At 74.5% G+C, this 57,671-nt stretch carries 44 protein-coding genes and 4 pseudogenes; 27 read left to right on the forward strand and 21 right to left on the reverse strand.

Annotated features, from left to right (window positions below):
• Positions 1-152: 152 nt before the first annotated feature.
• The 4 genes from opcA to tkt are packed head-to-tail and all read right to left on the reverse strand — an operon-like array spanning position 153 to position 5,897.
• Positions 153-1,094 carry a glucose-6-phosphate dehydrogenase assembly protein OpcA gene (gene opcA / locus QK440_RS14875; protein ID WP_282793563.1) on the reverse strand — a complete coding sequence of 314 codons (942 nt, stop codon included), beginning with the start codon at positions 1,092-1,094 and terminating at the stop codon, positions 153-155.
• Positions 1,091-2,623 (reverse strand): glucose-6-phosphate dehydrogenase, encoded by a 1,533-nt coding sequence (gene zwf / locus QK440_RS14880; RefSeq protein WP_282793564.1) that lies wholly within the window; start codon positions 2,621-2,623, stop codon positions 1,091-1,093. Before zwf ends, opcA begins: the two co-directional genes overlap by 4 nt.
• A complete protein-coding gene (gene tal, locus QK440_RS14885) occupies positions 2,620-3,771 on the reverse strand; it encodes a transaldolase (protein ID WP_282793627.1) in 1,152 nt (383 codons plus the stop codon). Before tal ends, zwf begins: the two co-directional genes overlap by 4 nt.
• 29 nt (positions 3,772-3,800) lie before the next feature.
• Complete coding sequence (gene tkt / locus QK440_RS14890; protein WP_282793565.1) at positions 3,801-5,897, reverse strand: transketolase; 2,097 nt, start codon at positions 5,895-5,897, stop codon at positions 3,801-3,803.
• A 226-nt stretch (positions 5,898-6,123) separates the two neighbouring features.
• On the opposite strand from tkt, the gene QK440_RS14895 reads away from it, so the two are divergent.
• On the forward strand, positions 6,124-7,038 hold the full coding sequence (locus tag QK440_RS14895; RefSeq protein ID WP_282793566.1) for an AraC family transcriptional regulator: 915 nt from the start codon (positions 6,124-6,126) through the stop codon (positions 7,036-7,038).
• Between the two features lie 42 nt (positions 7,039-7,080).
• Here the strand turns inward: QK440_RS14895 and QK440_RS14900 are convergent, their stop codons facing one another.
• Positions 7,081-8,256, reverse strand: a complete 1,176-nt coding sequence (locus QK440_RS14900; RefSeq protein ID WP_282793567.1) for an acyl-CoA dehydrogenase family protein — start codon at positions 8,254-8,256, stop codon at positions 7,081-7,083.
• A gap of 286 nt (positions 8,257-8,542) precedes the next feature.
• Between QK440_RS14900 and QK440_RS14905 the strand changes: the two genes are divergently transcribed.
• Together QK440_RS14905 and QK440_RS14910 are read left to right on the forward strand one after the other, a co-directional pair.
• Positions 8,543-9,340 carry a thymidylate synthase gene (locus tag QK440_RS14905; protein ID WP_282793568.1) on the forward strand — a complete coding sequence of 266 codons (798 nt, stop codon included), beginning with the start codon at positions 8,543-8,545 and terminating at the stop codon, positions 9,338-9,340.
• On the forward strand, positions 9,337-9,852 hold the full coding sequence (locus tag QK440_RS14910; protein WP_282793569.1) for a dihydrofolate reductase: 516 nt from the start codon (positions 9,337-9,339) through the stop codon (positions 9,850-9,852). Before QK440_RS14905 ends, QK440_RS14910 begins: the two co-directional genes overlap by 4 nt.
• A gap of 28 nt (positions 9,853-9,880) precedes the next feature.
• On the opposite strand, the gene QK440_RS14915 is transcribed toward QK440_RS14910, so the two are convergent.
• On the reverse strand, positions 9,881-11,338 hold the full coding sequence (locus QK440_RS14915) for an FAD-dependent monooxygenase (protein WP_282793570.1): 1,458 nt from the start codon (positions 11,336-11,338) through the stop codon (positions 9,881-9,883).
• Between the two features lie 127 nt (positions 11,339-11,465).
• Here QK440_RS14915 and QK440_RS14920 point away from each other — a divergent pair, with 127 nt between their 5' ends.
• Positions 11,466-12,107 carry a TetR/AcrR family transcriptional regulator C-terminal domain-containing protein gene (locus QK440_RS14920; RefSeq protein ID WP_282793571.1) on the forward strand — a complete coding sequence of 214 codons (642 nt, stop codon included), beginning with the start codon at positions 11,466-11,468 and terminating at the stop codon, positions 12,105-12,107.
• 46 nt (positions 12,108-12,153) lie between these two features.
• Here QK440_RS14920 and QK440_RS14925 read toward each other — a convergent pair whose 3' ends face one another.
• The 5 genes from QK440_RS14925 to QK440_RS14945 form a co-directional block, all read right to left on the reverse strand.
• A complete protein-coding gene (locus QK440_RS14925) occupies positions 12,154-12,630 on the reverse strand; it encodes a VOC family protein (protein ID WP_282793572.1) in 477 nt (158 codons plus the stop codon).
• A gap of 138 nt (positions 12,631-12,768) precedes the next feature.
• Complete coding sequence (locus QK440_RS14930; RefSeq protein WP_282793573.1) at positions 12,769-13,719, reverse strand: universal stress protein; 951 nt, start codon at positions 13,717-13,719, stop codon at positions 12,769-12,771.
• An 83-nt stretch (positions 13,720-13,802) separates the two neighbouring features.
• Entirely contained in the window at positions 13,803-16,169 is a 2,367-nt protein-coding gene (locus QK440_RS14935; protein WP_282793574.1) for a phosphoketolase family protein, read from the reverse strand.
• A 608-nt stretch (positions 16,170-16,777) separates the two neighbouring features.
• Complete coding sequence (locus QK440_RS14940) at positions 16,778-17,647, reverse strand: universal stress protein (RefSeq protein WP_282793575.1); 870 nt, start codon at positions 17,645-17,647, stop codon at positions 16,778-16,780.
• A gap of 275 nt (positions 17,648-17,922) precedes the next feature.
• Entirely contained in the window at positions 17,923-18,114 is a 192-nt protein-coding gene (locus tag QK440_RS14945; protein WP_282793576.1) for a hypothetical protein, read from the reverse strand.
• A gap of 81 nt (positions 18,115-18,195) precedes the next feature.
• On the opposite strand from QK440_RS14945, the gene QK440_RS14950 reads away from it, so the two are divergent.
• The 3 genes from QK440_RS14950 (at position 18,196) to QK440_RS14960 (ending at position 20,970) form a co-directional block, all read left to right on the forward strand.
• Positions 18,196-18,399, forward strand: a complete 204-nt coding sequence (locus tag QK440_RS14950; protein WP_282793577.1) for a hypothetical protein — start codon at positions 18,196-18,198, stop codon at positions 18,397-18,399.
• A 226-nt stretch (positions 18,400-18,625) separates the two neighbouring features.
• Complete coding sequence (locus QK440_RS14955) at positions 18,626-20,023, forward strand: vanadium-dependent haloperoxidase (protein WP_282793578.1); 1,398 nt, start codon at positions 18,626-18,628, stop codon at positions 20,021-20,023.
• Between the two features lie 512 nt (positions 20,024-20,535).
• Positions 20,536-20,970 carry a subtilase-type protease inhibitor gene (locus QK440_RS14960; RefSeq protein ID WP_282793579.1) on the forward strand — a complete coding sequence of 145 codons (435 nt, stop codon included), beginning with the start codon at positions 20,536-20,538 and terminating at the stop codon, positions 20,968-20,970.
• 67 nt (positions 20,971-21,037) lie between these two features.
• On the opposite strand, the gene QK440_RS14965 is transcribed toward QK440_RS14960, so the two are convergent.
• Positions 21,038-22,342, reverse strand: a complete 1,305-nt coding sequence (locus QK440_RS14965) for a phytase (RefSeq protein WP_282793580.1) — start codon at positions 22,340-22,342, stop codon at positions 21,038-21,040.
• A 530-nt stretch (positions 22,343-22,872) separates the two neighbouring features.
• Here QK440_RS14965 and QK440_RS14970 point away from each other — a divergent pair.
• The 9 genes and pseudogenes from QK440_RS14970 (at position 22,873) to QK440_RS15010 (ending at position 35,649) form a co-directional block, all read left to right on the forward strand.
• Positions 22,873-24,096: a globin domain-containing protein gene (locus QK440_RS14970; RefSeq protein ID WP_282793581.1), complete on the forward strand. Its 1,224-nt coding sequence runs from the start codon at positions 22,873-22,875 to the stop codon at positions 24,094-24,096.
• A gap of 276 nt (positions 24,097-24,372) precedes the next feature.
• Positions 24,373-25,266 (forward strand): universal stress protein, encoded by an 894-nt coding sequence (locus tag QK440_RS14975; protein ID WP_282793628.1) that lies wholly within the window; start codon positions 24,373-24,375, stop codon positions 25,264-25,266.
• A gap of 84 nt (positions 25,267-25,350) precedes the next feature.
• Positions 25,351-25,755: pseudogene (locus tag QK440_RS14980) on the forward strand (universal stress protein); the annotation flags it as partial.
• A 336-nt stretch (positions 25,756-26,091) separates the two neighbouring features.
• Positions 26,092-26,351: pseudogene (locus QK440_RS14985) on the forward strand (universal stress protein); the annotation flags it as partial.
• A gap of 504 nt (positions 26,352-26,855) precedes the next feature.
• Positions 26,856-29,270: a phosphoketolase family protein gene (locus QK440_RS14990; protein WP_282793582.1), complete on the forward strand. Its 2,415-nt coding sequence runs from the start codon at positions 26,856-26,858 to the stop codon at positions 29,268-29,270.
• 114 nt (positions 29,271-29,384) lie between these two features.
• Positions 29,385-31,825: pseudogene (locus tag QK440_RS14995) on the forward strand (glycosyl hydrolase family 65 protein).
• 440 nt (positions 31,826-32,265) lie between these two features.
• Positions 32,266-33,993 (forward strand): ABC transporter ATP-binding protein, encoded by a 1,728-nt coding sequence (locus QK440_RS15000; protein WP_282793629.1) that lies wholly within the window; start codon positions 32,266-32,268, stop codon positions 33,991-33,993.
• Between the two features lie 120 nt (positions 33,994-34,113).
• On the forward strand, positions 34,114-34,692 hold the full coding sequence (locus QK440_RS15005; protein WP_282793583.1) for a TetR/AcrR family transcriptional regulator: 579 nt from the start codon (positions 34,114-34,116) through the stop codon (positions 34,690-34,692).
• Positions 34,693-34,770: 78 nt separating this feature from the next.
• Positions 34,771-35,649, forward strand: a complete 879-nt coding sequence (locus tag QK440_RS15010; protein ID WP_282793584.1) for an alpha/beta fold hydrolase — start codon at positions 34,771-34,773, stop codon at positions 35,647-35,649.
• Positions 35,650-35,730: 81 nt separating this feature from the next.
• On the opposite strand, the pseudogene QK440_RS15015 reads toward QK440_RS15010, so the two are convergent.
• Together QK440_RS15015 and QK440_RS15020 are read right to left on the reverse strand one after the other, a co-directional pair.
• Positions 35,731-37,128: pseudogene (locus QK440_RS15015) on the reverse strand (alpha-amylase family protein); the annotation flags it as partial.
• 64 nt (positions 37,129-37,192) lie between these two features.
• Positions 37,193-37,324 (reverse strand): hypothetical protein, encoded by a 132-nt coding sequence (locus QK440_RS15020; protein ID WP_282793585.1) that lies wholly within the window; start codon positions 37,322-37,324, stop codon positions 37,193-37,195.
• A gap of 226 nt (positions 37,325-37,550) precedes the next feature.
• Between QK440_RS15020 and QK440_RS15025 the strand changes: the two genes are divergently transcribed.
• From QK440_RS15025 to QK440_RS15035, 3 genes are all read left to right on the forward strand, one after another.
• A complete protein-coding gene (locus QK440_RS15025) occupies positions 37,551-38,090 on the forward strand; it encodes a GNAT family N-acetyltransferase (RefSeq protein WP_282793586.1) in 540 nt (179 codons plus the stop codon).
• Positions 38,091-38,355: 265 nt separating this feature from the next.
• Complete coding sequence (locus QK440_RS15030) at positions 38,356-39,393, forward strand: LacI family DNA-binding transcriptional regulator (protein WP_282793587.1); 1,038 nt, start codon at positions 38,356-38,358, stop codon at positions 39,391-39,393.
• 362 nt (positions 39,394-39,755) lie between these two features.
• A complete protein-coding gene (locus QK440_RS15035; protein ID WP_282793588.1) occupies positions 39,756-40,691 on the forward strand; it encodes an adenosine kinase in 936 nt (311 codons plus the stop codon).
• On the opposite strand, the gene QK440_RS15040 is transcribed toward QK440_RS15035, so the two are convergent.
• Positions 40,669-41,307, reverse strand: a complete 639-nt coding sequence (locus QK440_RS15040; RefSeq protein ID WP_282793589.1) for an isoprenylcysteine carboxylmethyltransferase family protein — start codon at positions 41,305-41,307, stop codon at positions 40,669-40,671. The two genes, QK440_RS15035 and QK440_RS15040, sit on opposite strands and share 23 nt — an antisense overlap.
• Positions 41,308-41,602: 295 nt before the next feature.
• Here QK440_RS15040 and QK440_RS15045 point away from each other — a divergent pair, with 295 nt between their 5' ends.
• The 3 genes from QK440_RS15045 (at position 41,603) to QK440_RS15055 (ending at position 44,276) form a co-directional block, all read left to right on the forward strand.
• Positions 41,603-41,830, forward strand: a complete 228-nt coding sequence (locus QK440_RS15045) for a DUF2945 domain-containing protein (RefSeq protein WP_282793590.1) — start codon at positions 41,603-41,605, stop codon at positions 41,828-41,830.
• Between the two features lie 72 nt (positions 41,831-41,902).
• Positions 41,903-43,078: a spore photoproduct lyase family protein gene (locus tag QK440_RS15050; protein WP_282793591.1), complete on the forward strand. Its 1,176-nt coding sequence runs from the start codon at positions 41,903-41,905 to the stop codon at positions 43,076-43,078.
• 151 nt (positions 43,079-43,229) lie between these two features.
• Positions 43,230-44,276, forward strand: coding sequence for an LLM class flavin-dependent oxidoreductase (locus QK440_RS15055; RefSeq protein WP_282793592.1), 1,047 nt, complete (start codon positions 43,230-43,232; stop codon positions 44,274-44,276).
• Between the two features lie 186 nt (positions 44,277-44,462).
• Here the strand turns inward: QK440_RS15055 and QK440_RS15060 are convergent, their stop codons facing one another.
• Positions 44,463-44,870, reverse strand: coding sequence for a hypothetical protein (locus QK440_RS15060; RefSeq protein ID WP_282793593.1), 408 nt, complete (start codon positions 44,868-44,870; stop codon positions 44,463-44,465).
• Between the two features lie 350 nt (positions 44,871-45,220).
• Here QK440_RS15060 and QK440_RS15065 point away from each other — a divergent pair, with 350 nt between their 5' ends.
• Both QK440_RS15065 and QK440_RS15070 read left to right on the forward strand, forming a co-directional pair.
• A complete protein-coding gene (locus QK440_RS15065) occupies positions 45,221-45,811 on the forward strand; it encodes a sigma-70 family RNA polymerase sigma factor (protein ID WP_282793594.1) in 591 nt (196 codons plus the stop codon).
• Positions 45,812-45,891: 80 nt separating this feature from the next.
• Positions 45,892-46,923: a MerR family transcriptional regulator gene (locus QK440_RS15070; RefSeq protein WP_282793595.1), complete on the forward strand. Its 1,032-nt coding sequence runs from the start codon at positions 45,892-45,894 to the stop codon at positions 46,921-46,923.
• 32 nt (positions 46,924-46,955) lie between these two features.
• On the opposite strand, the gene QK440_RS15075 is transcribed toward QK440_RS15070, so the two are convergent.
• The 4 genes from QK440_RS15075 to QK440_RS41395 are packed head-to-tail and all read right to left on the reverse strand — an operon-like array spanning position 46,956 to position 52,499.
• Positions 46,956-47,951 carry a DUF5914 domain-containing protein gene (locus tag QK440_RS15075; protein ID WP_282793596.1) on the reverse strand — a complete coding sequence of 332 codons (996 nt, stop codon included), beginning with the start codon at positions 47,949-47,951 and terminating at the stop codon, positions 46,956-46,958.
• On the reverse strand, positions 47,948-48,976 hold the full coding sequence (locus tag QK440_RS15080; protein WP_282793597.1) for a phytoene/squalene synthase family protein: 1,029 nt from the start codon (positions 48,974-48,976) through the stop codon (positions 47,948-47,950). The genes QK440_RS15075 and QK440_RS15080 overlap by 4 nt, the downstream gene beginning before the upstream one ends.
• Positions 48,973-50,571, reverse strand: coding sequence for a phytoene desaturase family protein (crtI, locus tag QK440_RS15085; protein WP_282793598.1), 1,599 nt, complete (start codon positions 50,569-50,571; stop codon positions 48,973-48,975). The genes QK440_RS15080 and crtI overlap by 4 nt, the downstream gene beginning before the upstream one ends.
• Positions 50,568-52,499, reverse strand: a complete 1,932-nt coding sequence (locus QK440_RS41395; RefSeq protein ID WP_349239293.1) for a polyprenyl synthetase family protein — start codon at positions 52,497-52,499, stop codon at positions 50,568-50,570. Before QK440_RS41395 ends, crtI begins: the two co-directional genes overlap by 4 nt.
• Positions 52,500-52,875: 376 nt before the next feature.
• Here QK440_RS41395 and QK440_RS15095 point away from each other — a divergent pair, with 376 nt between their 5' ends.
• Genes QK440_RS15095 through QK440_RS15105 form a run of 3 tightly spaced genes read left to right on the forward strand, consistent with a single transcriptional unit; the run spans position 52,876 to position 56,649 of the window.
• Positions 52,876-54,231, forward strand: coding sequence for a lycopene cyclase family protein (locus QK440_RS15095; RefSeq protein WP_282793599.1), 1,356 nt, complete (start codon positions 52,876-52,878; stop codon positions 54,229-54,231).
• A complete protein-coding gene (locus tag QK440_RS15100; RefSeq protein ID WP_282793600.1) occupies positions 54,228-54,959 on the forward strand; it encodes a class I SAM-dependent methyltransferase in 732 nt (243 codons plus the stop codon). Before QK440_RS15095 ends, QK440_RS15100 begins: the two co-directional genes overlap by 4 nt.
• A gap of 40 nt (positions 54,960-54,999) precedes the next feature.
• Complete coding sequence (locus tag QK440_RS15105) at positions 55,000-56,649, forward strand: FAD-dependent oxidoreductase (protein WP_282793601.1); 1,650 nt, start codon at positions 55,000-55,002, stop codon at positions 56,647-56,649.
• A 100-nt stretch (positions 56,650-56,749) separates the two neighbouring features.
• Here QK440_RS15105 and QK440_RS15110 read toward each other — a convergent pair whose 3' ends face one another.
• Positions 56,750-57,262: a YbaK/EbsC family protein gene (locus QK440_RS15110; RefSeq protein WP_282793602.1), complete on the reverse strand. Its 513-nt coding sequence runs from the start codon at positions 57,260-57,262 to the stop codon at positions 56,750-56,752.
• Positions 57,263-57,671 lie beyond the last annotated feature (409 nt).

The raw sequence follows: 57,671 nt of genomic DNA on the forward strand, positions 1-57,671 counted from the left end.
AATCCAGATACAGATCCCCCACCTGAAGCGTGTACCGCTCGGCACGCCCCGGATCGGCCTCGAACAACTCCCGCAGATGCGCGCCTTCCAGCTTGGCGCGGTGGTCCTCCAGGGCCGCCCACTGCGGGCGGTCCGTCAGCAGGGGGGTGTGCTCAGGCATGGTCAACGGACTCCTTCGGGGTGGCGGCCTCGCCGTGCAGCGCGACGGCGTACATCTCGTCGGCGTCGAGGCGGCGGAGCTCTTCGGCGATCAGCTCGGCGGTCGGGCGGACCTTCAGGGCGAGGGTCCGCTCGGGCTGGCCGGGCAGGGACAGGGTGGCGACGGGGCCCTCGGGGCGGTCGATACGGATCTCTCCGTTCGCCGTGCCGAGGCGGACCGCGGTGACGACGGGCCCCGCCGTGGTGACGCGCTCGACCGGGACGCCGAGCCGGACGCCCAGCCAGCGCGCGAGCAGTTCGGCGCTGGGGTTCTCGGCCTCGGACTCCACGGCCGCCGAGACGATCTCCGCGCGGGCCTGGTCGAGGGCCGCGGCCAGCATGGAGCGCCACGGCGTGAGCCGGGTCCAGGCCAGGTCGGTGTCGCCGGGGGTGTAGGACGCGGCACGGGCGGCGAGCGCGGCGAGCGGCTCCTCGACGGCGTACGCGTCGGTGATGCGGCGGGCGGCGAGCGCGCCGAGCGGGTCCTTGGCGGGCACCTCCGGGGCGTCGACGGGCCACCACACGACGACCGGTGCGTCGGGCAGCAGCAGCGGGAGCACGACGGAGTCGGCGTGCTGGCCCACCTCGCCGTACAGGCGCAGGATCACGGTCTCGCCGGTGCCCGCGTCGGCGCCGACGCGGACCTCCGCGTCGAGCCGGGTGGCCTGCCGGTCCCGCGGGGTGCGGGCGGTGCGCTTGATGACGACGAGGGTGCGCGAGGGGTGCTCGCGGGCCGCGTCCTGGGCCGCCTTGGTGGCGTCGTAGGCGTTCTCCTCGTCGGTGACGATCACCATCGTGAGGACCATGCCCACGGCTGGGATGCCGATGGCACGGCGTGTTTCGACGAGCGCTTTGTTGATCTTGCTTGCCGTGGTGTCGGTCAGATCGATCTTCATGGCCTGCGCCAGCTCCGTCCGTCTCGTGCGAGCATCTCGTCCGCTTCCTCCGGGCCCCAGCTCCCCGAGGCGTACTGGGCGGGCCTGCCGAGGGTGTCCCAGTGCTCCTCGATCGGATCGAGGATGCGCCAGGACTCCTCGACCTCCTCCGTGCGCGGGAAGAGGTTGGCGTCGCCCAGGAGTACGTCCAGGATCAGCCGTTCGTACGCCTCCGGGCTGGACTCCGTGAACGACTCGCCGTACGCGAAGTCCATCGACACGTCCCGGATCTCCATCGACGTACCCGGGACCTTGGATCCGAAGCGCACCGTCATGCCCTCGTCCGGCTGGACGCGGATGACGATGGCGTTCTGGCCGAGTTCCTCCGTGGCGGTGGAGTCGAACGGGGAGTGCGGGGCGCGCTGGAAGACGACGGCGATCTCGGTGACGCGGCGACCGAGGCGCTTGCCGGTGCGCAGGTAGAACGGGACGCCCGCCCAGCGGCGGTTGTCCACCTCCAGCTTGACGGCGGCGTAGGTGTCGGTCGTGGACCGCGAATCGATGCCGTCCTCCTGGAGGTAGCCCCTGACACGCTCGCCGCCCTGCCAGCCCGCGGCGTACTGGGCGCGGACGGTGGAGCGCTCCAGGTCGGCGGGGAGCCGTACGGACTTCAGGACCTTGAGCTTCTCCGTCACGAGGGACTGGGCGTCGAAGGAGGCGGGCTCCTCCATGGCGGTGAGGGCCATGAGCTGGAGCAGGTGGTTCTGGATGACGTCGCGGGCGGCGCCGATGCCGTCGTAGTAGCCCGCGCGGCCACCGATGCCGATGTCCTCGGCCATGGTGATCTGGACGTGGTCGACGTACGACCGGTTCCAGACGGGCTCGTACATCTGGTTGGCGAAGCGCAGCGCCAGGATGTTCTGGACGGTCTCCTTGCCCAGGTAGTGGTCGATCCGGAACACCTGGTCCGGGGCGAACACCTCGTGGACGATCCGGTTCAACTCCTGCGCCGACTTCAGGTCGTGGCCGAAGGGCTTCTCGATGACGGCCCGCCGCCAGGAACCCTCGGGCGCGTCGGCGAGGCCGTGCTTCTTGAGCTGCTGGACGACCTTCGGGAAGAACTTCGGCGGCACGGAGAGGTAGAAGGCGTAGTTGCCGCTGGTGCCGCGCTTGTCGTCCAGCTCGTCGACGGCGTCGCGGAGCTGCTCGAAGGCGGTGTCGTCGTCGAAGTCGCCCGGGATGAAGCGCATGCCGTCGGCGAGCTGCTGCCAGACCTCCTCTCGGAAGGGGGTGCGGGCGTGCTCGCGCACCGCGTCGTGGACGACCTCGGCGAAGTCCTGGTCCTCCCACTCGCGGCGGGCGAACCCGAGGAGCGAGAAGCCCGGCGGCAGCAGGCCCCGGTTGGCCAGGTCGTAGACGGCCGGCATCAGCTTCTTGCGGGACAGGTCGCCGGTGACGCCGAAGATGACGAGGCCGGAGGGGCCCGCGATGCGCGGCAGGCGGCGGTCGCGGGGGTCCCTCAGCGGGTTGTGCCAGGCGGCGGCGGTCACTTGGCCTCAGCTCCCCGCAGCCGCGTCGCGACGGTGGCGAGCAGGTCGTTCCACGCGGCCTCGAACTTGGCGACGCCCTCGTCCTCGAGCTGCCGCACGACCTCGTCGTAGGAGATGCCGAGCGCGCCGACGGCCTTCAGGTCGGCGCGGGCCTGCTCGTAGCCGCCGGTCACCGTGTCGCCGGTGATCACGCCGTGGTCGGCGGTGGCCTTCAGCGTCGCCTCCGGCATGGTGTTGACGGTGCCCGGGGCGACCAGCTCGTCGACGTACAGGGTGTCCTTGTACGCCGGGTCCTTGACGCCGGTGGAGGCCCACAGGGGGCGCTGCTTGTGGGCTCCCGCGGCCGCCAGGCGGGCGGCGCGGGCGGAGGGCGGCGTCGCCCCGTCGGCCGATCCGAACACCTCTTCGTACGCCTCGTAGGCGAGGCGGGCGTTGGCGAGCGCGGCCTTGCCCTTGAGGGCCTTCGCCTCGTCCGTGCCGAGCGCGTCGAGGCGCTTGTCGACCTCGGCGTCGACGCGGGAGACGAAGAAGGAGGCGACGGAGTGGATGGTGGAGAGGTCGATGCCGCGCTCGTGGGCGAGTTCGAGACCCTTGAGGTACGCGTCCATGACGGCGCGGTAGCGCTCCAGGGAGAAGATCAGCGTGACGTTGACGGAGATGCCGAGGCCGACGACCTCGGTGATCGCCGGGAGGCCCGCCTCGGTGGCCGGGATCTTGATCATCACGTTCGGGCGGTCGACGAGCCAGGCGAGCTGCTTGGCCTCGGCGACGGTGGCCTCGGTGCGGTGGGCCAGGCGCGGGTCGACTTCGATGGACACGCGGCCGTCGCGGCCCCGCGTCGCGTCGTACACCGGGCGCAGGACGTCGGCGGCGGCGCGGACGTCGGCGGTGGTCATCATCCGCACAGCCTCGTCGACGGTGACGCCGCGCAGGGCCAGGTCGGCGAGCTGGTCCTCGTAGCCCTCGCCGGAGCCGATGGCGGCCTGGAAGATCGAGGGGTTGGTGGTGACGCCCACGACGTGGCCGCGCTCGATCAGCTCGGCGAGGCTGCCGGACGCGATGCGCGTGCGGGACAGGTCGTCCAGCCAGACGGAGACGCCTGCGGCGGTGAGGGACGGGAGGGGTGCGGTGGTGCTCATGTACGTCATCTTCTTTCGGATGCTCAGCTGCGTCATGATCAAGCGTGGGCGGCCGCGAGGGATTCCCGGGCCCGGGCGGCGACGTTCTCGGCGGTGAAGCCGTACCGGGCGAAGAGCGTGGCGGCGTCCGCCGAGGCGCCGAAATGCTCCAGCGAGACGATCCGGCCGGCGTCCCCGACATAGCGGTACCAGGTCAGGGCGATGCCGGCCTCGACGGCCACGCGGGCCTTGACGGCGGGCGGCAGGACGCTGTCGCGGTAGACCTGGTCCTGCTCCTCGAACCACTCCACCGACGGCATCGACACGACGCGGGCCGCGATGCCCTCGGCCTCCAGCCGCTCCCGGGCCTCGACGGCGAGCCGCACCTCGGAGCCGGTGGCGATCAGGATGACGTCCGGGGTCTCCTTCGACGCCTCGGCGAGGACGTAACCGCCCTTCGCGGCCAGGTCGTTGGGCGCGTACGTCGGCAGGCCCTGCCGGGACAGCGCAAGGCCGTGCGGGGCGGGTGCGGACGAGCCGCGGCGCAGGATCTCCCGCCAGGCGACGGCGGTCTCGTTGGCGTCGGCCGGGCGTACGACGTTCAGGCCCGGGATGGCGCGCAGGGAGGCCAGGTGCTCGACCGGCTGGTGCGTGGGGCCGTCCTCGCCGAGGCCGATGGAGTCGTGCGTCCACACGTAGGTGACGGGGAGCTGCATCAGGGCGGACATGCGCACGGCGTTGCGCATGTAGTCGGAGAAGACGAGGAACGTGCCGCCGTAGACGCGGGTGTTGCCGTGCAGGGCGATGCCGTTCATCTCGGCGGCCATCGAGAACTCGCGGATGCCGAAGTGGACGGTGCGGCCGTACGGGTCGGCCTCCGGCAGCGGGTTGCCCCGCGGCAGGAAGGACGACGTCTTGTCGATGGTCGTGTTGTTCGAGCCCGCCAGGTCGGCGGAGCCGCCCCACAGCTCGGGGATCACCGGGCCGAGGGCCTGGAGGACCTGGCCGGACGCCGCGCGCGTGGCGACCTTCGTCCCGGCGTCGAAGACGGGCAGCGCCCGCTCCCAGCCCTCGGGGAGGCGCCCGGCGACGATCCGGTCGAGGAGCGCGGAGCGCTCGGGGTTCTCGGCGCGCCACGCGGCGATCCGCTTGTCCCAGGCGGCGTGGGCCTCGGCGCCGCGGTCCAGGGCCCGGCGGGTGTGGGCGACGACCTCGTCCTCGACGGCGAACGTCCGCTCGGGGTCGAAGCCGAGGACGCGCTTGGTGGCGGCGACCTCATCGGCGCCGAGCGCGGAGCCGTGCGCGGCCCCGGTGTTCTGCGCGTTCGGGGCGGGCCAGGCGATGACCGTGCGCATCGCGACGAGGGAGGGGCGCCCCGTCTCGGCCTTGGCGGCGGCGAGCGCCTGGTACAGGGCCTCGACGTCGATGTCGCCGTCGGCGCGCGGGGTGACCCGCTGCACGTGCCAGCCGTAGGCCTCGTAGCGCTGGAGGACGTCCTCCGAGAACGCGGTCTGCGTGTCGCCCTCGATGGAGATGTGGTTGTCGTCGTAGAGGAAGACGAGGTTGCCGAGCTTCTGGTGGCCGGCGAGGGAGGAGGCCTCGGCGGAGACGCCCTCCTGGAGGTCGCCGTCGGAGACGATGGCCCAGACGGTGTGGTCGAAGGGGCTCGTGCCCTCGGGGGCCTCGGGGTCGAACAGGCCGCGCTCGTACCGGGCGGCCATGGCCATGCCGACGGCGTTGGCGACGCCCTGGCCGAGCGGCCCGGTCGTCGTCTCCACGCCCGCCGTGTGCCCGTACTCGGGGTGGCCGGGCGTCTTGGAGCCCTGGGTGCGGAACGCCTTCAGGTCGTCCAGGTCCAGCTCGTAGCCGGCGAGGAAGAGCTGGGTGTACAGGGTGAGGCTGGTGTGGCCGGGCGACAGGACGAACCGGTCGCGGCCGGTCCACTCCGGGTCGGCCGGGTCGTGCCGCATGGCCTTCTGGAAGAGGGTGTACGCGGCGGGGGCCAGGCTCATGGCGGTGCCGGGGTGGCCGTTGCCCACCTTCTGCACGGCGTCGGCCGCAAGGAGGCGGGCGGTGTCGACGGCACGCCGGTCGAGGTCGGTCCACTCGAAGGGCTGCTCGAAGGGGTCGAGACCGTCCGGTGTCTGCGTGCTCATCTGTCAGCGTTCCTTTGCATCCGTGGTACACCCGTGGTGCACCCGTTGTGCCTCCGTGGTGCCCTCAGGCACCGTCCGCCCGGGGCAAAGCCCCTGGTCGAACCAGTTCCGACCGTAAAGGTCATACTTTTGGTGAGGTAGGTGCCCCCGTGCCAGCGTTCGGTGAAAATGGGACACGCACAGCAGCCGGGGTCCCGTCGGGCGCCCCGAGAGCCGAGGGAAGTGGATGATCGAGCAGGGCGGCGCGCACACGAGCGCTCATCGGGGAGCCGCGGAGTACATCCGTACCTACCCCTTCGACCCGAGCGCCAGCGTCTCCGGGGTCGGGATGCAGATCGGCCCGATGGGCACGGACGGCCCCTGGGCGGGCGGCGCCGGGCTCTCGCGCCGCGTGCACCGCATCGACTTCCACGTCCTGCTGTTCTTCCGGCGGGGCCCGGTCCGCCACACCGTCGACTTCGCGGAGTACGAGGCCGGGGCGGGCGACATCCTGTGGATCCGGCCCGGGCAGGTGCACAGCTTCTCGGCCACGGACGAGTACACCGGTACGGCCCTGACGATGCAGCCCGGCTTCCTGCCGCGCGCCATCGTGGAGGCGACGGGCCTGTACCGCTACGACCGGCCGCCGCTGCTGCACCCGGGCGAGGAGCAACGCGCCGCGCTGGCCGCCTCGTTGGAGCAGGTGGAGCGCGAGTACCTGGACACGTCGACGCTGCCGCCGAGCCTGCACACCTCGGTCCTGCGGCACGCGCTGACGGCGCTCATGCTGCGCGTCGCGCACGTCTCGGCCCAGGCCGCGGCGGACGAGTGCAGGCCGCAGCCGGACACGACGTTCACGCGGTTCCGCGCGGCGGTCGAGCAGGGCTTCACCACCAACCACAGCGTCAGCGCGTACGCCGACGAGCTGGGGTACTCGCGCCGCACGCTGGTCCGCGCGGTGCGCGCCGCCACCGGGCAGACCCCGAAGGGCTTCATCGACCGGCGCGTGGTCCTGGAGGCCAAGCGGCTGCTGGCGCACACCGACCTGCCGGTGGGGCGCATCGGAGCGGCCGTCGGCTTCGCGGACTCGGCGAACTTCTCGAAGTTCTTCCAGCAGCACACCGGGGTGACGCCGGCGGGGTTCCGGGCGGAGCAGGTGTGAGGCGTTCCGGTGGGAGCGGCGTGCCCGACGGCACGGTCGCGGTCAGCGGCGTACGCGGGGCATGCCCAGGCCGATCCAGGAGATGATCTCGCGCTGGATCTCGTTGTTGCCGCCGCCGAAGGTGAAGATGACCGCCGAGCGGTAGCCGCGCTCCAGCTCGCCGTGGAGCACCGCGCCCGCGGAGCCCTCCTTCAGCGCGCCCGCGGCGCCCACGACCTCCATCAGCCAGGCGTAGGCGTCCCGGCGGGCCTCCGATCCGTAGACCTTGACGGCGGAGGCGTCCTGCGGGGTGAGGGTGCCGTCCTGGACGGCGTGCACCATCTGCCAGTTGAGGAGCTTCATCGCGTCCAGCTTGACGTGGGCCTGCGCGAGGCGGCGGCGCACCCAGGGCAGGTCGATGACGCGGCGACCGTCGGCGAGCTTGGTCGCGGCGGCCCAGCGGCGCACGTCGTGCAGGGCGCGGACGGCCATGGTGCCGTGCGCGGCGAGGGTGACGCGCTCGTGGTTGAGCTGATTGGTGATCAGCCGCCAGCCCTGGTTCTCCTCGCCGACGCGGTGACCGACGGGCACGCGCACGTCCTCGTAGTAGCCCGCCGTGGTGTCGTGCCCGGCGAGGGTGTGGATGACGGTGCAGGAGTAGCCGGGGGCGGACGTCGGCACGAGCAGCAGCGAGATGCCCTGGTGCGGCGGCGCAGCCGGGTCGGTGCGGACGGCGAGCCACACCCAGTCGGCGGTGTCGCCGTTGGTCGTCCAGATCTTCTGCCCGTTGACGACGTACGTGTCCCCGTCCCGCACGGCGCGGGTCTTCAGGGAGGCGAGGTCGGTGCCCGCGTCGGGCTCGCTGTAGCCGATCGCGACGTCGATCTCGCCGGAGAGGATGCGCGGCAGGAAGTACGCCTTCTGCTCGTCGGTGCCGAACCGCATGAGGGTCGGGCCCACGGTGTTGAGCGCCATAAGGGGCAGCGGGACGCCCGCCTGGGCGGCCTCGTCGAAGAAGATGAACTGCTCCATGGGGGTGAGGCCGCGCCCGCCGTACTCCTCGGGCCAGCCCACACCGAGCCAGCGGTCGGCGCCGAGGCGGCGGATCGTCTCGCGGTAGAACCGCTTGTGCGCGTGGCCGCCCTGCCGGACGCGCGCGTCCTCGGACACCAGCGAGGTGAAGTAGGCGCGCAGTTCGGCGCGCAGCCGCTGCTGTTCGGGCGTGTATGCGAGGTGCACGGCGCCTCCTGGCGGTCCGTTGCTGCGTCGGCCCTGACACCGTCCCCGGCCGCCGCCGCACCGCGGCGGCCCGCCGTGACGGCGGCCAGACTAGAACCTGTTCCAGTAAGGGGGAAGGGCGACGGCAGTACGACCTGAGGGGCGTCCGACGACCTGTTCGCGCTCTGGAGCGAACGTTCTACCCAGAGCGCGAACAGGTTCTCCGGCGGCGCTCCGACCCGGTCCCCGGCGGTCGGCGGAGGCGGCCGTTCGAGTGCGGTCCCGCAGGCCAGTACACTCGACGCCCGTGGCGGACACCCAGTACGAAGACCTGTTGAACCTGGTGCTCACCTCCGGAACGGCCAAGGCCGACCGGACGGGCACCGGCACCCGAAGTGTCTTCGGGCACCAACTGCGCTACGACCTCTCCCAGGGGTTCCCGCTGGTCACCACCAAGAAGGTGCACCTCAAGTCCATCGTGTACGAGCTGCTGTGGTTCCTGCGCGGCGACTCGAACGTCGGCTGGCTGCGGGAGCACGGCGTGACCATCTGGGACGAGTGGGCCGACGAGAACGGTGACCTCGGTCCGGTGTACGGCGCGCAGTGGCGTTCCTGGCCCGCCCCGGACGGCACGCACATCGACCAGCTCAGCGAGGTCCTGGAGACGCTGCGCCGGGACCCGGACTCCCGCCGGATGATCGTGTCCGCCTGGAACGTCGCCGAGCTCGACAAGATGGCGCTCGCGCCGTGCCACGCCTTCTTCCAGTTCTACGTCGCCGATGGCAAGCTCTCCTGCCAGCTCTACCAGCGCAGCGCGGACCTGTTCCTCGGCGTCCCCTTCAACATCGCCAGCTACGCCCTGCTCACGCACATGGTGGCGCAGCAGGCCGGCCTCGAGCCGGGTGACTTCATCTGGACCGGCGGCGACTGCCACATCTACGACAACCACGTCGAGCAGGTGACCGAGCAGCTCTCGCGGACCCCGTTCGCCTTTCCCGAGCTGCGGCTGCGGCAGGCGGAGTCGCTGTTCGACTACGCCTTCTCCGACGTCGAGGTGGTCGGGTACCGCCACCACCCGGCCATCAAGGCCCCGGTCGCGGTATGAACGTCGGGCTGATCTGGGCGCAGACCCCCGACGGCGTGATCGGCGCGGGCAACGCCATCCCGTGGCACCTGCCCGAGGACATGGCGCACTTCAAGGCCACCACCCACGGCCGTCCCGTGGTGATGGGGCGCAGGACGTGGGATTCGCTGCCCGCGCGCTTCCGTCCGCTGCCGGGCAGGCGCAACATCGTGGTCACGCGCGATCCGCGGTGGGCGGCCGACGGCGCCGAGCGCGCCGGGTCGGTCACCGAGGCCCTGGAGCGCGCGGCCGCCCCGTCCGACGCTGCCGCTGCCGCTGCCGCTGCCGCGACGACCTGGGTGATCGGCGGAGGAGAGATCTACCGGGCCGCCCTGGAGTACGCCACGACGCTGTCGGTGACGGAGGTCGAGACGGCGGTGGAGGGCGACACCTACGCCCCGGTGCCGGACCCGGCGTGGACCGTCACCGAGGACACGGACTGGCGGACCTCCACGTCCGGTCTGCGCTACCGCATCCGCCGCTACCACCGCTGAGGCGCGTCGCACCGCCTCGGCCGAGCGGCTAGGCGGCGTCCCGGGCCCGGGCCACGTGGCCGTCCGGGCGGATGAGCGCGGAGCCCACGCCCGCCCAGTCAGGGCGGTCCGTGACCGGCGGCCCCTGGTGGACGACGGCCTCCGGCCAGGTGCCGCCGTCGTGTCCGCCGAAGTCGAGCAGGACGGGTCGGCCCGCGCGCAGCAGGTCGTACAGCCGCAAATCCTCGGTGAGCCGGAGGTCGGGGGCGCGGCGGCCGGTGAGCGGGTGGCGGTCCGCGCCGTCGCCGTCGGCGGGCGTGTAGGGGGTGCTGTACGCGGTGTCGTAGGCGACGTCCAGGGCCGTGAGCCCTTCGGCGAGCTTCCGGGAGAAGGCGGGGACGGTGGCGACGGCCTCGCTGAGCAGGGCCCGCAGGGCGAGTCCGTCGCTGGAGTACGCGGTCATGAGCGCGGTCTGGGCGCGCGTGGTGGCGAGCAGGGCGGCGCCGACCGGGTGGCGTTCGCGGTGGTAGGTGTCGAGCAGGCGCTCGTCGGCGGCGCCGCGCGCGACGGCGGCGAGCTTCCAGCCGAGGTTGGCGGCGTCCTGCACCCCGACGTTGAGGCCGACGCCGCCGGCCGGGAAGTGCATGTGCGCGGCGTCGCCCGCGAGCAGGACCCGGCCCGCGCGGTAGGCGGCTGCCTGGCGGGCGGCGTTGCCGAAGCGGGAGAGCCAGCGCGGGTCGCGCATGCCGAAGTCGCGGCCGGTGATGCGCAGGACGTTGGCGCGCAGCTCCTCGAAGGTGAACTCGCCCGGCCAGTCGGCCCGTCGGTCGTCGGGGGTGTGCCCGACGAAGCGGTGCGCTCCCCCGGGCAGCGGGACGCACATGAGGCCGCCTCGTGAGGTGCCCACGCTGAAGGCGGACCCGGCCGGCGGCTCGTCGAGGACGACGTCCCCGAGCCAGCCCCACACGGTGGCGGGGGTGCCGGGGAAGTCGATGCCCGCGGCGGTCCGGACGGTGCTGCGGGTGCCGTCGCACCCCACGACGTACGCGGCGTCCAGGGTGTACGCGCCCTCGGGGCCGGTGGCGCCGACCCGTACACCGGACGCGTGCTCGGCCAGGTCCGTCAGGCGGTGGCCGCGGCGGACGTCGGCGCCCGCGGCGCGCGCGTGCCGTTCGAGGAGGGCTTCGGTGCGGGCCTGCGGCAGCAGGAGCGTGAACGGGAAGCGCGTGTCGAGGCCGCTGAAGTCGAGGCGGTCGTCGAGCGAGCCGAAGTGGCCGGTGGGGTTGCGCAGCCCCTCGGCGAGGAACGGCTCCACAGCGCCGCGTGCGGCGAGGACCTCCAGCGTGCGCGGGTGCACGGTGAGCGCCTTGGAGTGCGGTGACGGCTCGGGGCGCTGTTCCAGGACGGTCACCTCGGCGCCGCCCAGGCGCAGCTCCGCGGCGAGCCAGAGCCCGACGGGCCCGGCTCCGGCGATGACGACGTGACGGCTTGTGTGCGTGGTGCGCACGGGCACTCCTCTCCGGGCGTACGGCCGCGTCCGAGGGCACGGGGGGCCGCTCGGTGGCGTACGCCATGACGTTTCCCCACCGATTTGGTCAGTGACCAAGTCGACGGAACGCCAGTAGACTAGGTCAGTGACCAAAAGGCAAGCGCCGCCCGGGCGGCAGGAGAGCGGTTACCGCGCCGGGCTCACCCCGGGGGCCGTGGCCCGCGCCGCCCTCGGCGTCCTCGCCGACAAGGGCGCCGACGGTGTGTCCGTGCGCGGTACGGCGGAGCGGCTGGGGGTGCGGATGAACACCGTGCTCTGGCACGCCAAGACCAAGACGCGCCTCCTGGAGCTGATGGCCGACGCGATCGTCGCCGAGGTGCCGCTGGACGGGCTGCCCGCCACCTGGCGGGAGCGCGTGCGCGAGCTCCTGCGCCGCTACCGGCGCGCCCTGCTCGCCCACCGGGACGGCGCCCGCATCGTGGCGGGCACGTACGCGGCCGAGACGGCCACGCTGCGGTTCGCCGAGGCCCTCACCGCGGCCCTGCTCGACGGCGGCCTGTCCGAGCGGGACGCGGCGTGGACGGCGTGGGACCTGCAGTACTTCGTGCTCGGCCTGACGCAGGAGGAGCAGTCCGTGCCGGCCGCGGGCGACCGGCGCCTGGCCGAGGCGGTCAGGGCGGGCGACTACCCGTCACTGGCGCGGCTGGCCGAGCACTTCGGCGACACGTCGTTCGACGGCCGGTTCGAGCACGGCCTCGACCGGCTGCTCGGGCCGGAACGCGCGTGACCGCCGCCGGGCCGGGTGCCCCCGGCCCGCGCGCCGCACCGGGGTCTCAGGCGCCGTCCGCCGCGGCCCGCAGCGCCGCCACGTCGAGCTTCCGCATCGTCAGCATCGCCGCCATCGCGCGCTGGGCACGGCCCTGGTCGGGGTCGCCGATCAGCTCGCCGAGCGCGGCGGGGACGACCTGCCAGGACAGGCCGTACTTGTCCTTCAGCCAGCCGCACTGGCTCTCCGTGCCGCCGTCCGCGGTGAGCGCGGACCAGTAGTGGTCCACCTCCTCCTGGTCGGCGCAGTCGATCAGGAAGGACACGGCCTCGTCGAAGGTGAACTCCGGGCCGCCGTTGATGGCCGTGAAGCGCCGGCCGTCCAGCTCGAAGTCGACGGTCAGCACGGTCCCGGCCGGGCGCGGGCCCGCCTCGCCGTAGTACGACACGTTGGTGACCTTGGAGTCGGGGAACACCGAGACGTAGAACTCGGCGGCCTCCAGGGCCTGGTCGTCGAACCAGAGGCTGGGCGTGATCGTGGGCATGTCGGTCTCCTGTCGTCCGTGACGGCGGCGCGCGGCGCGTCGCCCCGCTGTCTGTAGGACCGCCCCTCGCACCGGAACTCATCGCGGCCCGGGCGGCGCGTGCCGCGGCTGACCCCGGAGTCAGGCGTACGGGAGGAGTCACGCGTACGGGACCACCGCCACGGGGCGGGCCACATGGTGGATCGCGGCGTGTGCCGTGCGGCCCAGGCGCGGCCCGGCCGTGGTGCGGCGCCCGACGACCAGGAGCGCGGCGTCGGCGGCGGCCTTCGGCAGCTGGGTCCCCGGGCGCCCGAAGACCACCCGGGCCACCACCTCGGTCCCGGGGAAGGCACGCCGCCACGGCTCGAGCGCACCGAGCAGCTCGGCCCGGGCGGCCCGCTCCCGGGCGAGGTGGTCGGCCAGGTCGGTGGCGCCCTGCGAGCGGGCGGCGCGCGGCGTCGACCAGGCGTACAGCACGCGCAGCGGCGCGCCGCGGGCGGTGGCGGCCGCGAAGGCGTACTCGACAAGACGCTCGCCCGGGTCGCGGACGTCGAGGCAGAGGACGACCGGCCGGTACGGCGTGGTCCGCGAGGGCGCCCCGGCGGCGTCGGGGACGTGTGCGTCCTCGGGCCGCTCCCCCGCCCGTACGAGCACCACCGGCCGCTCGGCGCGGGCGGCGGCGGACGTGGCGACGGAGCCGGCCAGGAAGCCGGTGAACCCGGCGGGGACCACGGGCCCCGGCGAGCCGAGTACCAGCGCCTCGGCCTCCGTGCTCGCGGCGAGGAGCGCCGGGACCACGGGCCCGCGCGGCTGCTGGGCGTGGATCTCCAGGGCGGGGTGGACGTAGGCCAGGGCGATCGCGGCCCGGTCGAGGACGCCGCGGGCCCGGTCGGCGTCCGGACGGAGCAGGCGGTGCCCGCGCGCCGGGGGCGCCCCCGCGTTCACCAGGCGCAGCGGGACGTCGTGGCGCAGTGCCTCGCGGGCCGCCCAGTCCGCGGCGTCCATGCTGGCGCGGGAGCCGTCGACGCCCACGGTGACCACGCGGGGGACGGCCGGCGGGACGGCGCGCAGGCGGATTCCTGACGGGGAGAGCGTGTGGTTGCGTTTCATGACGTACCCCAGCGGGTGGGTTGTCGGTCGGGTGTGGTCGGCACCGGCCCCGGGCGGCGGCCGTCGTCCCGGGAACCGGTCGGTCAGTAGGGCCACGACCAGTCCGCGACCTCCGGCAGGTCGGTGCCGTGCTCGCGGATCCAGGCGTGGTGACGGGTGCGGACGTCGGCCATGAGCTGGCGCAGGCCCGTGGCGCGCACGGCCAGGCCGGGGACGCGGTCGACGACGTCCATGACGAGCCGGTAGCGGTCGAGGTCGTTGCGGACGACCATGTCGAAGGGCGTGGTGGTGGTCCCGGCCTCCTTGTAGCCGCGGACGTGCAGGTTCGCGTGGCCGGCGCGCCGGTAGGCAAGCCGGTGGATGAGCCACGGGTAGCCGTGGTACGCGAAGACGACCGGCTTGTCGCGGGTGAAGAGCGCGTCGTACTCGAAGTCGGCCATGCCGTGCGGGTGTTCCTCGCGCGGCATCAGACGGGCGATGTCGACGACGTTCACGACGCGCACGGCCAGCTCCGGCAGGTGTTCGCGCAGCAGGGCCGCGGCGGCGAGGACCTCCTGCGTGGGCACGTCGCCCGCGCAGGCGAGGACCACGTCCGGGTCGCGCAGGCCGTCGTCGGTGCCCGCCCACTCCCACACCCCGGCGCCCCGCGCGCAGTGGGCGCGGGCCGCGTCCAGGGTCAGCCAGTCGAAGCAGGGCTGCTTGCCCGCGACGATCACGTTGACGTGGTCGCGGCTGAGCAGGGCGTGTTCGGCGACGGACAGGAGCGTGTTGGCGTCCGGCGGCAGGTAGACGCGGACGACCCCGGGGCTCTTGTTGAGGACGTGGTCGACGAAGCCGGGGTCCTGGTGCGAGAAGCCGTTGTGGTCCTGGCGCCACACGTGCGAGGTCAGCAGGTAGGTGAGGGAGGGGATGGGGGCGCGCCAGGCCAGCTCCCGCGAGGCCTTGAGCCACTTGATGTGCTGGTTGACCATCGAGTCGACGATGTGGACGAACGCCTCGTAGCAGGAGAACAGGCCGTGCCGGCCGGTGAGCAGGTACCCCTCCAGCCAGCCCTGGCACAGGTGCTCGGAGAGGACTTCCATGACCCGGCCGTCGGGGGCGAGGTGCTCGTCGGTGGGCAGGATCGCCTCCTGCCAGGCCTTGCCGCTGGCGGTGAACAGCGCGCCGAGGCGGTTCGACTCGGTCTCGTCGGGCCCGACGACGCGGAAGTCGCGGCGGTCGGCGGTGTCGGCGAGGACCTTGGCGAGCATCCCGCCGAGCACCCGGGTGGGCTCGTGCAGGGCGGTACCGGGCTTGTCCACCGTGACGGCGAAGTCCTCCAGGGGCCGCAGCGGGAGGCCGAGGGTGAGCCGGCCGCCGTTGGTGTGCGGGCTCGCGCCGAGGCGCCGCTCGCCCTCGGGGACGCAGGCGAGGACCTCCGGGGTGGGGCGGCCGTCCGCGTCGAAGAGCTCCTCGGGCCGGTAGGAGCGCAGCCAGGCTTCCAACTGCCGCAGGTGGGCGGGGTTCTCGCGGACTTCGGGCAACGGGACCTGGTGGGAGCGCCAGGTGCCCTCGACGGGCAGCCCGTCGACCTCGGCGGGCCCGGTCCAGCCCTTGGGCGTACGCAGCACGATCACCGGCCACGCCGGGCGGAGGCCGCGCTCACCGGTGGTACGGGCCTCCCGCTGGACGCGGGTGACGCGGTCGACGGCCCGGTCGAGGGCCTTGGCCAGGTCGTGGTGGACGGCGCGCGGGTCGTCGCCGCTGACGTGCAGCGGGTCGTAGCCGTAGCCCCGCAGCAGCGCGTCGAGTTCCTCCTGGGGCAGCCGGGCCAGGACCGTGGGGTTGGCGATCTTGTAGCCGTTGAGGTGCAGGATCGGCAGCACCGCGCCGTCGTGCACCGGGTCGAGGAACTTGTTGGAGTGCCAGGAGGCGGCGAGCGGACCCGTCTCGGCCTCGCCGTCGCCGATGACACAGGCCACCAGCAGGTCCGGGTTGTCGAAGGCGGCACCGTAGGCGTGGGAGAGCGAGTACCCGAGCTCGCCGCCCTCGTGGATGGAGCCGGGCGTCTCGGGCGCGACGTGGCTGGGCACCCCGCCGGGGAAGGAGAACTGGCGGAACAGCCGCTCCATGCCCGCGGCGTCCCGGGTGACGTCGGGGTACGTCTCCGTGTAGCTGCCCTCCAGCCAGGAGTTGGCGAGCACCGCGGGCCCGCCGTGGCCCGGGCCCCATACGCACATGACGTCGCGGTCGTGTTCCCGCACGACCCGGTTGAGGTGGGTGTGGACGAGGTTCAGGCCGGGCGAGGTGCCCCAGTGGCCGAGGAGCCGGGGCTTGATGTGCTGCGGCCGGAGCGGCTCGGTGAGCAGCGGGTTGGCCAGGAGGTAGATCTGACCCGCAGCCAGGTAGTTCGCGGCACGCCAGTGAGCGTCCAGGGCGGAGAGCTGGTCCTTGGCCATGGAAGGCTCCATTCTGTCGGCGCTGTGAGCACTCCGGGAAACGTGCGGGGTGGCCGGGTTCCACGGCACGCGCGCTTCCAACCGGGCGAGCCACCCGCACGGGAGGACTTGCCCGGCACGGGGGGTGTGCCCCACTTGGGGGTGGACCGGTTGGGGGGCCGGGGCGGGGTGGCGGGGGCCTTGTGGTGGGGTGTGGGGCGGGGGCGCCGGGGCCTCGCGGCCAGGGGCCGGGCGAGGGAGCCGAGGCCGGTGGCGTGGGCCCTTGCGGAGGGCTGGACCGCCGCATGCTGGAACAGGGGCACCGGGGCCTCAAGGCCAGGGGCCGGGCGGGGGTGCCTCGGCCGATAACTCGAACCTTTCGAAGGGCTGAGCCGCCTCATACCGGAGCGGGCGCCAGGCCCTCACGGCCAGGCACCGAGCGAGGGCACCGAGACCGGTGGCACGGCCACCTTACGGAAGACCGCGCCACCGCAAGCCGGGCCGGACGGAGCAGCCCCCACCGCAGACGGCAGCCGGACCCGGGCGCCGCACGCCCGCTGCCGCAGCGGCAGCCGGGCCCGCACGCGGCACGCCCCGGCCCCGCCGGTCCCGTCACACCCCCCGGCCGCCCTCCCCGCTCCTCAGCGGTGCGGCACCACCGCCACCGGGCACGCCGCGTGGTGCAGGACCGCGTGGTTCACCGGGCCGAGCTGCATGCCCACGTGGCTCGTGCGGCGCCGGGCGCCGACCACGAGCAGGTCGGCGGTGGCGGCGGCGTCGAGGAGCGCGGCGCGGGCGTCGCCCTCGACGACCCTGCGGCGCACGGCCACGGCCGCGCCGGGAGGCGCCACGCCGTCCAGGACGGTCCGCACCCGCGCCTCCGCCCGCTGCTGGTGGGGGTCCGCGGCGTCGGTGGCCCGCGGCCGGTCCGGCGCCTCGTGGGCGGGGCAGCGCCAGGCGTGCACCAGGTCGACGGCGGCACCGCGCCGCTGTGCGCCGCGCAGGGCGAAGTCCAGCACGGTGCGCGCGCCCGCGGCCTCGTCGACACCGACGGCGACCCGGCGGTGGGCCCCGTCCAGGTTCCGCTCCCCACCGCGCACCACGATCACCGGGCACTCCGCGTGCGCGGCGACGGACAGGCTCACCGAGCCCAGGAGCAGCCCCGCGAGCCGGCCCCGGCCCCGGCTGCCGACGAGCACCGCGTCCGCCGTACGGCTCTCGCGGATCAGCGCGGCGGCCGGGTCCTCGTCGAGCACCTGGCTCGTGACCTTGACGGAGGAGCTGCGGCTGTGGGCGCGCTCGGCCGCGTCCGCGAGTACCCGGTCGGCCTCCGCCCGCACCAGGGCCCGGTTGATGCCGAAGGAGGGCTCCCGCCCCTCGTACCACTCCCAGCTCGACGCGTGCACGACGCGCAGCGGCAGCGCCTGGCGGTCGGCCTCGTCGACCGCCCAGTCCAGCGCCCGCAGGCTGGACTCGGAGCCGTCGACACCCACGATCAACGCTTGCTCCACGGGCCATCGGCCCTCTCGTCCCGTCGCGAACTCCCTCGCGAACTCCCGGCGAGGGCCCGGGGCACAGCTCCGGACGGTCGCCCTTGGACGGTCGCGCCCGGAGCGCCCCCGGGGCCCTCCGCACGACGCTGACAGCGCGACGGCATCCGCGCGAGTGCCGAACAGGCCTGTGCGCGAGGACCGAGTGGCCCCTGTGGCCGGGACACGCCCTCCGCCGCGCCACAACTCCGGTCGTACGCCTCCGTGAACCCAAGGGCCCCAGAGGTCCCACCGCGCTATACCGCGCCCGACGGCAGCCACCACAGCGGCAGCGCGCGGGCGGCCGCGGGCAGCAGGCGCGGCGGCCACGCCGACGTGTGGCTCGACGAGCGCGGCCGGGTGGTGGCGACGTGCCGGACCGCAGTGGGGTGGGCACCCCGGCCGGAACCGCCGTGGGCCCGGCCCCTCGTACGAGGGACAGTACGCATCCGTGCCACCCGTCATGGGCAGCCATGTCGGCGCTCCGCCCCTCCCCCGGGAGGGGGCCCTCGCACGCAGAAAGGGACTTCATGCGCCGACGCCTGACCACGGTCCTCCTCGCAAGCCTGGCCCTGACCGCCCTCACCCTCACCACGGCCACCGCCACCACGGCGGCGGCCCCCGCCCCGCCGAATCCGGGGCCGCTCCTGCCCGCGCCCGAGTCCCTGATCACGGAGGGCATCTCGATCGAGGGCCCGCTCATCAACAACCTCGGACTGCCCCAGCTCATCTGAGGCCGCGCCGCCGCCGGGGCGCCGCGCGCTCCGGGTCCGTACGGCCCGCCGCGACCGGCGGGCCGTGCGCGGCGTCGCCCCCTGTGCCGCCGGGCACGCCGACGGGCGGAGGCGGCGGGCGGAGGCGGCGGGTGTTTCGGCCAAAAACGAACAGTCGTGTTGGAGGCGGCCGTTCCCTGGGGAGCCCCCTTCCCGTCATCATCACCGACGCTTCAGGGGGGCCACGATGCACGGACGCACAGCCCGGCGAAGAGAGCCGGCCCGACGTGGGCACCGGCGGCGGATCGCCGCCCTGACCGTGGCGCTGGCCGCGGCCGTCGGCACGCTGGTGGCCGCGCCCGCGCCCGCCGCCGCGGCGCCGAACTTCGACGGCGACCCGATCCATTACTGGAACGGCGTGCTCCAGCAGGCCATGCGCACCCGGGGCGGCGCCCCCGGCCCGCTGGCCCGCGCCGCCGCGATGCTCAACGGCGCGATGTACGACGCGGAGAGCTCCTACCGGCTGCGCTGGCACAGGATGACCTCGGAGCCCTACCTGGAGGCGTACCGCTACGACGCGATCCTGGAAGGGCCCGCCGAGGAGGAGCGGGTGATCGGGCGCACGGCCTACAAGATCCTGCTCGGCATCTTCAAGGAGCAGAAGCCGTACCTGGACCAGAAGTTCACCGACCGCTTCGGCACCAGGCCCGACGAGTTCGACCTGCTCGACCACACCGTGGTGAACAAGGTGGTGGCGCGGATGGAGAGCGCCCGCGCCGCCGACGGCTTCGACGACCAGCGCAAGTACACCGGGGACAAGGTCCCCGGCGCCTGGCGGCCGACGCACTACGCCGACCTGCCGGACCCGTCCTGCGCGCAGGAGAGCCAGGCAGCCACACCGTACTGGGGCGAGGTGAAGCCCTTCGCGATCCCGACCGGCTCCGAGTACCGGCCGCCCACGCCCGACCTCTACGGCACCTACGACCGGCTCCTGGCCAGTACGGCCTACCGGGACCAGGTCGACAAGGTGCGCCGGGCCGGTGCCGCGAACGCGCCCGAGAGCGAGCGGTCCCGGGACCAGACCGCGGCCGCCTGGTTCTGGGCCAACGACGCCAACGGCACCTACAAGCCCCCGGGGCAGATTCTCCAGCACACCCGCGAGGTGGCCACGGCGCAGAGGCTCACGACGTACCAGAACGCCCGGCTGTTCGCTCTCGTCTCGCTGGCCATGGCGGACGCGTCGATCGCCGAGTGGGACGTGAAGTACCGTACGCCGATCGACCTGTGGCGGCCGGTGTCCGCCATCCGGGACGGCGGTCTCGACCGCGGCTGGAAACCCCTGGCGGGGACGACGCCCTGCTTCCCGGCGTGGGCCTCGGGGCACGCGTCGTTCGCCGGGGCGTGGGCGGGCGTGCTGGAGCAGTACTTCGGCACGGGCGACATCGCCGTCACCCTCACCACCGACGAGCCGAAGTCCCCCGTGAAGTCCCGCTCCTTCACCAGCTTTCGGCAGGCGGCGCGGGAGAACGCCGACAGCCGGATCTACCTCGGCGTCCACTACCCGTGGGACGCCACGGACGGCCTGGCCGTCGGTGACAAGGTCGCCGACTACGTGACGACGAACAAGCTCAAGCCCATCCCCTGACGCGGGCCGGGGCTCCACACGGGTGACGGTGCGCCGGGCGGGGACGCGGCTCCGCACGGGTGACGGCGCGCGCCGGGCCGGGACTCCGCACGGGTGACGGCGCGCGCGACGCGCCGTCACCCCCGCCCTCCCCCTCCGCACGCGAAGGAACACCCCCGGGTACAGCCGGGACTTTCGGCCGAAATGGTGCCGCGCGGGCCGGAGGCCACCGCCCGTCGGCGCAGGTCACACGGTCGTTCTCCGTTGTACCAGCGGCTGCGGAACGGGAGCCGCACCGCGTCCGGCACCGTCCCCGCGGCACGGAGCAGGGTGAGCCGGTTCGCGTGATGCCCGGCGGGACGCCGCATCCAGAAAGCGCCCCTCCGCTTGCGGCGCGCGCGGCGGACTTGCCAGACTCCCCGCCGCCACCAGGTCACGGCACGCGCCCCAGCCGTGCCGTGCCCCGGCGCGTGCCCTCCGGCGGACGGGTCCGCCGTCCGCCCCGAGCCCGCCCATGTGTCAGGAGGGGTACTGTGCCCACACCGTCCCGCATCCTCAGCGCGGCCGTCATGGCCGCCGGCATCCTGGCCACCACCCACCCGGCCGACGCCGCCACGACGCAGGTCACCGAGGTGCACGCGCCCACGGCGCTGGTCCTGTCCGTCGGCAGCGGCGAGCACGCGGCCACCGCCACCGTGCGCCGTGCGGTCACGCTGACCTGCGGGCCGAGGCCGACCGGCACGCATCCCGCGCCGCGGGCCGCCTGTACGGAACTCTCCTCCGTACAGGGCCGGTTCGACGCGCTGGTCGACGAGACGCCCGGCGTGCAGTGCACGATGGAGTGGGACCCGGTCGTCGTCTCGGTCACCGGCGTCCGGGAGGGCAAGCACGTCGCGTGGAGTGCCACCTTCGACAACCCGTGCTGGAAGAACGCCACGCTGGCCGGCTCCGTGCTGCTCACCTTCTGACCCCACCCTCGCGGGTGCCTCGGCCCGGGGCATGCCTCCCCCCGGCTCCGCCTCGGGCCTCGGCGGCTCAGTCGTCCAGGGCCTCGGTGACGTCCCCGAGGTCGACGAACTTGAACCCGGTCGCCTCGCGCCCGCCGTCGGCCGGGGTCTCGTGGCCGTCCTGGACGACGAGGAGGCCGTGCGGGTACTTTCGCCCCAGGGGCGCGTTCAGCGCGGCGGCGCCGTCGCACTCCTCGGAGCCGTCGAGCCGGGCCGAGGCGGCGGTGACGCGGAAGCCGCCCTCGTACTCGTTGTTCTCGCCGGTCTCCCGGTCGTACGCGGCGAAGGTGTCGTCGCCCTGGCTGGAGGCCAGCAGATAGCCGTCCCCGTCGGACTCGGTGAGCAGGGTCAGGCCCTCGACGTCGGCGCTGAGGCGGGTGCCGCCGTAGCCGGGGTCGGCACCGGCGACGCACTCCTCGGTCTCCTCGTCGTAGGTGCCGGGAACGCCGTACTCCCGTACCTTGTCGATCAGTTCGGGGCGCCCGGTGAGGTCGGCGCGCAGCCGCCAGATGCCGACGTCCTCCTGTCCCGCGTAGAGCGTGCCGTCGGCGGGGTCGACGACCATGCCCTCGACCTGCGGCAGTTCGCCGGGCTCGGCGCAGGGCGTCCAGGAGGTGCCGTTCGGCAGCCGGAAGGACGACGGCAGGTCCAGGGTGCGCACGGTGCGGTACCCGACCGTGCCGCGCGGGGTGGCGGTCAGCTCCAGGAGCGCCACCGCGGTGCGCTCGCGGCGGCTGACCAGGGCGTAGGAGCGGCCGGTCGCCTTGTCCGTCCAGGTGGCGAGCCCGTAGGCGGTGCGCTGCTCGTTCACCTCCTCCTCACTCGCCGAGAAGACGGCGGGGGCGGCCGGGTCGGTGACGTCGGCGAGCGGCCCGCCGGGGCGGTCCCGGTCGACGCGGTAGACCCGGAGGCGGTCGTTGCCCCGGTCGGTGGTGACGGCGAGGTCGGCCCGGCCCGTGGAGAGCCGCACGCCCTGGAGGAGGTCGACGTTGTTGAACCGGCCGGGGGCGTCGTCGGGCCCGGTGGCGGGCGGCGCGGGCACCGCCTGCACCTGGCGGGCGTCGAGGTCGTAGACGCGCAGCCCGCCCTCCTTCGCCGTGGCGATCACCAGGCTGCGGCCCGGGTCGGCGGCGTTGCGCCAGATCGCCGGGTCGTCCGCGTCGGCGTTCCCGCCCGCCTCGTCGTCGTACAGCGTCGGGGTCTCGGCCCGGGGCGTGACCTCCGGCAGCGCGTCGGCGCCGGTCCGCGCCTGGGCCGGTCCGGTCACGGCGACGGCCACCAGGGCGGCACCGAGGGCGAGGGCCACGGTTCGGGGGGTGTGGTGTCTGACCACGAAAGGTCTCCTCGTCGAAGGGGGTACGGGGTGTAGCGGGGTGGTGCGAACGGCGAGTCTGCGAGCGGACCGTGACGAGTTGTCAGGCGGTAACGTGACGCCCCGGCATCCGCGCCGTGAACAGGGACCTCCCGCGCGAGGCCGAGACCGGCCCCGTGGGGTACGCCGCCCTCGGCCGGGCCGGGCACCGCCCTCAGCCGATCCGCGGCGGACACGGCCGCACCGGGCGGAACCGACCGGACCGGGCGGACACGGCCGCTCACGGCAGGGTCCAGACGGCCACTCGACCGGAGTCGCACGGATGCCGGACGCCGGATGCGACAGGGCCGTCGGGAGGTCGTTCCGGTGCCGTCCGGCCCTGCGGTGACGCGGGTGCGGGGCCGGTGTTCCCCGATGTCGGGGCCGTTCGGCCCCTCTTCGCCCGGCGGCGCGGAACCGCGCCGGAACGCCGCCCGGTGCCTGCTACACAGAAGGGGCCGCCGGATGCGACGCGGCGGTCCCTCTCCCCTCTTCCCTGCCTGGGAGGCTCCATGCTGTCCGCAGAGTCCGCCACGGTGGTCCGCGCCACCCTGCCCGCCGTGGCCGGCGCGCTCGACGAGATCACGACGCGTTTCTACGGCGCGATGTTCCGCGACCGGCCGGAACTGCTCGACGGGATGTTCAACCGCGGCAACCAGGCCAGCGGGGCGCAGCGCCGTGCGCTTGCGGGGTCGGTCGCCGGGTTCGCGAGCGCGCTGCTCGCGCACCCGGACACGCGCCCGGACACGCTGCTCGACCGGATCGCGCACAAGCACGCCGCGGTCGGTGTCACCGACGACCAGTACACGATCGTGCACAAGTACCTGTTCGGCGCGTTGGCCGAGGTACTCGGCGACGCCGTCACCCCGGACGTGGCGGCCGCCTGGGACGAGGTGTACTGGCTGATGGCCGGCGCCCTGATCAGCCGCGAGGCCCGCCTGTACCAGGACGCGGGCGTCGAGCCGGGCCGGATCTGGCGGCGGTGGACGGTCGTCGAGCGCCGCGCCGAGACCCCGGACGTGGTGTCCTTCGTCCTGCGCCCGGCCGACGGCCTGCCGGCGCCGCGGGCGCGGGCGGGCCAGTACGTGAGCGTCCGCGTACGGATGGCCGACGGGGTGCGCCAGCTCCGCCAGTACAGCCTGTCCTCCGACCCGGGCGGCGAGCTGCGGCGGATCACGGTCAAGCGGGTCGCGGGCACGGTCGGCACCCCGGAGGGCGAGGTCTCCGCCCTGCTGCACGACCAGGTGCGCGCAGGGGACGAACTGACGCTGTCCCCTCCCTTCGGGGACGTCTTCCTCGACGACGCGGCCGACCCGGCCGACGCCGCCACTCCGGTCGTCCTGGTCTCCGCGGGCATCGGCGGCACGCCCATGGTGGGCATCCTGGCCCGTCTCGCCGCCCTCAGCTCGCCCCGCACGGTGCTGGTCCTGCACGCCGACCGCTCCCCCGCCGCGCACGCCCTGCGCGCCGAGACACGCGAGCTGGTCGCCCAACTGCCGCACGGTCGGGCGGTGTTCTGGTACGAGGGCTCCTGCCCGGAGGAAGCCGACGCCCGCGAGGGCCTGATGAGCCTCGACGGTATCGAACTGCCTGAGGGCGCCACGGTGTTCCTGTGCGGCCCCCTGCCGTTCATGCGGGGCGTCCGCGCGGAGCTGCTGCGCGCCGGGGTTCCGGCACGGCGCATCCGCTACGAGGTCTTCGGCCCCGACCTGTGGCTGCCCGACACCACGGCCTGACCCGCCCCCGGAGGGCCCGCGCGAGGACCGCGGTGGAGCGGGAGGCTGGGCGGCCGCCACGGCCGCCACGGCCGCCACGAGCGCCACGCCCGCCTCCCGCTGACGCGCACGGGCACAGGGCCGGTCGGCCCGGGCCGTGCCCCGGTCGGCCCTGTCACCCCGGCCGCCGCGCGACGACGCTGGAAGCGAAGCCGAACGCGCTTCGACGTGGTGGGACGCCCAGGACGGCACGCCGGGCCGCCTGCGCCTTTCCCGCCCGATCAGGAGGTGGACATGATGCCCCGTACCGTCGTGGCCGGTTTCGACGGCTCGGCCGAGAGCCGGGCGGCCGCCGAGTGGGCCGCCCGCGAGGCGCGGCTCCTCGGCGCGGAGCTGCGGCTGGTCGGCGTCCGGGAGCCCGTCCCCCTGCCGTACGCGGCTCTCGCCGAGGGCAGGCAGTACGAGACGGACCAGGTGGCCCGTGAAGCCGCGGCCGGCCTGAGGCTGCGTCACCCCGGCCTGACCGTCGACGTAGTGCGGCTCAACGGGCTGCCCAGTGAGCTCCTGGCGGCGGCGGTGGACGACGCCGGGCTACTCGTGCTGGGGTCCCGGGGACTGAGCGGCTTCGGCGGCTTCCTGGTGGGGTCCGTGGGGCAGGCCGTGGCGGCCAGGACCCGGCGCCCGGTCGTGCTCGTCCGGGCCGGGGAGCAGGCCGTGGACGAGCACGCCCACGATCCGTCGGGGATTCCGTCGGCCGCGGCGCCCTACCGGCCCGTGGTCCTCGGGCTCGACACCGAGAGCCCCGACGCGGAGCTGCTGGCGTTCGCCTTCGAGGCCGCGGCGCGCCGCGACACCGCCCTGCGCGTCCTGCACTCCTGGCCGCCGCCTCCCTACTTCGCCTACGGGCTCCCCGAGGACCCGGAGCTGGACGCGCGGCTCGCCGTGGACGACGCGGCGGCGCTGAGCGAGGTCATCGGCCCCTGGCGGCGGAAGTTCCCGTCCGTCGAGGTGCGGGAGGAGTCCCGCCCCGGCAAACCCGCAGCGCACTTGACCAACGCCTCCGCAGACGCCTCGCTCGTGGTGGTGGGGCGCCGCGTCCGCAGCTCGCCGATCGGCGGCCGCATCGGGCCCGTCACGCACGCGGTGCTGCACCACGCTGCTGCCCCGGTCGCCGTCGTCCCGCACGACTGACACCACGGCTGACCCCGCGAATGGCCCCGCGAATGGCCTCACGACTGGCCCCAGGACGGAGAGGGCGACGAGGAGATGCGGCACATGGAGTTGCCCGTGGTCGTCGGCGTCGACGGCTCGGAGCCGAGCCTGCGGGCCGTGGACTGGGCCGTGGACGAGGCGGCCCTGCACGGCGTGCCGCTGCGGCTGGTGTACGCCTCGTTGCGGGAGCGCTACGAAGGGCCCGCCCTGGCACAGACGCCGGGCAAGCCCGCCTAGCGCGAGCGGGCCGACGCGGTCGTCGTCTCCGCCGCCGCGCGGGCGGAACGCCCCAACCCGGACGTGAAGACCTCCGCCGAAGCGGTACGCGCCGACGCCGTGGGCGCCCTGCTGCGCGAGGGCCGCAACGCCTCCATGGTGGTCGTCGCGTCCCGGGGCCGCGGCGGCCTCACCGAGCTGCTCCTGGGTTCGATGAGCCTGGGGGTCGCCGCCCGGGCCGCCTGCCCCGTCATCGTGCTGCGCGACGGCCGCGCCCCGGGCGCCAGGACCCGGGCCGAGCAGCGGATCGTGCTGGGGGTGGGCGACACGACGGGCGAGGCGGCCGTGCGCTTCGCGTTCCAGGAGGCGGCCGACCGCTACGCCTGTCTGCACGCGGTACACGCCTGGCGGTGTCCCGCGCCCGGCACGCCGCCCGCGCCCCTCACGGCCGCTGGCCCGGTGGGCGACCACGCACGGCACGCCGCTGACCGCGTACCGGTGTGCGGCCAGGGAACGCCCGCCGCGGACCGCGTACCGCCCGCCCCGGACCGCGTGCCCCACGCCCCGGACCGCGTACCGACGTGCGATCACGAGCAGCAGGCCTCCGACCGCCTGGAGGAAGAGCCCTGCGGGATGCCGCGCGCGAGCACCCCTCCGTACGGGTACGCCGACGCCCCGTCGAGGGCGGCGCCCGCACGGTGCTGCTGCGGGCCGCGGCCGCCGCCGACCTGCTGGTGGTGGGCGCGCGTCGCCGCCGGGGGCACCGCGGTCTCCAGCTCGGCCGGGTCGCGCACGCGGTGCTGCACCACTCCGCCTGCCCGGTCGCGGTCGTCCCGCAGCGGGAGTGAGGCCGGTGCCCGGCTCCGCGGACCAGGGCGAACGTCCGTACCGCCCGCCCCTGCGGCCGTGCCCCGCCGAGACGGGCGGGGGCCCACTGCGTGCCGGGCCGCCTCGCGGACCCGTGCCGGGCCACGTCGCGGACCATGCCGCGCCGGGACAGGAGACCGATTTCGGCCGAACAGCGTGTTTTCTGCTGCTGCGGGCACGCGTGCGGTGTAACGCTGGAAGTCCACCGGGGTGGGCCGCCACTCCCGGCGGGCTTGGGACAGGCACGAGCCGAGCCACCCGGGGGTGGGAATGCGCCGCGCACAGCCGCACGGTGTGCCTCCCGTGCCCGGCGGGGCCCCCGTGCCCGGCGGGACCTCCCGTGCCCGGCGGGACCTCCCCGCCGCGCCCGGCGCACTGCCGCCCCCGACGGCACGCGGCGCCCCGCCGCCTCCCTGCCCCCGGCTCGCTCCCCGACCGCTCAGCGCCTGCCCTCTCCCCATCCGACGACGTTCACGAGGTCCCTCATGTCTCACGCGAAGCCAGAGCACCAGGGCAGCGGCACCGGCGCCACCACCGGCGGCACGGCGCTGACCGATGACGAGGTGCGGGTGCTGGACGCCCACTGGCGGGCCGCCAACTACCTGGCCGTCGGGCAGATCTACTTGATGGCCAACCCCCTGCTCACCGAGCCGCTGCGGCCCGAGCACGTCAAGCCGCGGCTGCTCGGGCACTGGGGCACCTCCCCCGGCCTCAACCTGGTCCACACCCACCTCAACCGCCTGATCAAGGAACGCGGCCAGGACGCCCTGTGCGTCTGGGGCCCCGGCCACGGCGGCCCCGCGGTGCTCGCCAACTCCTGGCTGGAGGGCAGCTACACGGAGACGTACCCCGACGTCACCCGGGACGCCGCGGGCATGGAGCGGCTGTTCCGGCAGTTCTCCTTCCCCGGCGGGGTGCCCAGCCACGTCGCCCCGGAGACGCCGGGCTCCATCCATGAGGGCGGCGAGCTGGGGTACTCGCTCGCGCACGCCTACGGTGCCGCCTTCGACAACCCGGACCTGCTGGTGGCCTGCGTCATCGGCGACGGCGAGGCCGAGACGGGTCCGCTCGCCGCCTCCTGGCACTCCAACAAGTTCCTCGACCCGGTGCACGACGGCGCGGTGCTGCCGATCCTGCACCTCAACGGCTACAAGATCGCCAACCCCACGGTCCTGGCCCGGCTGCCCCAGGAGGAACTCGACGCGCTACTGCGGGGATACGGCCACGACCCGCTGCACGTCAGCGGCGACGACCCGGCCCAGGTGCACCGGGACATGGCCCGGGCGATGGACACGGCCCTGGACCGGATCAGCGGGATCCAGCGCGCCGCCCGTGAAGGCGGCGGCGCCGAACGGGCGCGCTGGCCCGTCATCGTGCTGCGTACGCCCAAGGGCTGGACCGGGCCCGCCGAGGTCGACGGGCTGCCCGTCGAGGGCACCTGGCGCTCCCACCAGGTCCCGCTGGGGGACGTCCGCGGCAACGCGGACCACCTGCGGCAACTGGAGGGGTGGCTGCGCTCGTACCGGCCCGAGGAGCTCTTCGACGAGCGCGGCCGGCCGCGGGAGCGGGTCCTCGCCTGCGTCCCCGAGGGCACGCGGCGCCTCGGCGCGACCCCGCACGCCAACGGCGGCCTGCTGCTGCGCGATCTGCCCGTGCCGCCGCTGGAGCGGTACGCGGTCGCCGTCGACAAGCCCGGCGCGACGCTGCACGAGCCCACCCGGGTCCTCGGCGACCTGCTGGAATCCGTGATGGCGGCGACCGCCGAGCGCCGCGACTTCCGTCTCGTCGGCCCCGACGAGACGGCCTCCAACCGCCTCCAGGCGGTCTACGGAGCCAGTGGCAAGGCCTGGCAGGCGCAGACGCTGGACGTCGACGAGCACCTGGACCGGCACGGCCGGGTGATGGAGATCCTCTCCGAGCACACCTGCCAGGGCTGGCTGGAGGGGTACCTGCTCACCGGCCGGCACGGCCTGTTCTCCTGCTACGAGGCGTTCGTCCACATCGTCGACTCGATGGTCAACCAGCACATCAAGTGGCTGCGCGTCACCCGCCGCCTGCCGTGGCGGGCGCCCATCGCCTCGCTCAACTACCTGCTCACGTCGCACGTGTGGCGCCAGGACCACAACGGCTTCTCGCACCAGGACCCCGGCTTCGTCGACCACGTCCTCAACAAGAGCCCCGAGGTCGTCCGCGTCTATCTGCCGCCGGACGCCAACACCCTGCTGTCCGTGGCCGACCACGCCCTGCGCAGCCGGGACTACGTGAACGTGATCGTCGCGGGCAAGCAGCCCTGTTTCGACTGGCTGACCCTGGACGAGGCCCGGGCCCACTGCGCCCGCGGCGCGGGCATCTGGTCGTGGGCCGGCACCGAGGACAGCGCGCGCGAGCCGGACGTGGTGCTCGCCGCGGCGGGCGACGTGCCCACCCAGGAGGTGCTGGCCGCGGCGCAGCTGCTCCGCCACCACCTGCCCGAGCTGGCCGTGCGGGTCGTCAACGTCGTGGACCTGGCCCGGCTGCTGCCCGCCGATGAGCACCCGCACGGCATGCCCGCCGCGCAGTACGACGCCCTGTTCACGCGGGACAAGCCGGTCGTCTTCGCGTACCACGGCTACCCGTGGCTCATCCACCGGCTCGCCTACCGGCGCGTCGGCCACGCGAACCTGCACGTCCGCGGCTACAAGGAGATCGGCACCACCACGACGCCCTTCGACATGGTGGTCCGCAACGACCTCGACCGCTACCGGCTGGTGATGGACGTCATCGACCGGGTGCCGGGCCTCGCCGTCCGCGCCGCCGACGTACGGCAGCTCATGGAGGACACCCGGCTGCGCCACCACGCCTGGATCCGCGAGCACGGCACCGACCTGCCCGAGGTCGCGGACTGGACCTGGACCGCCTGACGCGCCCCGGACCGCACGGGAACGCCCCGCCCCGGGTGCGGGCCCGGGGCCCGGCGGCCGCCCCTGACCACCGGCCCCGGGCCGGGCCGCACCGCGCACATCGGAGGACCGACCATGCCCGACGGTACCGACCCGGCCGTCTTCCCCGACCACGCCGACTGGACCTGGACCTACGAGGGCTACGAACCGGCGCGCGAACGGCTGCGGGAGTCGCTGTGCACCCTCGGCAACGGCTACTTCGCCACCCGCGGCGCCGCCCCCGAGTGCGCCGCGGACTCCGTGCACTACCCCGGCACGTACGCGGCCGGCTGCTACAACCGGCTGACGTCCGACGTGGCCGGGCTGAGGATCGAGAACGAGGACATGGTCAACCTGCCCAACTGGCTGCCGCTGCGCTTCCGCACCGGCTCGGGCGCGTGGCTGTCCCCGGACACCCACAAGCTCCTCGAACACCGCCAGAGCCTCGATCTGCGCTCCGGCACCCTCACCCGTACCCTGCGCTACGAGGACGACGACGGCCTCCGGCTGGCCGTGCGGCAAGTGCGCCTGGTCCACATGGGGGACCCGCACCTGGCGGTGCTGCGCACCGAGTTCACCGCGGAGGGCTGGACCGGGGACCTGGACGTCGAGTCGGCGCTCGACGGGGCCGTCACCAACCGCGGCGTCGAGCGCTACCGGCGGCTGGCCGCGCGCCACCTCACCCACGCCCACGCCGGGGCCTGTGAGGACGGCACCACGGTGTGGCTGCGCTGCCGCACCACGACCTCCGACATCCGCGTGGGCCTCGCCGCCCGCACCAGGGCCGACGCCCCGGCGCCGGTTACCGTCCGGCACGACGACGGGCGGGCCGTGCACCTGCTGCGGCTCTCCCTCACCGACGGGCGGCCCGTGACCGTCGACAAGACCGTCGCCCTGCACACCTCCCGCGACCCCGCGATCAGCGACCCGCTGCACGCCGCCGTCGACCGGGTGCGCCGCGCGCCGGACTTCGCCGCCCTGCTGGCCTCGCACCGCACCGCCTGGAGCCAGTTGTGGCGCAACGCCGAGCTGGACGTCCCCGGCAGCGCCGGTCCGGTCCTGCGCCTGCACCTCTTCCACGTGCTGCAGACCCTGTCCCCGCACACCGCCGACCTGGACGTCGGCGTCCCGGCCCGCGGACTGCACGGCGAGGCCTACCGCGGCCACGTCTTCTGGGACGAGCTGTTCGTCCTGCCCTACCTGAACCTGCACTTTCCGGAGGTTTCCCGCGCCCTGCTCACCTACCGCCACCGCCGCCTGGAGCGGGCCTGCTCCGCCGCCCGGGACGCGGGGCACAGCGGCGCCATGTACCCGTGGCAGAGCGGCAGCGACGGCCGCGAGGAGACGCAGCGGCTGCACCTCAACCCGCGCTCGGGGCGCTGGCTGCCCGACCACTCCCGCCTCCAGCACCACGTCGGCTCGGCCGTCGCGTACAACGTGTGGCAGTACTGCGAGGCCACCGGCGACACCGAGTTCCTGCACACCAAGGGCGCCGAGATGCTGGCGCAGATCGCCCGCTTCTGGGCCGGGCTCGCCACGTACGACGGGACGCTCGGCCGCTACCGGATTCGCGGGGTGGTCGGCCCCGACGAGTACCACGAGGCCTACCCGGCGTCCCCGCGCCCGGGCCTCGACGACAACGCGTACACCAACTCACCGCCGCCTGGGTGCTGGCCCGCGCCCTCGACCTGCTCCGCGCCCTGCCGGTACCGCGCCGCCGGGACCTGTACGAGCGGATCGCCCTCGACCCCGACGAACTCGACGCCTGGGAGGACGTCTCGCGGAAGCTGCACGTGCCGTTCCACGACAGGGTCATCAGCCAGTTCCAGGGGTACGGCGAGCTGGCCGAGCTCGACTGGGCGGGCTACCGGTCCCGGTACGGCGACATCCGGCGCCTGGACCGCATCCTGGAGGCCGAGGGCGACAGCGTCAACAACTACCAGGCGTCCAAGCAGGCCGACGTCCTGATGCTCGGCTACCTCTTCCCGCCCGCCGAACTGCGGGGCCTCTTCGCCCGCCTCGGGTACGGACTCGACGACGCCACCTGGCAGCGCACCGTCGACCACTACCTGGCCCGCACCAGCCACGGCTCCACCCTCAGCAGCCTCGTCCACGGCTGGATCCTGGCCCGTGCCCGTCGCGCGGACGCCTGGGCGTTCGTCCAGGAGGCACTGGCCGGGGACATCGCCGACGTCCAGGGCGGCACCACCGGCGAGGGCATCCACCTGGGCGCCATGGCGGGCACCCTCGACCTGGTCCAGCGCGGCCTGACCGGCCTGGAGACCCGCGACGGAACCCTGCGCCTCGACCCCGTCCCGCTGCCGGAGCTGTCCGAGTACGGCTTCGCGGTCCGCTACCGGGGCCACTGGGGTGTCCGGCTGCGGCTGGGCGCGGGACGGCTGAGCGTCACCGTGCCGGACTCCGACCAGGGCCCGATCGACATCGCACTCACGGACCGGACGGTGCCGGTGGAGCCCGGGGAGTCCTGCACGCTCGTCCTCACCGACCAGGACGGAACGCGCACGACGACGCCCTGAGGCGGCTGCCCCCCGCCGCTGGCGGATGCGGCGGTGGCGGCCGTGGTCGCGGGGTTCACCGGCGCCGACGCCCCGCGCGGCGTTTCGGCCACCCATCGGATCGGCGCGGGCCGTCCGCCGTACGGGTCGGTGCATCCGGCAGTCGCTGCCGCCCCGTATCCGTGCGGGACCTGCTTCGTCCGAAACACGTGTGTTCGAACGACTGCGGCTCGTCGTTGAGTGCGGCATCACCGAGAAGTGCGGCCACGAGGGCCGAACCCCGCTCAGGAGGTGCGCAGTTGACGACGCCCGACCCCTCACGCGCGAGCACCGCCCCACCGCCCCCACCCCCACCGGCCGATCTGCGGTTCGAAGCCAAGGACGCGGCCAACCGGCTGGCGGGGATCACCGCCCGTACGGTCGTGCGCCGGCTGCCCGCGGCCGTGTGGTGGACGCTGAAGATGGCCTGGCGCGTGGACCGCCGGGCCGTGCTCCTGCTGGGCGTGTGCCAACTGGTCGCCGGCGCCTCCCAGGCCGTGCTCCTTGCCGCCACCGCCCGCGCCATGCGGCCCCTGCTGGGCGGGGCGGACGCCGCCTCCCGTATCGAGGCCGCGCTCCCGGCGCTGGCGGTGGTCGTCGGCGCCGCCGCCGTGGCCAGGGTGTTCACCGTGCTGGGCTCCTACGCCTCGGGGCGGGTCACGCCGCTGCTGGTCTCCCAGGCCGACACCCGTTTCGTGGAGACGGTGTGCCGGGCGGAGATGACGGCGATGGAGGAGCCGGGTTTCCACGACGAGAAGACGGCGGCGAAAGCCGGTGTGCAGCGCACCGCGAACCTCGTCACCGACGTGCAGCGATGCATGTCCGCGCTCCTGCAGATGACCGGCGCCATGGGCGCGCTCACGATGCTGCACCCGGTCCTGCTGCCGCTGGTCGCGCTGGCCATCGTCCCGGCCGGGGTCGGCGAGATCCTCTCCGCGCGCATCAGCTACCAGACGCACTACCTGAACCTCGCCGACGAGAACGTACGGCACATGGTGCGCTGGTGGGCGACCGTGCCCAAGCACGCCGCCGAGGTCCGCGCGAACGGCATGACCGACTACGTGCGGTTCTGGTACGCCTCCATCTCCCGGCGCATGGACGCCCGCACCATCGCCGCCGCCCCTCGCAAGGCGCGCGCCGTGCTGGCGGCCGCGGCGGTCGGCGGTGTGTTCCAGGTCCTCATCTGGAGCGCCCTGGCCTACCTCGCCACGCACGGCCACCTGGGCCTGGCCGTCGCCGCCACCGCCATCGTCGGGCTGAAGTCCGTGCTCGCCTCGCTGGGCACCGCGGTGACCTACGCGGCCAACATCCTGAACACCGGCATGTACCTCGACGACCTCCGCACCTTCCTGCGACGCGCCGAACGCGCGGCGCGGCAGCGCGGCACCCGCACGCCGCAGGCCCCGGCGACGGTGCGCGTGGACGGCGTGTCCTACACGTACCCGGCCAAGGACCGGCCCGCCCTGGACGGGCTGTCCCTCACCCTGGAGCGGGGCGAGGTCGTCGCGGTCGTCGGGGCGAACGGAGCGGGCAAGTCCACCCTGATGAACCTGATCACCGCGGTCACCCTCCCGGACAAGGGCCGTGTCCTGTGGGACGGCGTCGACACCCGCGACCTCGACGCGGACGCCGCGTGGTGCCACACGGGCGTCGTCACGCAGGACTTCGCCAAGTGGCCGCTGCGGGCGCGCGAGAACGTCACCCAGGGCCAGCCCCGCACCCACCACGACGGCCCGGTGTGGGAAGCCGTCGACCAGGTCGGCCTGCGCGAGGCGATCGAGGACCTGCCGCACGGCCTCGACACCCTCCTGGCCCGCGAGTGGTTCGGCGGGGCCGAACTCTCCGGCGGCCAGTGGCAGCGCTTCGCCTGCGCGCGAGCCCTGTACCGCAAGCCGGCCGTACTGATCCTCGACGAGCCGACCAGCCAGCTCGACGCCCGCGGGGAACACCAGATCTTCACCGCCCTCAAGGCCATGAGCCACGACCGGATCACCGTGATCGTCACCCACCGCCTGGACAACACCCGCCTCGCCGACCGCGTCCTGGTCCTCGACCACGGCCGCATCGCCGAGCACGGCACCTTCGACACCCTGCGCGACACCCCGGGATCGCTCTTCGCCGAGATGTACGCCCTGTCGCAGGACCGGTAGCCGGCGGCCGAACCAGGCCGGTCGAACGGCGCACGGCCGTGCAGCACCTGCGCACCGGCGAGTGACCAGGCCCCAGCCGCCATTCTTGAGCGAGCGATCCAGATACGCTAGGGTGAAATCATGGCAAGGACCCGGGAGTTCGACACCGAGGCGGCGGTGAGCCGCGCCATGGAGCTGTTCTGGGCGCGTGGCTACGAGGCGACCTCGGTGCGCGACCTGACCCGGCACCTCGGGATCGGGCAGGGATCCTTGTACGCCGCGTTCGGCGGCAAGGACGGCCTGTACCGAGCCGCGCTGGAGCACTACCGCACCACCATCGCGGCAGCCGCCCTGCGCGACCTGGAGGAGGAGGCGGACGCCCGCGCGGCGATCCGCACGCTCTTGACGGAGCGGATCCGCATCGCCGCCGGTGGCGGCGGCCGGGGCTGCCTGGCCGTCAACGCCGTCTGCGAACGGCTGCCGCCGGACACGGCGACCCGGCGCACCGTGCAGGACATGCAGGACGCGAGCCGGGAGGCGCTGGCCGAGGTGCTGCGGGCGGCGAGGGAGCGGGGCGAGATCGCCGAGCGGCACGACCCGCACGCGCTCGCCGCCTTCCTCGTCACCTTCCTCAACGGCTTGCTGGTCTCCTCGAAGATCACCCCGGACCCACGGGCCCTCGAACCCCTCATCGACGTCGCGCTGACCACTCTCGACTGACGGTCCTCGCGACCCCCGTCGGACGTTCGGTTCCCATGCCCTCATTCTGGAACGTACGCTCAAGAAAGTGGATGTCCCATGATGTACGACCATGACGGAGCGCCCCTGCGCACCGGCCGAGCCGCGGTCAACGGCACGAGCCTGCACTACCGGACGGCCGGGTCCGGCCCGGCGGTCGTGCTGCTGCACGGCATACCGAAGACCGGCTACCACTGGCGCCACCTGGTCCCGGAGCTGGCGCCCCACCACACCGTCGTCGTACCCGACCTGCGCGGCCTCGGCGACTCCGCCCGCCCCGCGGACGGCTACGACTCCGCGACGATGAGCGACGACATCGCCGAGCTGATGGCCCGCCTCGGACACGAGACCTACGCCGTGGCCGGCGAGGACTGGGGCGCGGTGATCGGCTACCAGCTCGCCGCCCGCCACCGCGACCACGTCACCTCCCTCGTCTTCGCCGAGGCCCTCCTCCCCGGCTTCGGCTTCGAGGACCACACCGCCCTCACCCCCGAGAACGTCTCCGGCATGCACCTGTGGCACCTGGGCTTCTACTTCCAGCCCGACATACCCGAGATGCTGATCTCCGGGCACGAGCGCGAACTGATCACCTACATGATCAAGAACGAGCGCAGCCACCCCGACACCGCCACCCCCGACGCCGTCGAGGAGTACGTGCGCTGCTACTCCCTGCCCGGCGGCATCCGCGCCATGCTCGCCGTCTACCGGGCGATGCTCACCGACGCCGAGCAGAACCGGGAGGCCGCCCGGAAGAAGCTCGACATCCCCGTCCTGGCGCTCGGCGGCTCCGCCTTCATCGGCGAGCGCACCGCGGAGCAGGCACGGTTCGTGGCCCACGACGTCACCGGACGCGTCTTCGACGCGGGCCACGACCTCGCGGAGGAAGTACCTGCCGAGATGGCCGCCGCCGTCCTGCCGTTCCTGGCCGCGCACCGGTAGCCGCCGACCCTCCGGCCAGGTCCTCGCGGAGTGCGCGGCACCGCCGGTGCTCCTCAGCCACGCGTGAGGCCCCCTCGCTCAGCACTTCCGGGCGTCGGTGTGCAGGGCCAGCGCGGTGTCCGGTGCGACGGCGGCCCGGAAGCGGCCCGAGCCGTCCACGGTGACGCTCCTGCCGCTCTGGACGTCGCAGTAGGTGCCCGGGGCCAGGGACGTCTGGAAGGTCCGGTCGACGGTGGAGCCCTCGTGGTTGATCACCACGTACGCCTTGCTGCCGCGGCCGAACGCGATGGCGTCGTTGCCGTTGTCCCACCAGTGGGTGACGCCGGTGCCGCGCGCGGTGTTGCGGAACTTGACCATGCTCCTGATCTCGGGCCAGGCGTGCTGGCACTTCCAGCCGCCGCTGTAGCAGGCCCGCACGTGGCCGCCGTCGGGCGAACCGGCGTCGGGGTTGCTGAACTCGTAGCCGGAGTGCACGTCCGGGGAGCCGTAGGGCCAGGCCAGCATGAAGACGTGGGCGAGGGTGTACGTCGCGCCGTCCTTGTAGCTGAGGGTCTGGCCGTGGCGCTCGGTGTCGTGGTTGGTGACGAAGACGGAGGACGTGGAGCCCGGCAGGTAGCCCCAGCCCTCGCCGTAGTTCTTGAGGTAGGCGAGCTTCTCGTCGTTGAGGACACGCTTGAGGTCCCAGGCGTAGCGGAACTCCTGGACGTCGCCGGTGGCGGTGTACTCGCTCGGCGAGACCGCCTCGTGCGCGCCGTACAGCGTCTCCTGCTTCCAGTAGACGTCCGGCTTCGTCAGCCGGGACTTGATGTTCTTGAGGTCGTCGACGGGCATGTGCTTGGCCGCGTCGACGCGGAAGCCGTCGACGCCGAGGGACAGCAGGTCGTTGAGGTAGGCAGCGATCCTGCCGCGGACGTACTCCTCGCCGGTGTCCAGGTCGGCCAGGCCGCCCAGTTCGCAGTGCTGGACGTTCCACCGGTCCTGGTAGGTGCTGATGGGCGCCTGGCAGTCGTTCATGTCGGCGGCCGAGTACGTGCCGGGGTAGTCGTACTTGGTGAAGCGCGAGCCCGCGGAACCGGTGCCGGAGGCGTTCGTCATGTGGTTGATCACCGCGTCGGTGACCACCTTGACGCCCGCGGAGTGGCAGGCCTCGACCATGTTCCGGAACGCGGCGCGGTCACCGAGCCGGGTGCCGATCCGGTAGCTGACGGGCTGGTACGCGGCCCACCACGCCTCGCCCTGGAGGCGCTCCTGGGGCGGCGACACCTGGACGGCGCCGTACCCGTCCGGGCCGAGCCGGTCCCTGCACGCCCTGGCCACCGACTCGTACTTCCACTCGAAGAGCACGGCGGTGACGTCCTTGCCGCCGGGCGGGGCGGCCTGCGCCTGCGGGGCGCCCGCGACGAGGCTGCCGGCGGCTCCGGCGGCGAGGGCGACGACGGTGGCGAGCAGTCTGTGGACTCGGTTCTTCCGGGCAGCCATGAGGGGTCTCCTGCGTCAGTGGGGGGATGGCTGGTTGGCCTTGTCCGGCAACGCGCCGTGCCCGTCAGGCCGTTGAAGGTTGTTGCAGCAACATTTCAACGCCGATTTCGGTCGAGACCGTACGACCCCTCGGAACGGCGGTCAACCCTTCCGGCACGGGCAGGTGTTGCTCCGCGATGTCCTGGATTTCATCCACCGCAAAACCTTTCGCAAGACATTGCGACGGTGTTACGTTCCCTTACGACTCCGGTCCGAGCGGCCGGGGGCCCGGGCAACGGGCCCCACGCGCCCGGCCGTTCGGACCGGGACCACGGAACGAGGGCCCGGGGCCACATCGTTTCCCCGCTGCCCCGACCGGGCCGGCGCCGGGCCCTCCTCCCTCCGCGGCCGTCGAGGCCCCGCGCTGCGATAAGTTGCCCGCCATGACCGGACTCGGACCCGTCGACTGGCCGCCCGACCCGATACGGACCGAACGGCTCGTGCTGCGCGAGGCAGAGGCCCGGGACCGTGCGGCGTTCATCGAGCTGTTCGCCTCGCCGGAGGTGCGCGCGTACCTCGGTGGCCCCCGGCCGCGCGAGGAACTCGAGAGCGCGGTGCCCGAAGTGCCCGGGCGGCGCCCTGGTCTTTTCGTGATCGAACTCGACGGGGCGATGATCGGCACGGTCACGCTCGACCGGCGCGACGCGGAGCGGCCGGGACACCTCCACCCGGAGGCCGGAGAGGCCGAACTCGGTTACCTGCTGCTGCCGGAGGCATGGGGATGCGGGTATGCCACCGAGGCGTGCGCGGCGGCTCTCGCCTGGTTCGCCGGCGCGCTTCCTGGTGAGCCGGTGGTGCTCTGCACCCAGACCGCCAACGACCGCTCGATGCGCCTCGCCGCGAAGCTGGGGTTCACCGAGGTGCGGCGGTTCGAGGAGTGGGGCGCCGAGCAGTGGTTCGGCGTGGTCACGCCGTCCCGTTGAGCTCTTGGGCGAGTTGGCGAGCCAGTAGGCGAGAAGGCGAATTGGCGAGTCGGCCAGTTCGGCGAGGCGGTGAGTTCGGTGGGCCGACGCCCGCTCCGGAGTTCGCCGCGACCGCGGCCGGTGATCGCGTACGGCACCCCGAGGCGGCCCCGCTCCCCCGGTGCCCCGCCCCCGAATTCCGCAGGTTCCTTGGGAAAACGGAGGCTTTCCGCAAGCTTGCACGGCTGGTGGGCAATCGGGCGGATGACAGGTACAGTCCGGTTCCATGACCGCACGGCTCGTCGACATCGCAGCGCAGGCAGGGGTCAGCGAAGCCACCGTGAGCCGGGTACTGAACGGCAAGCCCGGTGTCGCCGCGGCCACCCGGGAATCCGTCCTCGCGGCGCTCGACGTGCTCGGGTTCGAGCGCCCGCCACGGCTGCGGCAGCGCGGCAGCGCCGGTCTCGTCGGGCTGATCACACCCGAGCTGGACAACCCCATCTTCCCCGCGCTCGCCCAGGTCATCGCGCAGAGCCTGACCCGCCAGGGCTACACGCCCGTGCTCGCCACCCAGACCCCCGGCGGCTCCACCGAGGACGAGCTCACCGAGATGCTGGTGGACCGGGGCGTCGCGGGCATCATCTTCGTCTCCGGGCTGCACGCCGACACCACCGCCGACCTGGGCCGCTACGAGGCACTGCGCGGCAAGGGCGTGCCGTTCGTCCTGGTCAACGGCTTCTCCGCCCAGGTGCGGGCGCCGTTCGTGTCGACCGACGACCGGGCTGCGGCGCGCCTGGCCGTCACCCACCTGGCGTCGCTCGGCCACACCCGCATCGGCCTCGCGGTGGGCCCCCGGCGCTTCGTGCCCGTCCTGCGCAAGATCGAGGGCTTCCAGCTCGCCATGCGGGAGCGCCTCGGCCTGCCGGCCGACGAATCCGGCGAGCTGATCGAGCACTCCCTGTACTCCCTGGAGGGCGGCCAGGCCGCCGCGGGCACCCTGATCGACAAGGGGTGCACCGCGGTCGTGTGCGCCAGCGACATGATGGCGCTCGGCGCCGTCCGGGCCGCCCGCGAGCGCGGTCTGGAGGTGCCGCGGGACATCTCGGTGGTCGGCTTCGACGACTCGCCGCTCATCGCGTTCACCGATCCCCCGCTGACCACCGTGCGCCAGCCCGTCCAGGCCATGGGCCAGGCCGCGGTCCGCACGCTCCTGGAGGAGATCGGCGGCACCCCCGCCCCGCACAGCGAGTTCGTGTTCCTGCCGGAACTGGTGGTCCGCGAGTCGACCGCGTCGGGGCGGCAGGAGGACCGCCGGTCCGCCTGACGGCGGGCGGGTGCCAGGCCGCGCCACCAGGCGCGCCGCTCGCGGTACCGGCGAACGGCCCGGGCCAGGCGTCCCTGCGCGACGCGCCGCCGCGACGGAGGGCCGCCCCCGCGGAGGGCCCAACTCCACGCTTCCCGGCGAATCGGTGAATTCCCCTGCCCGCAGGGGGAGTTGCTGACCCGACACCCCACCCCCGGCCCGGAAGCCAAGGACCGCGCGGACACCGCACACCGCAACCGCTCTGCAAGATTGCGGAAGTGCTTCCATCGCCGCCGCGCGACGTGCTTGACTGCCCTCTGGCCGGGACGAGACGAGACGAGCCGGGCCCCGCCGTCCCCGCCGACCGCGCCCAGGGAGGATCCATGCCCGCTGACCTCGACGACATCGACGTCCTCGTCCTGGGTGGTGCCGGGGTGGACACGACCGTGTACGTCCCCGAGCTGCCGCTGCCCCTCGCCGACAGCTACATGGTCCCCGCCATCGACATGCGGGCCGGGCAGACCGGTGACTTCGTGGCGATGGGCGTGCACGCGCTGGGGCTGCGGACGCACCACATCGACCTCATCGGCGACGACCATCCGGGCGACCTGGTGCGCGCGCTGCACCGGGACCGGGGCATCGCGCTCACCGAGGTCCCGCTGTCCGCGGGGACCAAGCGGGCGGTGAACCTGGTGTCGCCGGACGGCCGGCGCCTCTCCCTGTACGACAACACCCGCTCGCACGAGGCCGACCGGCTGCCGCCCGCCACGGTGGCGGCCCTCGCGGGCGCGAGCCGCCACGCGCACGTCTCCCTCACCCCGCCCTGCGCCCACGCCCTGCCCACCCTGCGGGCGGCGGGGGTGTCCGTCTCGACCGACCTGCACGACTGGGACGGTCACGAGCCGTACCACGAGGCCTTCGCCCACGAGGCCGACGTGGTGTTCCTGTCGACGGCCGCCCTGGCCGACCCGGAGCGGACCATGCGGCGGATCGCCGCGCGCGGCCGGGCCGAGGCGGTCGTCGCCACGGCCGAGGCGGAGGGCGCGTACCTCCTCGCCGACGGGGAGTTGACCCACGTCCCGGCCGCCGCTCCCCCGGCGCCGGTGGTGGACTCCAACGGAGCGGGGGACGCCTTCGCCTCCGGCTACCTCTTCGGCCTGCTGTCCGGCGAGCCGCCCCTGCGCTGCGCCCTCTACGGCTCCCTCGCCGGCGCCCACGCCTGCACTGTGCCCGCCACCGGCACCGACGTCATCCGCCGGGACCAACTCCTCGCACGGGCGGCCGAGGCGGACGGGCTCACCGCTGACCGGCCGGTGTGACCCCCGCCCGCCCCAAGCCGGGCAGGAACCGCCCCACCCTCGCGGTGTAGCCGAGATAGGCCGCGCCGTGCGCCCGTACCAGATAGGGCTCCTCGACGGTCCGCACCTGGAGCTCGACACCGGTGAACGCCAGGGCCCAGGCCAGCAGGGGGAGCCAGCCGGGCACCATCACCACCACGCCCGCCATACCGACGAGCAGCGAGGTGTAGATGGGGTTGCGCACCAGGCCGAACACCCCGCCCGTCACCAGTGCCGTGCGCTCCTCCACGGCGACGCCGATCCGCCAGGAGCGGCCCATCGCCTGCTGCGCGGCGAACACGCCCGCATACCCGGCGACGGCGACGGCCAGCCCCGCGCAGAACACCGGCGCCGTGGCCGGCCGCCCCTCCGGGCCCGCCGCCCCGAGCGCGACGAGCAGGGGGCCCAGCGCGCCCAGCGCCAGCCCCGCGCCCGAGAGCGTCGGTGACCACCACGGCGGGGTGCCCGGCGCCGCCGGGGTGAAGCGGTAGCCGTTGTCGCCGGTCGCGCGGTGGTGCAACCAGCTGCGCAGCCCGAATCCGACCACTCCCGCGGTCACATGGACAGACAGCGCCACCCATCCGGTCCAGGGTCCCATCCGCACCACTCCCTCTCCGTACCTCGCTGTCGGCCCGGCGCCCCCCACCGGCGGACCCGTTCCGCACCGCCGCGTCACCCGCCCTGCGGCCTACCACGCTCCGCGCAGGGCGGAACATCCACGTACACCGACCGTGGCCTCCGTCATGTGTACGATCGGCCCGACCAGCGCGTACGACCAGGGGGTCTGGCCCTCACCCTTCGCCCCGGGTCCCCGGAATGCGCCCCGCCCCGATGAGCGGGAGAGTGAAAGGCGAGGTGCACCAGGTCGCGCGAAGTGTGGAGGGAGCAGGGCCGTGGCGAAGGACGAGAAGTTCACGAAGGGCGATCGCGTCTCCTGGAAGAGCCATGGCCAGACCGTTCCGGGGAAGGTCAAGAAGAAGATCACGGGGCGCACGGAGGCGGCGGGGCGCACCGTCGACGCCTCGAAGGAAGAGCCGCAGTACGAGGTGGAGAGCGAGAAGTCCGGCCGGAGCGCCGTCCACAAGCCACAGGCGCTGCGCAAGCAGGGGAAGGGCTCCTGAGCGGCGCGGCACCGCCGTAGCAGGGGCGCGGCCCGGGACCGGGCGCGTACGGGAGAACGACAGGGACGGCACGTGGAGCAGTCAGCGGCGGGACCCGGTGCGGGCGAGCCCGAGCAGCAGGCGCTCTTCGGGTGGGCGGACACCGAGCCGGCGCGGCCCGCGCGCGGGGCGTTCCGGGACAGCCCCGAGGCGCGGCGGATGCTCGACGTACGGGAGGTCTACGCGGAGCCCGCGGCCCTGGACTCGCCGCGCGGCCAGCAGGTCATGGCCCGGCTGCCGGGGGTACGGGTCATCGAGGTCCCCCGGCACTGGGGCATCCCCTCGCTGCACGGCAACGGCGGCAACGTCGAGCGGTGGGTGCGCGTCAAGACCGAGACGCTGGTCCTCGGCGTCAAGCACCGCCTCGTGACGCGCCCCAACGGCAGGTCCGCCGACTGGATCGCTCCGGGGCCCTCCAACGGGTGCGCGATGTCCTGCGCCTACTGCTACGTCCCCCGCCGCAAGGGGTACGCCAACCCCATCACCCTGTTCACCAACATCGAGGCGATCGTCGCCCACATCCGGCGCCACGTGCGGGCCCGGGGGCCGAAGCCGGAGCCCAACCAGTGCGACCCCCACGCGTGGGTCTACGACGTCGGCGAGAACGGCGACTGCTCCGTCGACGCCCTGGTCTGCGACAACACCGCGGACCTCGTCGCGGCGTTCCGCGGCCTGCCGACCGCCAAGGCGTCCTTCGCGACCAAGTTCGTCAACCCCGACCTGCTCGCGCTCGACCCCCAGGGGCGTACGCGGGTGCGCTTCTCCGTCATGCCGCCCGACGACGCCCGGCTGCTGGACATCCGCACCAGTCCCGTCGCCGAGCGGATCGCCGCGGCCGCCGACTTCCTCGACGCCGGCTACGAGGTCCACTTCAACCTCTCCCCCGTCGTCCTGCGCCCGGGCTGGGAGGGGGACTGGGCCGACCTGCTCGTCCACCTCGACGACGTCCTGCCCGCCCGGGTGAAGGAGCAGGCGGCGGCCGAGGTCATCATGCTGACGCACAACCAGGCGCTGCACGAGGTCAACCTCGGCTGGCACCCCCGCGCCGAGGAGGTGCTGTGGCAGCCGGACATCCAGGAGACGAAGCGCTCGCAGAACGGCGCCCTCAACGTGCGGTACGCCCTGGAGGTCAAGCAGCAGGCCCTGACCAGGCTGCGGCGCCTGCTCGCCGAGCACGCACCGTGGCTGCGGATCAGGTACGCCTTCTGACCCGCCCCGGTGCCGCGCGGCGTTCCCCGGCTCCCCGTGGGGGCGGGCCCGTGTGTAGCCACCGCTCGACGGGGCACGATCCCAGCCACCACCGGGGTGGACCGCGACGTGGGTCGCGCAGCCGCGGAACCCGACGGCGAGGGGGATCAGCATGCGGACCGGCATCGTCATGGCCGCACGCCCGGGCGTCGAGCACCTGGCCGCCCGCGCGGAGGAACTCGGCTACAGCAGCTTCTGGGTGTACGACTCGCCGATGATCCACGGCGATCCGTTCGTCAGCCTCGCGCTCTGCGCCACGGCCACCAGCAGGATCAGGCTCGGCATCGGGGTCACCTCACCGTTGCTGCGCTCCGCGCCCGCCGCGGCGGCGGCGCTCGGCAGCCTCAACGCCCTCGCGCCCGGCCGCGTCGTCTGCGGCGTCGGCACCGGCAACACCGCACGCCGCGCGCTGGGCATGCGGCCGGCGAGGATGGCGGAGCTGGAGTCGTTCACGGCCGCCCTGCGCGACCTCACCGCCGGCCGCGAGACGGACCACCGCGAGGGGTCCCGGACCAGCAGGGTGCGCTTCCTGCACGTCGACGGCCACGTCAACACCGAGGACCCGGTGGAGTTCGTCGTGGCCGCGCTCGGCCCGCAAGGCGCCGCGGTCGCCGGCCGCCTGGGCATGGGGATGATCTCGTTCGCGCTGCACGCCCCCGCGGCCTGGTCCGCGCTCGGCCGGGCCCGCCGGGCGGCGGCACGGGCCGCGGGCACCGGTGAGGAGCCGCGCTCGTACCTCATGTCCTCGCTGTACGTCCTCGCGGACGGCGAGGACCGGTACGGCGATGCCGTCAAGGACGCCATGGGGCACATCGCGGTGAGCGCGCTGCTCCTCGCGGTGGAGAACCCCGCCTTCCGCGCGGCCCTGCCGCAGGAGGAGGCCGCGGCCGTCGACCGCCTGCTCAGCCGCCGCGGCACCACCGCCACGGACCCCGACCGCCACCACAGGCTCTACCACGACTACCTCGGCCGGCTGTCCCCTGAGGACCGGGATCTCGTCGTGCCCTCGCTGGTGGACAGGTTCGGTCTGATCGGCACCAGGGACGAGATCGGACAGCGGCTCGACGCGCTGGAGGAGGCAGGGGTCGACGAGCTGGTGGTCCAGCCGGTGGTGGACCCTGAGGCCGACATGACCGCTCTGGCACGCCTCCTGCTCTGACGCCGCACCACCACGGTCACCGCGGCCGCACCCCGCCGCCCCACCGGCACGGACGGGCCCCGGCGAAGAACGGCCGGGCGCCCGGCCGATGGCGCGCACGCCCTCCGTCCGGGGACCGGCGGTCGGTGAGGCCGGGTGCGCACGACGGCGTCCCCGCAGCCGTGCGGCCGCGGGGACGCCAGGGGCTTACGCGACGCACCCGGGGAGCTGGGCGCGTCCGGACTCCGCCACCTTCTGCCCGTTCACGTACATCTCCGTGTAGATGCCGCGCACATGGGCGAAGCCGTTGAAACAAGCTCCGGCCGCGTGCAGGAACCCTTGCGAGAAGAACTGCTTGTTGTACGCGATGCGTTCGTCGGGGCGGAGGGACAGATCGGCCCAGACGGCGATCTCCACCGTCGCGTTGCCGCAGCCGCCGCCCACGCGCTGCACCGCCGCTTTGGCTCTGGCATGCCCGTCACTCGTGGGCAGGTGGGCAATGTTGTCGCACGGCAGTGCGGCCGGTACGGCCCGCTCCACGGCAGGCGCCGCGGCCGCCCCCACCAGCAGCATGAGCACCGCCGCCACCATCACTCCAGGGGTCCGACATCGCATACGTCCTCCTTGTCCGCGGGGCCCCGGCTCCACACGACGCGGAGCGCCTCCAGCGAGGCCACCGTCGGCAGTCGCCAAGCCTGCCGCGGTCACGCTGGGCCGATAAGGGCGCGCGGCGGGGCGCCCATGCCACACAGGGCTCACCCGATAAGTACACAAAGTGCCCCCGCGGGCCGGAAGCGCGCGGGCCGCGCGAGGACGTCACCACCGCGCGTGGTCCGGGGCGGTGGCGGCATGCCGACCGCGGTGTGGGGCGAACCGATGCAGAAGCGATGCGAGTTGGCGGTGGGCGGGGGCCGGGCGGACCGTGGCCGCACGGCACGTGGCCGTCCCCTGGAAGGAGCCGCTGCATGACCGCACTCGCTGTGATCCCTCCGTCCCCCGCGCTCGCGGCGGAACCGGAGCACGCTCTGGCACAGCGGTTCGTCTCGGGTGACGAGGGCAGCCTGGAAGCGGTCTACCGCCGCTGGGCCCCCCTCGTCCTGTCGCTCGCCGGGCAGTCGCTGGGCGACGGTGCGGAGGCCGAGGACGTCACCCAGACGGTGTTCCTCGCCGCCTGGCACGGGCGCCACGGCTACCGGCTCGGCCGGGGGACGCTGCCCGCGTGGCTCGTGGGCATCACCCGCCGCAAGATCGCCGACGCGCTGTCCGCCCGCACCCGCCGCACCCGCATCGCCGCCGCGGCGGCGGCCCGCGAGTCCACCGGGGCGGCGGACCCCGCACGGCCGCAGGACGCCGTCCTCGACCGGCTGGACCTCGTGCGGGAGCTGAACCTCCTGCCGCACGCCCAGCGGCGGGTGCTGTGCCTGGCGTTCTACGGGGATCTGACGCAGACGCAGATCGCCGACGTCACCGGATGGCCGCTGGGTACGGTCAAGAGCCACACCCGGCGCGGCCTGCTGCGTCTGGCGCGCAGCCTCGAGGAGGGCCGGGTGGAGTGAGCGCGCCGCCCGGGCTTGCCGCGTGCCCGACCGGGAAGGCGGAACCGGACACGGCGGACGCGACCCGGGACGAGGGACTCATGACCATCGCGGACTCCGGCGCCCAGCCGTCGCCCGCGCCACCCGGCCCCCCGGTGGGCACACCGGGCGGCGCGGGGGTGACCACGGGCGTGCTGGCGCGATGCCTCGGCGTCTCCCCCATGACCCTGCGGTCCTGGGACCGCCGCTACGGCATCGGGCCCACGGCGCGTACCCAGGGCGGCCACCGTCGCTGGACGGCTGCGGACGTGGTGACGGTGCAGCAGATGTGCCGGCTCACGGCGACCGGCGTCCCCCCGGCGGACGCGGCGCGTGCCGCGCGCGCCGCGGGTACGGACCGCCCGCCGCCGGTGCCGGGGAGTGCCCCGCCACCCGGCAGGTCGCGGGCCGCCGGCGCGCTGCCGCTGGGCGACGTACGCCAGGAGTGCCGGGGCCTGGCCCGCGCGGCCGTACGGCTCGACGCCCCCGCTCTCGACGAGCGGCTCACCGCCGCCGTCGCCCGCCACGGGCTCGTGGCCGCCTGGGAGAACGTCATGGTCCCCACCCTGCGCGCGGTGGGACGCAGGTGGGCCTCCGCCGCCGAACAGGCCGACCGGGCCGAGCAGTACGTGGAGGTGGAGCACCTGCTCGCCTGGCACGTCTCCACCGCCCTGCGCCGCGGCGCCCCGCCCGCCCCGCCCCCGACGGCCCCGGCACCCGGCCGCACCCTCCTGGCCTGCGTGCCCGGCGAGCAGCACACCCTGGCCCTGGAGGCGCTGTACGCGGCCCTCGCCCTCGAAGGGCTGCCGGTGCGGATGCTCGGGGCGGCGGTACCGCCCGAGGCACTGGACGCGGCGGTGCGCCGGCTCGGCCCCGTCGCGGTCGTGCTGTGGGCCCAGGAATCCGTACGGGCGGCCCCGGCCCTGGCCCGGCACGTCGCCGGGGCGCGCTGGGGCATGAAGGGGACCCGGCGCGGCCCGGTGGTGCTCCTGTGCGGCCCCGGCTGGGGCCGGTCCCTGCCCGCGGGCATGCTGAGACCTCATGGGCTGCCCCAGGCGGTGGAGGCGCTGCGGAGCCTGTACCCCGCGCGGTGAACGGCCCTCGTACGCTCCGGGCCCGCGTCGCCTCACCCCGGGAAGCGGCCCGTGGACCGCAGGTGCCAGCGCCGTTCGGCGTACGCCAGGTCGTCCCGCCACAGGCGGCCGGCGGCCGTGCGGATCAGGGGGCGCAGCAGCGGCGCGGCGCGGCGGGCGGCGGTGAAGCCGCGGCGGTCCGAGGCGGCGATGACCGCCTCGACGACGGCGGTGCGGGGACGGCCGAGGGCGTCCGCGCCGAGCGGCGTGGCGTGGCTCTCCACGACGGAGCCCTCGCCTTCGCCCTCGGTGATGCGCATGACGACCGTGCGGGGCTCGGGCGCGGTGAACACGGCCCGCACCGGCACCACCAGACGCCCCACCACCTTGAAGGACACCTCGACGGTGAGGGCGTCCACGCCGCCGTCCGCCGCGCCGGGCGCGTCCACGACCCTCAGGTCGACGAAGGAGTAGGGGTGGAACCAGGCGCCGTGCCACGGGTCGAGCCGGTTGGCCACCACGTCCTGGGGCTCGCAGGTGCCCTCCCCCGTCCACACCGCGGCCAGGGCGCGCGCGGCCGCGGGGCGGCGCGGCACCACCGGCGCGGCCAGGGGTTCCTCCCCGCCCACCGCGTCCAGCCGCACCCACACCAGCACCCCGTCGTCGTGCACCGGCAGCGGCGTCCAGCCCGCGTACGGCTCGCCGTCCAGGGCGAGGCCGTGCCAGTGGCACACCAGCGTGCCGCAGCGCACCGGGCTGTCCCGCAGCGGTGCGCCCAGGTGCGGGCAGATCCCGGGCCCGCCGACGAGACGGCCACCGGGCCCGCGCCACACCACGACCTCCTGGCCCGCCACGGTCCGCGCCAGCTTGCCGTCCCGCCCCACCGCCCGCGAGGCGCCCAGGACGTACCAGTTCCCGGACGGACGGGCCTGCGCCCGGTGCAGCGCCTCGGCGATGACCGCGGGCCGCGCCTCGCGCCAGGTGGGCCGCTGGCGCTCCCAGGGCACGGCGTCGCGGCGCAGCGACAGCGGCAGGCGGCGGCGGTTCACACGCTCTCCTTCGTCCGGTGCGGCGCCGCCGCGGGGCCGGGCGCGGCGGCGCCCGGCGGGCGGGACAGCGATGGGCCGGCCGCGGGGCGTACGCGCGCCCGCAGCCGGGCTGCCGCCACCCGGGTCAGTCCGTCGGCGGCGACCAGGGCCCGGCGCCGGCGCGACACCGCCGAGCGGCGGTGCACGACGGTGTAGCCGTCGCGGGCGACGGCGTCCAGGATGCCGCCGTACAGCACGGCCGCGGTGCGGATGCAGGGCCGCGCCACCGGGTCGAGCAGCGCGATGCCGGGCACGGCCGCCCGGTAGACGCCGCGGGTCAGCGCCTCGAACTCCCTGAGCGCGGCGGTGATCCGGCGGTCCGGGCGCCCGGTGGCCCTGCTCCACACCAGCAGGTCGCGCTGCACGTCGTGCCCGGCGAGCAGGTCGGCGGGCAGGTACACGCGCCCGCGGTCCAGGTCCTCGCCGACGTCCCGCAGGAAGTTGCTCATCTGGAAGGCCTCGCCCAGGGCCGCCGCGTACGGCGCGGCCTCCTCCCGGGGGCCCACCGTGCCGAGCACCGGCAGCATCTGCAGCCCGATCACCGCGGCCGACCCGTGCATGTAGCCGCGCAGGTCGGCGTACGTGGGGTAGTCCCGCACCACCAGGTCGGCGCGCATGGCGGCCATGAAGTCCCGGAAGTGGGCGTGGTCGATGGCGTAGCGGCGGGCGGTGTCGGCGAGCGCGCGCACCACCGGCTCGTCGCCGCCGCCGCGCCGCAGCCCGTCCTCCAGCTCGTCCCGCAGCCGGGCCAGCGCCCGCCCGCGCGCCTGGGCGCCGCCGCCCGGGCCCGGTGCGTCGACGATGTCGTCGGCCCAGCGGGCGAAGCCGTACAGCGCGTGCACGGCGGACCGGCGCTCGACCGGCAGCAGCCGGGTGGCCAGGAAGTACGTCCTGCCGTGCCGCGCGTTGAGGATCCGGCAGTGCCGGTAGGCCGCGCGCAGCGCGGGGCCGGTGATCCCCGCGGCGTCCAGTTCCCGGTCGGTCACGGGGCTGTGCCTCCGCTCGCGGCGTCGGCGCCCCGACCGGCGACGGCGGCCGGGGACGCGCCCCGGGCCGGTGCGGGTGGGGAGGTGCGCGTTCTGGCGGTACGCCGACCGTGGGGCAGGCCGGTCACCCGGGCCGCGGCCAGCTTTCCCGACAGCAGGACGGTGGGCACGCCGACGCCGGGGGTGGTGCCGCAGCCGGCCAGGACGGCGTTGTCGGTGCCGCGCACCAGGTTGCGCGGCCGGAACGGGCCGGTCTGGGCGAAGGTGTGCGCGGCGGAGAACGGCGTCCCCGCGGCGTGCCCTTGGGCGTGCCAGTCGGCCGGGGTGACCAGGCACTCCTCCTCGATGGCGGCCCCCAGGCCGTCCAGGCCGCGCCGTTGGAGCTCGCGCAGGAGGGCGTCGCGGTAGCGCGGGCCGAGGTCGGTCCAGGAGGCCGCGGCCGGGCCGATGTCGGTGTTGGGGCAGGGGGCGAGGAGGTAGTGCAGGTGCCGGCCCGGCGGTGCCAGGGAGGGGTCCGTGGCGGTGGGGCGGGTGATGAGCAGCGATGGGTCGCTCATCAGCCGCCCGGCGCGGGTGAGTTCGTCGAACGTGCCGCGCCAGGCCGCGCCGAAGGAGATCGTGTGGTGGGCCAGGTGCGGCCACGTGCGGTCGGTCCCGGCGTGCAGCACCACCGCGGACGGGGAGTGGCGCAGCCGCAGCGGCCGCAGCGGGCGGCGGCCCAGCAGCCGGTAGGCGACCGGCAGGTCCGGGGTGAGGACCACGGCGTCGCACGGGATGCGGCCCGCGTCGGTGACGACGGCCGTGATCCGCGCCCCGGTGCGCTCGAGCCTGCGCACGCGCCGCCCGAAGTGCAGCTCGGCCCCCGCGTCGGCCGCGGCGTCCGCCATGGCCTGCGGCAGGGCGTGCATGCCGCCGCGCGGGAAGTACACGCCCGCGACGGTGTCCATGTAGGCGATGACCGCGTACGCGGCCAGCGCCCGCGCCGGGGGCACACCGGCGTACAGCGACTGGAAGGAGAACACCCGGCGCAGCCGCTCGTCGTCCACGAAGCGGCCGATCCGCGCGTCCAGGCGGCCGAACCCGCCGAGCGCCGCCAGCCTGGCGAGGTCGGCGCCGAGCAGGCCGAGCGGCGAGTCGAAGTTGGTGTCGATGAACCGGCGCATCTGCACCCGGTACAGCCGCTCGAGCCAGGCGCGCAGCCGCCGGTAGCCCGCGGCCTGCGCGGCTCCGGCGAACCGCTCCACCTCCGCGGCCATCGCCTCCGCGTCGGTGTGCACGTCGAGCCTGCTGCCGTCCGCGAAGCAGGCCCGGTACGCGGGGTGCAGCGCCACCAGGTCGACGCGGCGGTACAGGCTGTCGCCCACGGCGGCGAACGCCTCGTCGGCGAGTTCCGGCATGGTCAGCACGGTGGGGCCGGTGTCGACGCGGTAGCCGCCGAGGTCGAGGCGCCCGGCCCTGCCCCCGGGCAGCTCCTCGCGCTCGACCATGCTGACGCGGCGTCCGGCGCCCAGCAGGTGCAGGGCCGCCGACAGGCCGGCCAGTCCGGCGCCGACGACCACCACGTGGTCCGTGGGTCCGGGCAGGGACCGCGTCATCGGACGGCCTCCTCGCCCGGGCGGGGCCGAGTGCCGTGGTGGGCGCCGGTGCCCTCGCGTGCGGTGGTGTTGCCGCGGGCTGCCGCGCTGGTGCCCTCGCGTGCGCTGGGATTACCGCGGGCGCTGGTGCTGTCGTGGAGGCTGGGGTTGCCGCGGGCTGCCGGGCTGGTGCCGTCGCGGACGCTGGGGTTGCCGCGGGCGCTGGCGTTACCGCGGGCCGCCGGGCTGATGCCGTCACGGGCGCTTGGGTTACCGCGTGCACTGGTGCTGTCGTGGACGTGGGCGTTGCCGCAGGTGGTGGGGTTGCCGCAGGCTGCCGCGCTGGTGCCGTCGCGAACACTGGTGCCGTCGTGGACGCTGGTGTTACCGCGGGCCGTCGCGCTGATGCCCTCACGAGCGCTGGGGTTGCCGCGGGCGCCGGGGTTGCCGCTACCCGCCGCGCTGGTGCCGCTGTCGGCTCCCGTGCTGCTGCCGTCGCAGGCCCCCGCGCCGGTGTGCGCTGCCTCCTCGCCGTGGGTCGGACGCGCGGCGGGGTCCGCGCCCGGTCGCGCCCCGGCCACCGCCAGCAGCAGGCCGCGCAGTTCGGCGGCGCCCTCCGGGGCGAGGCGGGCGCCGTCGACATGGCGCAGGCTCCGCGCGGCGAGGCGCTCGATCTTGGCCTCCACGGCGGCCCGCGCACCCGTCGCCACCAGCACCTCGCGCACCCGCGCCAGGCCGCTCGCGGTGAGCGACGCGTCGCCGAGCCACCGCTCCAGCACGGCCAGCGCCTCCAAGTCACCGGCCGCCTCGGCCCGCGCCCGGGCCACCGCGACCGGATAGGTCGGCTTGCCCTCGCGGATGTCGCCGCCGCACGCCTTGCCGGTCTCGCGCGGGTCGCCGAAGACGTCGTCCAGGTCGTCCCGGAGCTGGAACGCCAGCCCCGCGCACCGGCCCGCCTCGCCCAGCCGCCGCAGCGTCGACTCGTCCGCGCCCGCCACCGCCGCGCCCAGCGCGAGGGGCCGCTCCACCGAGTACGCGGCGCTCTTGAGGCAGGCGGCGCGCAGCGCGCGGGGCAACGACCGCGCGGCGGTGACCTGCCCCCGGACGTCCAGGTACTGGCCCGCCACCATCTCGGTCCGCATGTCGCTCCACAGCCGTCGCACCACCGCGGCGGTCCAGTCGGTCAGCGGCGTCTGCGCCACCAGGTCGTCCGCCCAGGCCAACGCCAGGTCACCGGCGAGGATCGCGGCCGACTGCCCGAACCGGTCGGCCCGTTCGCACCCCACCCGGGCGACGTGGTCGGCGGCCACGTCCGCGTGCAGCGCGGGCCTGCCGCGCCGCAGGGACGCCCGGTCCATCACGTCGTCGTGCACGAGTGCACAGGTCTGGAGCAGTTCCAGGGCGGCACCGACCCGCAGGGCCGCCGCCGCGGCCGCCGGGTCCCGCCCGGCGCAGGCCCGTGCGGCCCACCACACCAGCCGCGCCCGCATGCGCTTGCCGCCCCGCAGGGTGAAGCGGGTCACCCGTTCGGCCAGCTCCTGGGCGAAGACGGCGTCCGCCTGCCGGGCCCGGTGCAGACGCTCCGTCAACACGTGGCCGAGCATGCGGCCGACGGCCCCGGGCACGTCGGCGTCGATCTCGCGCACCTCGCGGGGCCCCCAGGCGGACAGCTCACCGCTCGCCGGGTCCCACCACCGCGCGGGCGCGGTTCCCGTACCGGCGTCAGCGGCGGATATGCGCGACGGGGCCGCCCCGCATGCTTCCACCGTGGGTACGCGGCCCGCCCCTGACGCCTCGGCCGCGGCCGCCCGGGCCCCGAGGGTCGCGGCCGCGCCCGCCTCGGCCGTGGTGTCCTCCGCCGCGGCTGCCCGGGCAGCGGACGCCTCCGCGACAGCGACCAGGCGCGGTGGCGCGGTCGTGGGGTGGTCGTGGGCGTGGCTGGGGCGCATCCCGGTTCCCTCCATGGAGTCCGTCGTTGCCGTCACCTTCTGTTTCGGCGCGGGTGGCGCGGACGGATGCGCGATCTCTCCCGTTTCCACCAGGTCCCGGGCCCGCTCGCTTCTACGCTGCCGTGTCCGCGGCCCGGGTGCTCGCTGACCGGGGGTGCCCTGCATCCGATGGGGTGCTCAGGGCCGAAGAGAAGGCGGGAAGACGAGAAAACGGGAATCACCGATGAGCCCGGCCACCACCGCCCTGCCGCACGCCCCGGGCACCCACCGGCCCGAACCTCGGCGGGCCCGGGCACCCACCGGCCCCGCACCCCGGCGGGCCCGGAAGCACCAGCCGGAGGAAGTCGGTCGGACGAGCCGGAGGAAGGAGAGCACCGTGCCGCAGTGGGACGTGGCCGTGGTCGGGGCGGGGGCCGCCGGTCTGTCGCTGGCTCACCGCCTCGCAGGCCACGCGACGGGCTTGCGCACACCTTCGGTGGTGCTCATCGACGCACCCCCCGGGCCGCTGCGGCCGCCCCCGCGCACCTGGTGCCACTGGGCGGCGGGTCCGGGCCGGTTCGACGCGGCCGTCAGCGCCCAGTGGCACCGGGTACGCGTACGCCCCCACGCCGGCGCCACCGACGGGGACGGCGTCGTCAGGGACATCTCCCCGCTGCGGTACCGCATGATCCGCTCCGACGACTTCGAGCGCCTGGTGCTGCGGGACCTGGCCCGCAGCACCAACGTCCACCGCCTGCAAGGGACCGTGGACACCGTGCGGGACGGTCCGGACGGCGCCCAGGTGTGCCTGCGGGACACCGACGGCGCGGCGCGGGTGCTCGACGCCCGCTGGGTGTTCGACTCGCGGCCGCCGACCGGCCTGCCGGCCGCCCGCACCCTGCTGCTCCAGCACTTCCACGGCTGGTTCGTGCACACCGCGCGGCCCGTCTTCGACCCCGCCACCGTGGAGCTGATGGACTTCCGCACCCCGCAGCCCGCCCACGGCCTGTCCTTCGGCTACGTGCTGCCGCTCACCCCGCACGAGGCGCTCGTGGAGTACACCGAGTTCTCCGCCCGCCCCCTTACGCCGCCCGCCTACGAGGCCGCCGTACGGCACTACGCCGACGACGTGCTGCGGCTCGGCGAACGGCGGGTCTCCGCCACCGAGACCGGTGTCATCCCGATGTCCGACGCGCCGCTCCCCCGCCGGGCGGGCGAGTCCGTGTTCCGGATCGGTGCCGCCGGTGGCGCCACCCGCCCCGCCACCGGCTACACCTTCGCCGCGATCCAGCGCCAGGCCCGGGCCGTCGCCCGCGCCCTGCGCGAGGGGCGCCGCCCGGTACCGCCCGCCGCGCACTCGGCCCGCTCCCGCGCCATGGACGCCGTCCTGCTGCGCGCGCTGGACAGCGGCCGGGTGGACGGGCCGGAGCTGTTCACCCGCCTGTTCGCCCGGGTGCCCGGGGCCCGGTTGCTGCGCTTCCTCGACGGGGACACCCGCCTCCACGAGGACCTGGCGATCGGCCTGCGCACCCCCGCCGGGCCCATGCTGCGCTCCGCCCTGGACCTGCCCCGCCTCCGCCGCCGCCCCTTCGACGTCCCCGCAGCGCCCCACCTGCCACCGCACCCGGCCCACCCACCGCGTACGCCGCCGCGCCCGACCGGCTCGCCGCTCCCGGCCGAACGGCCGCACCCGTCACCGCACCCGGCCGACTCCCCGCATACGCCACCGCACCCCCCGACGGAGACCGCATGACCCTCCTGCGCGACGAGGACCTCGCCGCCGCCTTCGACCACGCCTCGCGCAGTTACGACACCCTCGTGGCCGCCAACCCCGGCTACCACGCCCACCTGCGCCGCTCGGTACGCCGTTTGGGCCTGCCCGGTGGCGGGCGGGGACTGCGCCTGCTCGACCTCGGCTGCGGCACCGGCGCCTCCACCGCGGCGCTGCGCTCCGTGCTGCCCGCCGCCGACATCACGGCCGTGGACGCCTCGGCCGGCATGCTGCGGCGGGCGGCGGCCAAGCCGTGGGCGCGCGAGGTGACCTTCGTCCACGCCCCCGTCGAGCGGCTGGCCGAGGCCGGGGTGCGCGGGGGCTTCGACGCGGTCTTCGCCGCCTACCTCTTCCGCAACGTCACCGATCCCGACGCCGTCCTCGCCACCGTGCGCGGCCTGCTCCGGCCGGGCGGGCGGCTCGGCGTCCACGAGTACACCCTCAGCGGGCGGCGCGGCGACCGCGCGGTGTGGACGCTGGTGTGCCGGGGCGTGGTGCAGCCCGCCGCGACGCTGCTGGGCGACGGTCGGCTGTACCGGCACCTGTGGCGCAGCGTCGTCGAGTTCGACACCGCCGGGCGGTTCGCGCTGCGGCTGCGCGCGGCGGGCTTCGAACGGGTCCGCCCCCTGCCCCTGCCGGGCTGGCAGACCGGCATCACCCACACCTTCGTGGCCCGCCGACCCGACGAACGGGCCGAGGGAGCGCGATGAGCGCCGCCCGCCCATCCGACGAACCGACCCAGGAAGCGCGATGAGCACCTCACCCGCCCGCGCGGCCACCGGCCGCGGCACCGTACCCCCGCCCCACAGGGGCCGCGGCCCCGCCCGCCGGGACCGCGACCGGCGAGCGGTCGTCCTGCCCGCCCGGCCCGGGACCCCGCGCGTGCAGGGGCCGCCGCCGTCGGTGGCCGTGATCGGCGGCGGCATCGCCGGACTCGCCGCGGCCACCGCGCTCGCCGAACGCGGCGTGGCCGTCACCCTGTACGAGAAGGAGTCCTACCTCGGCGGGCGGGCCGGGGGCTGGCCGACCGAACTCCGCGACGGCACCCCGGTGACCATGAGCCGCGGCTTCCACGCCTTCTTCCGCCAGTACTACAACCTGCGCGCCCTGCTGCGCCGCACCGACCCCGCCCTGGAGCGGCTCACCGGCCTGCCCGACTACCCGCTGCTGCACGCCTGCGGCCTGCGCGACAGCTTCCGGCACGTCCCGCGCACCCCGCCGTTCAGCGCGCTCGGCTTCGTCGCGCTCAGCCCCTCGTTCCGGCTGCGGGACCTGCCCGCCATGAACCCGGGCGCGGCCCTGCCACTCCTCGACGTGCGCGTGCCCGAGGTGTACGACCGCCTGGACGCGACCAGCGCCCACGACTTCCTGGACACCCTGCGCTTCCCCCGCAGCGCCCGCCACCTCGCCTTCGAGGTGTTCTCCCGCAGCTTCTTCGCCGACCCGCGCCACCTGTCGGCGGCCGAGATGGCGCTGATGTTCCACATCTACTTCCTCGGCTCCTCCGAAGGCCTGCTCTTCGACGTCCCCGACGCCCCCTACCCCACCGCCCTGTGGCACCCCCTCGCCACCCACCTCGGCGGCCACGGCGCCCGCGTCCGCACCGGTACGGCCGTCCAGCACGTCGCGCCCACCCCGGACGGCGGCCACACCGTCGCCACCGACCACGACGAACTCCGCTACGACGCCGTCGTCCTCGCCCTCGACACCGGCGGCCTGCGCTCCCTGGTGCAGCGCAGCGCAGAGGTGGGCGACACCCTCTGGCGCGAACGGATCGCCCGGCTCCGCATCGCCCCGCCCTTCCTGGTCACGCGCCTGTGGCTGGACCGGCCGGTCGCGCCCGAGCGGCCCGGCTTCCTCGGCACCAGCGGCTTCGGCAGCCTCGACAACGTCAGCGTGCTGGAGCGCTGGGAGGACGAGGCGGCCCGCTGGAGCGCCCGCACGGGCGGCTCCGTCGTGGAACTGCACGCCTACGCCGTACCGCCGGACGCGACGCGGGAGGTGGAGCAGAAGCTCCTCCTCGACCAACTCCACCGCGTCTACCCGGAGACCCGTACGGCCGCGGTGCTCGACGCCCGCCACGTCTGGCGCGACGACTGCCCGCTGTTCCCGGTGGGCGGCCACACCGACCGCCCCACCGTACGCACCCCGCACCCCGGCCTGGTCGTCGCCGGCGACCTGGTCCGCACCGACCTGCCCGTGGCCCTCATGGAACGCGCCGCCACGACCGGCTTCCTGGCCGCCAACACCCTCCTGGAGCGCTGGGGAGTACGAGGCCACCCCCTCAAGACGGTCCCGGACCGCGGCCGCAGCCCGCTCCTGCGCGCCCTGGCGACGGCCTCCTCCACCCGCTCCCGGCGTCCACCACGGACACCGTCCTCCACCGCCGACGCCCTCTGACGCAACGCAAGGCGCACCAAGGACGAGCCGGCCAGCCGTCCGCGGTGCCGTTCGGCACGACGGAGGACGAACGCCGCTGCCCCGGCACCGGCGGCGGGGTTCAGTACTTCACAAGAGGGTTGCCGGTCTTCGACACGAGGGCCGCCCAGTCGGAGGCCTCGACCTCGATCGTCTCGGTCGGCGGCCCGGGCGAGAAGATGAGCCACCGCTCCTGTCCGACAGCGCTGTCGAGCAACAGCGTCACCTGCGGCGGAAGCCCGAAAGGAACCGCGCATCCAGGCACGCAGCCCGTGACGGACCGCAACTCCTCCCCCGAGGCGATGGAGAACTTCTCCCCCAGCGCCGCCCGCGCCCTGGCGGTGTCGAGCCGTCGGCCCTCGACCGAGACGAACATCGCGTACCGGCCGCTCTTGCCGCGCAGGAAGAGCGACTTGGTCTCGGTGCCCGTGAGGCCGAAGCGCTCCCTGACGGCAGCAGCCGTCTCGTAGTCGAGGACGGGCTCGTGCTCGTGTGGCGAGAAATCGACACCCGCCTCGGCGAACAGGTCCGCGACCCGCTGCCGCACACCGGCGACGGCGGACTCGTCGGCGGCTGACATGTGGCCGTCGACCATGGGAACTCCATTCCTTTCGCACTGCCTGACAGCCCGAGGCCTTCCGTCGCCTGCGCCGGACAGGCCGGACCAGCCCCTCAAGAATTCCGGGACACCGACTGTATCCGGAGGGAAAGCCGAGCCTGGCCACGACAGCCCGAACCAGCCATCAGGCATCGGGAGTTCACTCTGGCGGGGTCCTGCACAGGCAGGCGCTGCGCCGCATCCGTTACGGGTCAGCGCGCCTCACTGCGATCCCCCACGGTTGCGACCCCGGTTGCGCCACAAATGCACCAGCATGACGACTCCCAGAACGATCGCCACAGCGGTGAACGCCACCTGGCCCCAGACGGGGAGGTCGGGGCCACCGCCAGGAGCTGCCATGTCCGCCATCGCCATCTCTCCACCCTCCTTGCCGCAGCATGCGGCT

The organism is Streptomyces sp. CC224B (assembly GCF_030010595.1).
GTDB lineage: Bacteria > Actinomycetota > Actinomycetes > Streptomycetales > Streptomycetaceae > Streptomyces > Streptomyces longispororuber.

Excerpts from the sequence above, each read along its gene's own strand:
- opcA (WP_282793563.1), bottom strand. The coding sequence starts at position 1,094 with ATGAAGATCGATCTGACCGACACCACGGCAAGCAAGATCAACAAAGCG.
- tal (WP_282793627.1), bottom strand. The coding sequence starts at position 3,771 with ATGACGTACATGAGCACCACCGCACCCCTCCCGTCCCTCACCGCCGCA.
- tkt (WP_282793565.1), bottom strand. The coding sequence starts at position 5,897 with ATGAGCACGCAGACACCGGACGGTCTCGACCCCTTCGAGCAGCCCTTC.
- QK440_RS14895 (WP_282793566.1), top strand. The coding sequence starts at position 6,124 with ATGATCGAGCAGGGCGGCGCGCACACGAGCGCTCATCGGGGAGCCGCG.
- QK440_RS14910 (WP_282793569.1), top strand. The coding sequence starts at position 9,337 with ATGAACGTCGGGCTGATCTGGGCGCAGACCCCCGACGGCGTGATCGGC.
- QK440_RS14925 (WP_282793572.1), bottom strand. The coding sequence starts at position 12,630 with ATGCCCACGATCACGCCCAGCCTCTGGTTCGACGACCAGGCCCTGGAG.
- QK440_RS14930 (WP_282793573.1), bottom strand. The coding sequence starts at position 13,719 with ATGAAACGCAACCACACGCTCTCCCCGTCAGGAATCCGCCTGCGCGCC.
- QK440_RS14935 (WP_282793574.1), bottom strand. The coding sequence starts at position 16,169 with ATGGAGCCTTCCATGGCCAAGGACCAGCTCTCCGCCCTGGACGCTCAC.
- QK440_RS14945 (WP_282793576.1), bottom strand. The coding sequence starts at position 18,114 with ATGCGTACTGTCCCTCGTACGAGGGGCCGGGCCCACGGCGGTTCCGGC.
- QK440_RS14950 (WP_282793577.1), top strand. The coding sequence starts at position 18,196 with ATGCGCCGACGCCTGACCACGGTCCTCCTCGCAAGCCTGGCCCTGACC.
- QK440_RS14955 (WP_282793578.1), top strand. The coding sequence starts at position 18,626 with ATGCACGGACGCACAGCCCGGCGAAGAGAGCCGGCCCGACGTGGGCAC.
- QK440_RS14970 (WP_282793581.1), top strand. The coding sequence starts at position 22,873 with ATGCTGTCCGCAGAGTCCGCCACGGTGGTCCGCGCCACCCTGCCCGCC.
- QK440_RS14975 (WP_282793628.1), top strand. The coding sequence starts at position 24,373 with ATGCCCCGTACCGTCGTGGCCGGTTTCGACGGCTCGGCCGAGAGCCGG.
- QK440_RS14990 (WP_282793582.1), top strand. The coding sequence starts at position 26,856 with ATGTCTCACGCGAAGCCAGAGCACCAGGGCAGCGGCACCGGCGCCACC.
- QK440_RS15000 (WP_282793629.1), top strand. The coding sequence starts at position 32,266 with ATGGCCTGGCGCGTGGACCGCCGGGCCGTGCTCCTGCTGGGCGTGTGC.
- QK440_RS15005 (WP_282793583.1), top strand. The coding sequence starts at position 34,114 with ATGGCAAGGACCCGGGAGTTCGACACCGAGGCGGCGGTGAGCCGCGCC.
- QK440_RS15010 (WP_282793584.1), top strand. The coding sequence starts at position 34,771 with ATGATGTACGACCATGACGGAGCGCCCCTGCGCACCGGCCGAGCCGCG.
- QK440_RS15025 (WP_282793586.1), top strand. The coding sequence starts at position 37,551 with ATGACCGGACTCGGACCCGTCGACTGGCCGCCCGACCCGATACGGACC.
- QK440_RS15030 (WP_282793587.1), top strand. The coding sequence starts at position 38,356 with ATGACCGCACGGCTCGTCGACATCGCAGCGCAGGCAGGGGTCAGCGAA.
- QK440_RS15035 (WP_282793588.1), top strand. The coding sequence starts at position 39,756 with ATGCCCGCTGACCTCGACGACATCGACGTCCTCGTCCTGGGTGGTGCC.
- QK440_RS15040 (WP_282793589.1), bottom strand. The coding sequence starts at position 41,307 with ATGGGACCCTGGACCGGATGGGTGGCGCTGTCTGTCCATGTGACCGCG.
- QK440_RS15055 (WP_282793592.1), top strand. The coding sequence starts at position 43,230 with ATGCGGACCGGCATCGTCATGGCCGCACGCCCGGGCGTCGAGCACCTG.
- QK440_RS15060 (WP_282793593.1), bottom strand. The coding sequence starts at position 44,870 with ATGCGATGTCGGACCCCTGGAGTGATGGTGGCGGCGGTGCTCATGCTG.
- QK440_RS15065 (WP_282793594.1), top strand. The coding sequence starts at position 45,221 with ATGACCGCACTCGCTGTGATCCCTCCGTCCCCCGCGCTCGCGGCGGAA.
- QK440_RS15070 (WP_282793595.1), top strand. The coding sequence starts at position 45,892 with ATGACCATCGCGGACTCCGGCGCCCAGCCGTCGCCCGCGCCACCCGGC.
- crtI (WP_282793598.1), bottom strand. The coding sequence starts at position 50,571 with ATGACGCGGTCCCTGCCCGGACCCACGGACCACGTGGTGGTCGTCGGC.
- QK440_RS41395 (WP_349239293.1), bottom strand. The coding sequence starts at position 52,499 with ATGCGCCCCAGCCACGCCCACGACCACCCCACGACCGCGCCACCGCGC.
- QK440_RS15100 (WP_282793600.1), top strand. The coding sequence starts at position 54,228 with ATGACCCTCCTGCGCGACGAGGACCTCGCCGCCGCCTTCGACCACGCC.
- QK440_RS15105 (WP_282793601.1), top strand. The coding sequence starts at position 55,000 with ATGAGCACCTCACCCGCCCGCGCGGCCACCGGCCGCGGCACCGTACCC.
- QK440_RS15110 (WP_282793602.1), bottom strand. The coding sequence starts at position 57,262 with ATGGTCGACGGCCACATGTCAGCCGCCGACGAGTCCGCCGTCGCCGGT.